General features: G+C 60.9%; 41 protein-coding genes (2 of these 41 cut by a window edge). 21 read left to right on the top strand and 20 right to left on the bottom strand.

All coding sequences use genetic code 11. The annotated features are described in order from the left end of the window. The 3 genes in view from aauS to AC1Q9F_RS11535 are tightly spaced (at most 20 nt apart) and all read left to right on the top strand, a layout consistent with a single transcriptional unit that may run on beyond the window. Positions 1 to 1,235, top strand: the 3' portion of a protein-coding gene (aauS, locus tag AC1Q9F_RS11525) for a two-component sensor histidine kinase AauS (RefSeq protein WP_492619884.1). Its footprint begins 679 nt before the window's first position; only the last 1,235 of its 1,914 coding nucleotides appear in the window; its start codon lies off the left edge, out of view; its stop codon occupies positions 1,233 to 1,235. Then, the gene (gene aauR / locus AC1Q9F_RS11530; RefSeq protein WP_492619883.1) at positions 1,232 to 2,560 is read left to right on the top strand and encodes a two-component response regulator AauR; all 1,329 of its coding nucleotides are present in this window, start codon (positions 1,232 to 1,234) and stop codon (positions 2,558 to 2,560) included. Before aauS ends, aauR begins: the two co-directional genes overlap by 4 nt. Positions 2,561 to 2,580: 20 nt before the next feature. After that, a complete protein-coding gene (locus AC1Q9F_RS11535; protein ID WP_162831789.1) occupies positions 2,581 to 2,910 on the top strand; it encodes a GlpM family protein in 330 nt (109 codons plus the stop codon). 1 nt (position 2,911) lies between these two features. Here AC1Q9F_RS11535 and AC1Q9F_RS11540 read toward each other — a convergent pair whose 3' ends face one another. Further along, complete coding sequence (locus AC1Q9F_RS11540; protein ID WP_492619882.1) at positions 2,912 to 3,946, bottom strand: alpha/beta fold hydrolase; 1,035 nt, start codon at positions 3,944 to 3,946, stop codon at positions 2,912 to 2,914. A 255-nt stretch (positions 3,947 to 4,201) separates the two neighbouring features. On the opposite strand from AC1Q9F_RS11540, the gene AC1Q9F_RS11545 reads away from it, so the two are divergent. Then, positions 4,202 to 9,685, top strand: coding sequence for a dermonecrotic toxin domain-containing protein (locus AC1Q9F_RS11545; protein ID WP_492619881.1), 5,484 nt, complete (start codon positions 4,202 to 4,204; stop codon positions 9,683 to 9,685). Between the two features lie 39 nt (positions 9,686 to 9,724). Here AC1Q9F_RS11545 and metE read toward each other — a convergent pair whose 3' ends face one another. Then, positions 9,725 to 12,037 (bottom strand): 5-methyltetrahydropteroyltriglutamate--homocysteine S-methyltransferase, encoded by a 2,313-nt coding sequence (gene metE / locus AC1Q9F_RS11550; protein ID WP_492619880.1) that lies wholly within the window; start codon positions 12,035 to 12,037, stop codon positions 9,725 to 9,727. A gap of 111 nt (positions 12,038 to 12,148) precedes the next feature. Here metE and metR point away from each other — a divergent pair, with 111 nt between their 5' ends. After that, positions 12,149 to 13,066 carry a transcriptional regulator MetR gene (gene metR, locus AC1Q9F_RS11555; RefSeq protein WP_007953158.1) on the top strand — a complete coding sequence of 306 codons (918 nt, stop codon included), beginning with the start codon at positions 12,149 to 12,151 and terminating at the stop codon, positions 13,064 to 13,066. Here metR and AC1Q9F_RS11560 read toward each other — a convergent pair. The 5 genes from AC1Q9F_RS11560 to AC1Q9F_RS11580 form a co-directional block, all read right to left on the bottom strand. Continuing rightward, on the bottom strand, positions 13,050 to 13,580 hold the full coding sequence (locus AC1Q9F_RS11560) for a GNAT family N-acetyltransferase (RefSeq protein WP_007953157.1): 531 nt from the start codon (positions 13,578 to 13,580) through the stop codon (positions 13,050 to 13,052). The genes metR and AC1Q9F_RS11560 overlap by 17 nt on opposite strands. 2 nt (positions 13,581 to 13,582) lie before the next feature. After that, positions 13,583 to 14,221 (bottom strand): LysE family translocator, encoded by a 639-nt coding sequence (locus AC1Q9F_RS11565; protein ID WP_102687195.1) that lies wholly within the window; start codon positions 14,219 to 14,221, stop codon positions 13,583 to 13,585. Between the two features lie 23 nt (positions 14,222 to 14,244). Further along, positions 14,245 to 14,670, bottom strand: a complete 426-nt coding sequence (locus tag AC1Q9F_RS11570; protein ID WP_492619879.1) for an NUDIX hydrolase — start codon at positions 14,668 to 14,670, stop codon at positions 14,245 to 14,247. Between the two features lie 75 nt (positions 14,671 to 14,745). After that, positions 14,746 to 16,071, bottom strand: a complete 1,326-nt coding sequence (locus AC1Q9F_RS11575) for an APC family permease (RefSeq protein WP_221533542.1) — start codon at positions 16,069 to 16,071, stop codon at positions 14,746 to 14,748. 208 nt (positions 16,072 to 16,279) lie between these two features. Next, on the bottom strand, positions 16,280 to 17,101 hold the full coding sequence (locus AC1Q9F_RS11580) for a carbon-nitrogen hydrolase family protein (protein WP_492619878.1): 822 nt from the start codon (positions 17,099 to 17,101) through the stop codon (positions 16,280 to 16,282). A gap of 125 nt (positions 17,102 to 17,226) precedes the next feature. Between AC1Q9F_RS11580 and AC1Q9F_RS11585 the strand changes: the two genes are divergently transcribed. Next, positions 17,227 to 18,027, top strand: a complete 801-nt coding sequence (locus AC1Q9F_RS11585; RefSeq protein WP_011335770.1) for a helix-turn-helix transcriptional regulator — start codon at positions 17,227 to 17,229, stop codon at positions 18,025 to 18,027. A gap of 156 nt (positions 18,028 to 18,183) precedes the next feature. Then, positions 18,184 to 19,803 (top strand): FMN-binding glutamate synthase family protein, encoded by a 1,620-nt coding sequence (locus AC1Q9F_RS11590; protein WP_064383868.1) that lies wholly within the window; start codon positions 18,184 to 18,186, stop codon positions 19,801 to 19,803. Positions 19,804 to 19,814: 11 nt separating this feature from the next. Here the strand turns inward: AC1Q9F_RS11590 and AC1Q9F_RS11595 are convergent, their stop codons facing one another. Both AC1Q9F_RS11595 and AC1Q9F_RS11600 read right to left on the bottom strand, forming a co-directional pair. Then, complete coding sequence (locus tag AC1Q9F_RS11595; protein WP_492619877.1) at positions 19,815 to 21,320, bottom strand: glucosyltransferase domain-containing protein; 1,506 nt, start codon at positions 21,318 to 21,320, stop codon at positions 19,815 to 19,817. Positions 21,321 to 21,491: 171 nt separating this feature from the next. Beyond that, positions 21,492 to 22,913, bottom strand: a complete 1,422-nt coding sequence (locus AC1Q9F_RS11600) for an amino acid permease (RefSeq protein ID WP_085606790.1) — start codon at positions 22,911 to 22,913, stop codon at positions 21,492 to 21,494. A gap of 498 nt (positions 22,914 to 23,411) precedes the next feature. Between AC1Q9F_RS11600 and AC1Q9F_RS11605 the strand changes: the two genes are divergently transcribed. Together AC1Q9F_RS11605 and AC1Q9F_RS11610 are read left to right on the top strand one after the other, a co-directional pair. Next, positions 23,412 to 26,537 carry a transglycosylase domain-containing protein gene (locus tag AC1Q9F_RS11605; protein WP_492619876.1) on the top strand — a complete coding sequence of 1,042 codons (3,126 nt, stop codon included), beginning with the start codon at positions 23,412 to 23,414 and terminating at the stop codon, positions 26,535 to 26,537. Between the two features lie 151 nt (positions 26,538 to 26,688). Further along, positions 26,689 to 31,740: an NEL-type E3 ubiquitin ligase domain-containing protein gene (locus tag AC1Q9F_RS11610; RefSeq protein ID WP_492619875.1), complete on the top strand. Its 5,052-nt coding sequence runs from the start codon at positions 26,689 to 26,691 to the stop codon at positions 31,738 to 31,740. A gap of 44 nt (positions 31,741 to 31,784) precedes the next feature. Here the strand turns inward: AC1Q9F_RS11610 and AC1Q9F_RS11615 are convergent, their stop codons facing one another. From AC1Q9F_RS11615 to AC1Q9F_RS11645, 7 genes are all read right to left on the bottom strand, one after another. Further along, the gene (locus AC1Q9F_RS11615; RefSeq protein WP_492619874.1) at positions 31,785 to 33,035 is read right to left on the bottom strand and encodes a hypothetical protein; all 1,251 of its coding nucleotides are present in this window, start codon (positions 33,033 to 33,035) and stop codon (positions 31,785 to 31,787) included. A 51-nt stretch (positions 33,036 to 33,086) separates the two neighbouring features. Next, entirely contained in the window at positions 33,087 to 33,590 is a 504-nt protein-coding gene (locus AC1Q9F_RS11620) for a CS1 type fimbrial major subunit (protein WP_492619873.1), read from the bottom strand. Positions 33,591 to 33,623: 33 nt separating this feature from the next. Beyond that, positions 33,624 to 34,124, bottom strand: a complete 501-nt coding sequence (locus tag AC1Q9F_RS11625) for a CS1 type fimbrial major subunit (protein WP_492619872.1) — start codon at positions 34,122 to 34,124, stop codon at positions 33,624 to 33,626. 32 nt (positions 34,125 to 34,156) lie between these two features. Then, positions 34,157 to 34,900, bottom strand: coding sequence for a molecular chaperone (locus AC1Q9F_RS11630; protein ID WP_492619871.1), 744 nt, complete (start codon positions 34,898 to 34,900; stop codon positions 34,157 to 34,159). Between the two features lie 44 nt (positions 34,901 to 34,944). Beyond that, the gene (locus AC1Q9F_RS11635) at positions 34,945 to 36,162 is read right to left on the bottom strand and encodes a hypothetical protein (RefSeq protein WP_492619870.1); all 1,218 of its coding nucleotides are present in this window, start codon (positions 36,160 to 36,162) and stop codon (positions 34,945 to 34,947) included. Between the two features lie 2 nt (positions 36,163 to 36,164). After that, positions 36,165 to 38,687, bottom strand: coding sequence for a CS1-pili formation C-terminal domain-containing protein (locus AC1Q9F_RS11640; protein WP_492619869.1), 2,523 nt, complete (start codon positions 38,685 to 38,687; stop codon positions 36,165 to 36,167). A gap of 109 nt (positions 38,688 to 38,796) precedes the next feature. After that, the gene (locus AC1Q9F_RS11645) at positions 38,797 to 39,291 is read right to left on the bottom strand and encodes a CS1 type fimbrial major subunit (RefSeq protein ID WP_102687185.1); all 495 of its coding nucleotides are present in this window, start codon (positions 39,289 to 39,291) and stop codon (positions 38,797 to 38,799) included. A gap of 494 nt (positions 39,292 to 39,785) precedes the next feature. Here AC1Q9F_RS11645 and AC1Q9F_RS11650 point away from each other — a divergent pair, with 494 nt between their 5' ends. Further along, on the top strand, positions 39,786 to 40,361 hold the full coding sequence (locus tag AC1Q9F_RS11650; protein ID WP_011335784.1) for a PadR family transcriptional regulator: 576 nt from the start codon (positions 39,786 to 39,788) through the stop codon (positions 40,359 to 40,361). Further along, positions 40,358 to 41,143, top strand: a complete 786-nt coding sequence (locus AC1Q9F_RS11655) for a siderophore-interacting protein (RefSeq protein WP_492619868.1) — start codon at positions 40,358 to 40,360, stop codon at positions 41,141 to 41,143. The genes AC1Q9F_RS11650 and AC1Q9F_RS11655 overlap by 4 nt, the downstream gene beginning before the upstream one ends. A gap of 17 nt (positions 41,144 to 41,160) precedes the next feature. Here AC1Q9F_RS11655 and AC1Q9F_RS11660 read toward each other — a convergent pair whose 3' ends face one another. Further along, positions 41,161 to 41,799, bottom strand: a complete 639-nt coding sequence (locus AC1Q9F_RS11660; RefSeq protein WP_492619867.1) for a Pr6Pr family membrane protein — start codon at positions 41,797 to 41,799, stop codon at positions 41,161 to 41,163. Between the two features lies 1 nt (position 41,800). Next, positions 41,801 to 42,031: a VF530 family protein gene (locus AC1Q9F_RS11665; protein ID WP_007956650.1), complete on the bottom strand. Its 231-nt coding sequence runs from the start codon at positions 42,029 to 42,031 to the stop codon at positions 41,801 to 41,803. Positions 42,032 to 42,331: 300 nt separating this feature from the next. On the opposite strand from AC1Q9F_RS11665, the gene AC1Q9F_RS11670 reads away from it, so the two are divergent. The 9 genes from AC1Q9F_RS11670 to cmoB all read left to right on the top strand — a co-directional run bounded on the left by AC1Q9F_RS11670 (position 42,332) and on the right by cmoB (position 54,101). Next, positions 42,332 to 43,693 (top strand): carbohydrate porin, encoded by a 1,362-nt coding sequence (locus tag AC1Q9F_RS11670; protein ID WP_492619866.1) that lies wholly within the window; start codon positions 42,332 to 42,334, stop codon positions 43,691 to 43,693. Positions 43,694 to 43,829: 136 nt separating this feature from the next. Then, positions 43,830 to 46,241 carry a glucose/quinate/shikimate family membrane-bound PQQ-dependent dehydrogenase gene (locus AC1Q9F_RS11675; protein ID WP_492619865.1) on the top strand — a complete coding sequence of 804 codons (2,412 nt, stop codon included), beginning with the start codon at positions 43,830 to 43,832 and terminating at the stop codon, positions 46,239 to 46,241. A 411-nt stretch (positions 46,242 to 46,652) separates the two neighbouring features. Beyond that, entirely contained in the window at positions 46,653 to 47,027 is a 375-nt protein-coding gene (locus AC1Q9F_RS11680; RefSeq protein WP_492619864.1) for a DUF6124 family protein, read from the top strand. Positions 47,028 to 47,685: 658 nt separating this feature from the next. Next, positions 47,686 to 50,109, top strand: a complete 2,424-nt coding sequence (lon, locus tag AC1Q9F_RS11685) for an endopeptidase La (protein WP_492619863.1) — start codon at positions 47,686 to 47,688, stop codon at positions 50,107 to 50,109. Between the two features lie 219 nt (positions 50,110 to 50,328). After that, positions 50,329 to 50,949 carry a hypothetical protein gene (locus AC1Q9F_RS11690; protein ID WP_492619862.1) on the top strand — a complete coding sequence of 207 codons (621 nt, stop codon included), beginning with the start codon at positions 50,329 to 50,331 and terminating at the stop codon, positions 50,947 to 50,949. Between the two features lie 236 nt (positions 50,950 to 51,185). Further along, on the top strand, positions 51,186 to 51,578 hold the full coding sequence (locus AC1Q9F_RS11695) for a protease inhibitor I42 family protein (protein WP_102688178.1): 393 nt from the start codon (positions 51,186 to 51,188) through the stop codon (positions 51,576 to 51,578). A 2-nt stretch (positions 51,579 to 51,580) separates the two neighbouring features. Further along, positions 51,581 to 52,225, top strand: a complete 645-nt coding sequence (locus AC1Q9F_RS11700; RefSeq protein WP_207983857.1) for a lysoplasmalogenase — start codon at positions 51,581 to 51,583, stop codon at positions 52,223 to 52,225. Positions 52,226 to 52,440: 215 nt separating this feature from the next. Next, on the top strand, positions 52,441 to 53,148 hold the full coding sequence (gene cmoA, locus AC1Q9F_RS11705) for a carboxy-S-adenosyl-L-methionine synthase CmoA (RefSeq protein WP_243459162.1): 708 nt from the start codon (positions 52,441 to 52,443) through the stop codon (positions 53,146 to 53,148). Beyond that, the gene (gene cmoB, locus AC1Q9F_RS11710; protein WP_207983859.1) at positions 53,145 to 54,101 is read left to right on the top strand and encodes a tRNA 5-methoxyuridine(34)/uridine 5-oxyacetic acid(34) synthase CmoB; all 957 of its coding nucleotides are present in this window, start codon (positions 53,145 to 53,147) and stop codon (positions 54,099 to 54,101) included. The genes cmoA and cmoB overlap by 4 nt, the downstream gene beginning before the upstream one ends. 123 nt (positions 54,102 to 54,224) lie before the next feature. Here the strand turns inward: cmoB and tadA are convergent, their stop codons facing one another. Both tadA and AC1Q9F_RS11720 read right to left on the bottom strand, forming a co-directional pair. Continuing rightward, the gene (gene tadA / locus AC1Q9F_RS11715; RefSeq protein WP_134334217.1) at positions 54,225 to 54,722 is read right to left on the bottom strand and encodes a tRNA adenosine(34) deaminase TadA; all 498 of its coding nucleotides are present in this window, start codon (positions 54,720 to 54,722) and stop codon (positions 54,225 to 54,227) included. Beyond that, the gene (locus AC1Q9F_RS11720) at positions 54,722 to 56,098 is read right to left on the bottom strand and encodes a multicopper oxidase family protein (RefSeq protein WP_207983860.1); all 1,377 of its coding nucleotides are present in this window, start codon (positions 56,096 to 56,098) and stop codon (positions 54,722 to 54,724) included. The genes tadA and AC1Q9F_RS11720 overlap by 1 nt, the downstream gene beginning before the upstream one ends. 292 nt (positions 56,099 to 56,390) lie before the next feature. On the opposite strand from AC1Q9F_RS11720, the gene AC1Q9F_RS11725 reads away from it, so the two are divergent. Continuing rightward, on the top strand, positions 56,391 to 57,671 hold the beginning of the coding sequence (locus AC1Q9F_RS11725; protein WP_492619861.1) for a membrane-targeted effector domain-containing toxin. 3,024 nt of this gene lie beyond the right edge of the window; 1,281 of the gene's 4,305 nt are visible here — the first part of the coding sequence; the start codon lies at positions 56,391 to 56,393; its stop codon lies off the right edge, out of view.

The raw sequence follows: 57,671 nt of genomic DNA on the forward strand, positions 1-57,671 counted from the left end.
CCCGGCGCCTGAAATCGGTGATACCGCTGAGCGACGAGACCAAGGAAAAACTCGCCCGCAGCCTGCAGTACTACTGGTTCCCGCTGAACGAACTGCAACCGCTGGCCCGGGAAACCCTGTCCGAAGGCGTGGAGAAACTCACCTTCCCGGCCAACAGCGAAGTGCCGAGCCAGCAGGATGGCGATGAGGAAAACATCAGCTATCTGGCGCAAACCCGACCGCTGAGCGACACCCCGTGGAATTTCACCCTGCTCACGCCGTTGCAGGATCTGCGGCGCGAGGCGATCAATCAGGGGATTCTGGTGGCCGTGGCGTTTGCCTTGGTCGCGTTCCTGCTGATCGCCTGGAACGAACGGCGCAAGGTCATCGCCACCCGCCTCGCCGCCCGCGAAGCCCTGCAGGAAGCCAACAATCAGCTGGAGCGTCGGATTACCGAACGCACCGCCGACCTGCGCGCCAGCAACGACCGGCTCAAGAGCCAGATCCGCGAACGGCGTCAGGCCGAAGAGACGTTGCGCCGCGCCCAGGACGAACTGGTGCAGGCCGGCAAACTCGCGGCCATCGGCCAGATGTCCACCAGCATCGCCCACGAATTGAACCAGCCGCTGGCGGCGATGCGCACGCTGTCGGGCAACACCATTCGCTTCCTTGAGCGCGGCCAGCTCGATATCGCCAGCACCAACCTCAAGACCATCAACGACCTGATCGACCGCATGGGCCGGATCACCGCCAGCCTGCGTTCCTTCGCCCGGCGCGGTGACGACAAGGGCCGCGCCAGCCTCGGCAAAGCGGTGGATGCCGCGCTGCAAGTGCTCGGCGCCCGTGTCGAAAGTGCTTCCCTGCAACTGCATCGCCAGTTCGACGACGTGCAGGTGCAGATCGACCAGACCCGCCTGGAGCAGATTCTGGTCAACCTGATCGGCAACGCCCTCGACGCCATGCAGGCGCAACCGCTGCCGGAGCTGTGGCTGGAAGGCGAAGAATTCAACGGCAAATATCGCCTGCGGGTGCGCGACAACGGCCACGGCATTGACGCCGAAGCGCGCAAGCACCTGTTCGAACCGTTCTTCACCACCAAGCCCGGCGAACAAGGCCTGGGCCTCGGCCTGACCCTGTCGGCCAGCCTCGCCGCCGCCACCGGCGGGCATCTGGGTGTCGAACACCCGGCCAGCGGTGGTACCACCTTCGTCCTCAGTTTACCGTTGGTAAGCCCTATTCCTGCCGAGCCAATATGAACAACGACCTTAGTGTGCTGATCGTCGAAGACGATCCCCATGTGCTGCTCGGCTGCCAGCAGGCGCTGACCCTCGAAGACATCCCGTGCATCGGCGTGGGCAGTGCCGAAGAGGCGCTGGAACAGGTCGGCGACAACTTCGCCGGGATCGTCATCAGCGACATTCGCCTGCCCGGCATCGACGGTCTGGAACTGCTGACCCGGCTCAAGCAGCGCGACCGCAGCCTGCCGGTGGTGCTGATCACCGGGCATGGCGACATCTCCATGGCCGTCGGCGCGATGCAGAAAGGCGCCTACGACTTCATGGAGAAGCCGTTCTCCCCCGAACGTCTGGTCGATGTGGCCCGCCGTGCGCTGGAGCAACGCAGCCTGAATCGCGAAGTCTCGTCCTTGCGCCGGCAACTGGCTGAACGCGATTCCCTTGAAGGGCGGATCATCGGGCGCTCGCCGGCCATGCAGAACCTGCGCGAACTGATCGCCAACGTCGCCGACACCTCGGCCAACGTACTGATCGAGGGGGAAACCGGCACCGGCAAGGAACTGGTCGCCCGTTGCCTGCACGACTTCAGCCGCCGCCACACCAAGCAATTCGTCGCGCTTAACTGCGGCGGGCTGCCGGAAAACCTGTTCGAAAGCGAAATCTTCGGCCACGAAGCCAACGCCTTCACCGGCGCCGGCAAGCGACGAATCGGCAAGATCGAACACGCCGACGGCGGCACGCTGTTCCTCGACGAAGTGGAAAGCATGCCGCTGCCGTTGCAGATCAAGCTGCTGCGGGTATTGCAGGAGCGCACCCTCGAACGCCTCGGGTCGAACCAGAGCGTGGCGGTGGATTGCCGAGTGATCGCGGCCACCAAGTCCGACCTCGACGAATCGAGCAAGGCCGGGGAATTTCGCAGCGACTTGTACTACCGCCTCAACGTGGTGACGCTGGAACTGCCGCCCCTGCGCGAGCGCCGCGAAGACATCCTGCAACTGTTCGAACACTTCACCCAGCAATCGGCCCTGCGCTTCGACCGCGCGCTGCCGGAGCTGGACAACCAGACGTTATCGAACCTGATGAGCCACGACTGGCCGGGCAACGTGCGCGAACTGCGCAACGTCGCCGAGCGTTTTGCCCTCGGCTTGCCGGCGTTCAAGAAAACCGGCGCGGGCAGCGCAGGCCAGGGCCTGGCGTTTGCCGAAGCGGTGGAAGCGTTCGAACGCAATCTGCTCAGCGATGCCTTGCAACGCAGTGGCGGCAACCTGACTCAGGCCAGCCTGGAACTGGGCATGGCCAAGACCACGCTGTTCGACAAAGTAAAAAAATACGGCCTGAGCCATTAAGCGAGAACGACGTGGATCTGATTTTCAAGGCAATGCTCGGCGCGGCAGTGGTGGTGATCCTCGCCATGCTGGCCAAGACCAAAAACTACTACATCGCTGGGCTGGTGCCGCTGTTCCCGACCTTCGCCCTGATCGCCCACTACATCGTCGGCAAGGGCCGCTCGATCGACGACCTGAAGACCACCATCGTCTTCGGCATGTGGTCGATCATTCCGTACTTCGTCTATCTGGCTACGCTGTACGTGATGGTCGACCGCATGCGCCTCGAAGCTTCGCTGGCGGTCGCGGCCGTGGCGTGGCTGATGGCGGCGACGGTGCTGGTGTCGGTGTGGGTGCGGCTTCACGCCTGAATCAGAGCAGGTTGTGTTCCGCCATCGGTTCGATCTGCGCCCAGTGCGACGTGTCTTCGCGATGCTCGCGCAAATACGGCAACACTGCCGCCAGCAACGGCTCCTTGAACGCTTCCTGAAAACGGTGCGCCAGCCCCGGAATCAAACGCAGCTGACTGCCACGAATGTGCGCCGCCAGGTGCACGCCATGCATCACCGGCAACAGCGGATCGGCCGTGCCATGCACCACCAGCGTCGGGACGCGCAGCTGATTGAGCAACGCCACCCGGCTCGGCTCGGCGAGGATCGCCATGATCTGGCGCTTCACACCTTCGGGGTTGAACGCCCGGTCGTAGGACAGCGCCGCCTGATGCAGCAACGCCTCGCGATCATCGCTGACTGAAGGACTGCCCAGCGCCGCCAGCAGATCAGCCTGTTGCTCCAGCGCGATCTGGCGATTGGGCGCGCCACGCCGTGACAACAATTGCACCAGCGCCGCACTCGGCGCCGGCAGCCCTTCGGCACCGGAGCTGGTCATGATCAGCGTCAGGCTCTCGACCCGCTGCGGCGCCATCGCAGCCATGTGCTGGGCGATCATCCCGCCCATGCTCGCGCCGAGCACATGGAATTGCTCGACGTGCAACGCATCCATCAGGCCCAGCGCATCGTCGGCCATGTCGGTCAGGCTGTAAGGAGCCGCCACCGGCAGGCCGAGCTTGTAGCGCAGCACTTCAAAGGTCAGGTTGGCTTCCACCGGCGTCTGGCGCCAGGTCGACAGACCGACATCGCGGTTGTCATAACGGATCACCCGAAAACCCTGCTGACACAGCGCGACTACCACTTCGTCCGGCCAGTGAATCAACTGCCCGCCCAGCCCCATCACCAGCAACAGCGCCGGGTCCGACGCACGGCCGATGCTCTGGTACGCCAGGCTCACCTGCTCCAGATCGACCCGTTCGGTCGGTACATTGACGTCGCAACGCGACGCCGCATAGGACGCCGGAACGAAAAAAACCGCGGCCAACAACGCCGCGATTGAAAAAAATCCCTTGAACATGAAAAACACCGAAACGCAGAACCCCAGTAGAGCGCGAGTCTGATGAAGTTTGTTCAAGCGCGCTGCCACAGTTCGATGACAGTTTGATGAAGAGTGCCGAGCGGTCGAACCGGCGATAACTATGTAGCACCCTCCCCCGTGGCAACTTTCCTTGAATGGCTGGCGAATCGAGCGGAGCCGCCGCTCTCACCATCGAGCTTTGCTGCCATGACTGAACCTTTGCTTTTCGATCTACCGCCGCCTGTGGCGAATCCCTTGTCCGATCTGCTCGAGCTTTCCACACTACCGAAATCCGCCGATGAAAGTTTGCTGCACGTTGCGACGATCAGCCGACGCAAAAGCAGCGAGGGCCTGCGTCACCTGTGTGCGGACGTACCGTCGGTCCGTGACACCCTCAGCCGATTGCTTCATCGACAGCTCGATCTGGACGGCCAACAGGCGGGTTTGCTGTTTCATCCCGTCAGCGGGCATGCACAGCGATTCGTCAGCCTGACCGAGGCCTGCGCCTTCGTGTTTCAACAGCCGTGGATCGAGGAATGGCTGAACCGCCACTGCCGGGTGACGGGAGTAAGTCCGTCTCATGCCCTCCACTCCCTCACCCCGTCGCAACTGCTCGAACGCCTCAAAGACCTCAATCCCGTCAAGGCGCTTGAGGAACGCTGGAACGCCTACTGGGATGCCCGGGCGCCCGGCCAGCCTGTGTCCAGAGTCGAACGCGCCAGGCAGTTATATGGCGAGCATATCGAGGCGGTCGCGCAGATGGCGTTCGCCCGGCGCCAGCTCACGGCGCAGCAATTACAACCGTTATGGTCGATGCTGGGCCCGTCGGACAGTGCGTCAGGAACTGGCGAAACGCTGAAGGTCGAACTGCCGAACCTGCTGCTCGACAACGGCGTACGAGCGAGACTTCCGGCGGCGTGGGTCATCAGCCACGCAGACGACGGCGCTCAGTTGTTGTACCTGCCGAACCGGCCAGATGCGATGCACGCCTTCGCCCGGCGCGATGATCTGCGCGCCTGGCTGGCCAGTCAGCCGCTGATGCCGACAGGGCTGGCCAGCGAAAGCGTAAAAGTGGAGTTCGGTGGGGCTGGCCATTCGCTGACGAGCGCATTCGATGAGTGGCTGTGGCAGCAGCAGATGGCCCAAACAGCATCGCTGCGCAGTGGTTCAAACGTCCGGAGGACGCTGGCAGAACACAGTGCACTTGCCCTCGGCGTCGCCGATCAGGTTGACCGGCAGTTGGGGATGGCCGTGTTCTCCACGGCCCCCGGTCTCGATACCGATCACGGCTCAGCACTCCTGGAGGACGAATTGCCCCCTCGGCTGTTCGACAGCCTGAACGCCGAGCTTCCATGGTCATGGCGTCAGGCGGCGGTCAACCGCCAGCGTGAAGCACTTGAAGCCTGGCTCGCCGAAACGGGCCACACGGCAGGTTCGATCAGAGACCTGCACAATGCGCTGGAGGGAGCGGAGCAAGCGGCGAATACCGCCGCGCAAAATCTGATGGATCAGGGCTCAACGGCTTTCGATCAACACTTCAAGGCGCTGCATCTGGCACACAAGACCGGCCTGTATGCCGAAGCCGGACTGCAACGGGCGCTCGGACAACTCGACGATGAAGACATAGCCCTGCTGCAGTCTCTGCTCGATACACCCGATACACCGGGCGCAGATCGGGTGGCCGCCAGCCTGACGCTGCAAATGAGCGAGACAACCGGGGATATCACTCAAACGCTCAACGGCCCGTTCGTGATGACCCATCCTCAAACGCTGATGGATCCCGACTCAGCGCACAGCGTGCTGATTTACTGGCCCGGTTGCAGCGCAGGCCTGCAACGCTTCGCCAACCGCCGGGCGCTGACGCGTGAGGTTTTCAGGATCGCCGACAGCGACAGCGCTGTCGGTCTTCAACTCGAACCGATCACCGGCGACCCTTTGCGTTATTCACTCGCCAGACTGACCGACGCCTTCAAACAACGGGCCGCCAGCATTCACCGTAGCCACAGCGGTGCGTCTCTGGCCGAACAACTGGAGATCCTGCGCCAGCGCTCGCTCGCCGACTGGCAAGTACCGGTGAACCCCGTCCGGGCGCTGGTGATTGCTCGATTGCAGGAGCAGGAACACAGCGCCGCGCTCGTCACCCGACTGCCGGACTGGCTGAACCGTCTGAACCCTGCTGAACGCAGCAACCTCAAGGCATTGATCGAAGCCTTCATAGTCGCCATGCGCCGCAGTCATGAGCTGATGACGGTCAATCTGATCCCCCGCAATGACTTTACCCGCCAACACCTGCACGCGCGGCTGTGCAAGGACTTCACGCTCAAGGGCGACTTCACGGTCGCCCTGACCCTGCCCGACTCGGTCACACAGCAGACCCGATATTCCGCAGGCCCCGGCACAACCCAGAGAACCACGGTGATGGTGCCGAGCACTGCCCGCAGCAGGATGTCACTGGAGGAACTGGCGCAACTCAACATCGACCATCAGCACAGGGTTCAGGACGACACCTTGTCGCAACGACTGATCTTCATGCGCCTGGAAGTCAGCGCCACGGATCCGCAGGAACGCATCACTTTGCTCAACGGCATCAATCTGACCTATCTGCGCAAGACCTTGCCGGATCTGGATCTGCCCAAAGCCTACGAAAAACTGATCGTCGACACGTTCAGGGGTGCGCCCGACGAACGCGCTTTCATCAGGGATCATCGGCGCGAATGCCTGCTCGAACCCTGGCGGCTGATGCTTCGGCTACAAGGTCGGCGCGCCCGTCTGCAGGACGAACTGAGCGATGACGACTTGTCGGTTTTCGACATCGCCATCGACGCCGATTCGGCCCGAGCCTGGCATGCCCAAGGCAAGCGCATTGTCCTGTTGCCGGCTTACTTGAGTGCGGGCGGCAAAGATACCCACGGCGAAGGCCCGACCACCCTGTCCGGCGTGACGTTCATCGAGGAGCAGATCAGCGGCGCAACGTTGTTGTACTTGCCTGACAGCCCGGACGAACGTTTCCTGCGCCGATACGCCAGCCTCGAACAGGCACGCCGGGCACTGTTCAACCTGTGCCGGCAAGACACGATGATTCAGTACCTGGCCCGTCGGGCGCTGCAGGGTGATGTGCGTGCCCACGAGCATCGCCTGCACCGCGCCGTCGAACATGACTTCACCGGCATGATCGGAATCGGCGAGCGCTGGCCGGTCACCACATCGCTGGCCGCGCACCTGCTCGATGCGCACATGGGGCGCCTGATCGAGGCGCATCGTGGCAGCTCGCGCTCCAACGCTGCGCTGTATGGGGAGCGCTACGCTTTGCAGGGTCCGCGCGCATTCAATTACATCAAGATGGCCACCGGCTTCTTGCCGTTCGTGGGCACAGCCATTGCGCTCTACGATGCCTGGACGGCTGCGAATCAGGCAGTGACGGCCTTTTTGCGTGGGCAGATCGGAGATGGCGTGGCGCAGCTGGGCTCGGTGCTGCTGTCGTTGATCGATGCCGCCATGGATCTGGTTCCCGGATCTTCGACGAGTACCTCGCTGGCTCCCGCCGCCCGCGCCCTGACCCGTACCCGCCAGCTGACTGCGCTCGCCAACAGTGTGGCCGCGCTCCACGTTGCCTCACGACGCCAGGCTACGCATGTCATCGCCCGTTTCAGTGGTTACGAGTACCAGCGGCCGCTCTCGCTGTCGGGGCTGCAACCGGCCACCCACGGGATTTACCGCAACGTCTATCGCCATACCGACGGTGACTTCATCGTCCGTCAGGGCCGTGTCTTCCAGGTGGAGTGGAGCAAGGATTCGCGCAACTGGCGTCTCGCCGGAACCGCGAGCAAAACCTACAAGCAACCCATCGCGCTGGATGAAGCAGGCCATTGGGACACCTGGTTCGGCGTCTACGGCACTGCGTTCGAAGGCGGCGGACTGGGCGGTGGCAGTGTGCTCGGTCATCTGGCCAATACGCTGGAACCCATCTGGCCCGAGGCAATTCGTGCCCGCCTGCCGCACTGGTGGACGGATCGCGCGTTGCGCCGACACGTGCAACTGACTGACACCGCTGATGAACTGATCGCACAACTGCGGGTGCAGATCACCCGCCACGATGCCGCGATTGCCAGCTTCATCAACGACACCAGCAATACACGACTCAGGGAACTGGCCGATCTCTGTTGTATCAGTGACATCGCGCTGGCTCGCCGACGCTTTCAGACACTGTCCGAACTCCAGCCGTTGACCCACGGTAACAAGCGACGCGAAACGATCAGATTTCTCAGCGACAGTTCGCGGATCATCGCGGACCGTTTCAGGCACCGCGTTTACTATTCCAGTGACCGCGCCACCCGCTTGCAGAACCGGATTGACGAGTTGACCCGAGCACTCGACGAGTTGCCGCCCGACGCTGTCAGCCAGCGGCTGGACAATCTGGAATCGACCCGCAAACTGCGGATCGAATTTGTCCGGGAACTGGAACACACCGAAACGCTCATGGGCGAACTCAATCAATGGTACGGGCGCATCACCACGCTCTCGCAAAGAGCCGAAATTCGACTGAAAACCGATGTCGACAACTTCAACCAGCGCCTGACCGACAGCAACCTGCAATTTCTCAAGACCAGCCACCGGATGGAAATCGTCAAGCATTACGCCCGCGCCGAAGAACTGTCATGGATCTATCTGCAACAGCAGGCCTACGCTCCACGCGCGGCCGTGCACCGGGCGCTGTACGTTCAGTACAGCCTGCCGCAAACCGAGGTCACGCGCCTGCAACGCAATCAGATACTCGGCGAGTGCCTTGAAACCTACACGACCTTCCGGCAAAAAATGAAGGCCTGGACCACCCGCCATCCCGAGTACTTTCACCAGGAGATCGTCGAACCCTTGCTGGCCGGCATCGAAGCCTTCGCCGAAAAAGCACGTAATGCCATCGATTTGCCGACTGTCGCCAGCCCCACTGGAAAGTCGACAAAAAAAGTTTTCGTGACCGAAGACAACCGGATGCTGGTTGGCGTCGAACAGTGGGAGCCCAGAACCCGCAAGCGACAATTCGTGCTCAGTGAAGAGGGCAAGAACGGTGAAGTCTGGGAACAGGCTGTCAGCGGAAAATTCCGTCTGCGCAATGCTGCGCCACCACAACCGGCGCCAAAGGATCTGACCCGTCTGGTGGCCGATGCGCGCAAGCGACTGGACGCTCAAGGCGCCTACCTGGCAAAAGTGCGCGCCTACGCCGAACAGAACACGCGGCCCGTCGATCTGGAACACATGATTGTCATCGAGGCTGATGACCTGCTGCGCCGCGCGCGGGACATCGAAGCCCTGGCGAGCCGGGATCCGGTCATCCGGTTATTGCAGGACCGGGCCGCCGAGCTGAAAACCATCGGCCGACAGTTACGTACCCGACAGGCTTTGAGAAGCCGCCACCTCACCGATGGCCTGCTGCTCGACCTGCTCGATCAGCAGGCGGTGGACACTCGCAAACACGCTGCATTGAAGTTGCTGGGCAAACGCCCGGACGGCCGAAACGACTACCTGCAGGAATACGAAGTCTGGAACCTGACACAAAATCCGCCGTCACTGCTCTGGTATGCGCACTTTCACTATTCGAAAGCCGCTCCGCACTTCGGCGACTTCGAGAAAGCCCATTTGAAATTGCCGGAACATCGCTTCTTGACCCACGCCGACAACCCCGATCTGCCCTACGCCGACATCGGCAAACGCTCGGCGGTGTTGCCGTATTTCGAAGCTCTGTGAAACGTCGAAGGGGCGGGAATTACCCGCCCCTTTTCAGACTTACGCCAACTGACTGCGCAACTGTCGCGCCGCTGCCACCATGTTGACCAGCGCAGCTTCGGTCTCGGGCCATGCGCGGGTCTTCAGGCCGCAGTCGGGGTTGACCCACAGGCGCTGCGCCGGAATGCGCTTCACGGCTTTGCTCATCAGTTTCACCATCTCGGCGGTGTCCGGCACGCGCGGCGAGTGGATGTCGTAGACGCCCGGGCCGATGTCGTTCGGGTAGTCGAACGCTTCGAAGGCTTCGAGCAATTCCATGTCCGAGCGCGAGGTTTCGATGGTGATGACGTCGGCGTCCATGTCGGCGATCGCCTTGATCACGTCATTGAATTCGCTGTAGCACATGTGGGTGTGGATCTGGGTTTCATCCTTCACGCCCGACGCCGTCAGACGGAACGCTTGCACCGCCCAGTCGAGGTATTCCTGCCATTGTTCACGGCGCAGCGGCAGGCCTTCGCGGAACGCCGCCTCGTCGATCTGCACGATCTTGACTCCGGCGTTTTCCAGATCCACCACTTCGTCACGCAGGGCCAGCGCCAGTTGTTGCGCCTGGATTTTGCGCGACACGTCTTCACGGGGGAACGACCACATCAGCATGGTCACCGGACCGGTCAGCATGCCTTTCATGACCTTGTCGGTCAGGCTCTGGGCGTAGGTGATCCAGTCCACGGTCATGGCGTTCGGACGGGACAGATCGCCATAAATCACTGCCGGTTTCACGCAGCGGGAACCGTAACTCTGAACCCAGCCAAAGCGGGTAAACAGGTAGCCGTCGAGCTGTTCGGCGAAGTACTCGACCATGTCATTGCGTTCGGCTTCACCGTGCACCAGCACATCGAGGCCAAGACGTTCCTGTACTTGCACCGCGTGGCGGATTTCGCTGCGCATGGCGTCGTGGTAATCGTTGGCCGACAGTTTGCCCTGCTTGAACGCCTGACGGGCCAGACGGATCGAGCCGGTCTGTGGGAACGAACCAATGGTGGTGGTCGGGAACGTCGGCAATTTCAGACGCGCCTGCTGTGCGGCGATGCGCTTGGCGAACGGCGAATGACGCTGGCTGTCGCTGGCATTGATCGCATCGATCCGCGCTTGCACCTCGGCTTTGTGAATACGCGGCGAGCGGGCGCGGCTTTCTTGAATGGCGCGGCTTTCAGCCAGCGCGTTTTGCACTTTCGGTGCTTGCGGGTCGTTCAGCGCATCACGCAGCACGGAGATTTCGGCACACTTCTGCACGGCGAATGCGAGCCAGCTTTTCAGTTCCGGATCGAGCTTGTCTTCACGCTCGACATCCACCGGACTGTGCAGCAACGAGCAGGAACTGCTGACCCACAGGTTGTCGCCAAAACGCTCCTGGGCCGGTTGCAGTTGTGCCAGCGCCTGCTCCAGTTCGCAGCGCCAGACGTTGCGTCCGTTGACCAGACCTACCGAAAGAATCTTGTAGGTCGGCAGGCGATCAAGTACCTGACCGAGCTGATCCGGCGCACGCACCGCGTCAATGTGCAGGCCTTGTACCGGCAGGCCGACGGCCAGGCCGAGGTTGTCTTGCAGGCCGCTGAAATAGGTCGCCACCAGTTTCTTCAACGGCGAATACTGAAGGATGTGATAAGCACGTTCGAATGCGCTTTTCCAGGCTTGCGGCAGGTCCAGCGTGAGGATCGGCTCGTCGATCTGCACCCATTCCACGCCCTGTGCGGCGAGGCGACCAAGGATTTCGTTGTACACCGGCAGCAGGCGCTCAAGCAGATCGAGCTTGTCGAAATCGTTGCCTTTCGCCTTGCCCAGCCACAGGTAAGTCAGCGGGCCGATGATCACCGGTTTGACGTTGTGACCGAGGGCTTTGGCTTCTTCGACTTCATCGAACAGTTGCTCCCAGCTCAGCTTGAATTGCTGGTCTGCGCTGAATTCCGGGACCAGGTAGTGGTAGTTGGTGTCGAACCACTTGGTCAGTTCCTGGGCGTATTGAGTCTTGCCGTGCTCACCGCCGCAGCAGGACGACGTGGCGCCACGGGCCATGGCAAACAGCGTGTCGAGGGTCGGCAGGCCGCGCTCGTCACGCACACCGTCGAAGCGCTCGGGGATCACACCGAAGGTCAGCGAGTGGGTCAGTACCTGGTCGTACCAGGCGAAGTCGCCGACCGGCAGCAGGTCGATGCCGGCGTCCTTCTGCAGTTGCCAGTGTCTGGCGCGCAGTTCGCGGCCGACCTGATTCAGAGCGGCCTGATCGAGATCGCCTTTCCAACAGGCTTCGAGGGCTTTTTTCAGTTCACGGTCGGCGCCGATGCGCGGGAAACCCAGGGTGTGTGCCACGGCCATGTCGAGTGTTCTCCATTGCGTAAAAGATGGCGCCATTGTCGACAGCCAGAGCAACATGAGACAAACTCAACCTTTTCGTGTTGATCACAAATTTTCCTCATGGAGCCTGTGGTGCTTGAGATCCGTCACCTGAAAACCCTGCATGCCCTGCGCGAAGCCGACAGCCTGGTCGATGCGGCCGACCGCCTGCACCTGACCCAGTCGGCGCTGTCCCACCAGTTCAAGGAGCTGGAAGAGCGCATGGGCATGCCTTTGTTCGTGCGCAAGACCAAACCGGTGCGCTTCACCAGCGCCGGCCTGCGCCTGCTGCAACTGGCCGACGCGACCCTGCCGTTGCTGCGCGCCGCCGAGCGTGATATCGGGCGTCTGGCCGGTGGCACCGCCGGGCGTCTGCACATGGCCATCGAATGCCACAGCTGCTTCCAGTGGCTGATGCCGACCATCGACCAGTTCCGCGATGCGTGGCCGGAAGTCGAACTCGACCTGGCTTCGGGTTTCTCGTTTGCCCCGCTGCCGGCCCTGGCCCGGGGCGATCTGGATCTGGTGGTGACGTCCGACCCGCTGGAAATCGCCGGCATCACCTACGTGCCGCTGTTCACCTACGAAGCCATGCTCGCGGTCGCCAACCAGCACGCGCTGGCAAGCAAACCGTACATCGTTCCCGAAGACCTGCTGACCGAAACCCTGATCACTTATCCGGTGGAACGGGATCGCCTCGATATCTTCACCCGCTTCCTCGAACCGGCGGACATCGAACCGGCGCAGGTACGCACCTCAGAGCTGACAGTGATGATGATGCAACTGGTGGCCAGCGGTCGTGGCGTGTGCGGCATGCCGCACTGGGCGCTGCATGAATACAGCTCGCGCGGTTACGTGAAGGGCAAACGGCTGGGCGAGAAAGGTCTGTTCGCGACGCTGTACGCCGCGATCCGCGCCGACATGCTGGACGCGCCGTACATGCGCGATTTCCTGCTGACGGCCAAGGACACCTCGTTCTCGACGCTGGATGGGGTCAGCGCGGTTCGTTGAGGCTGGCGGTTGGCACAGAAGGCGGGCACCACATGTGGATCTTGTCGAAGTAGTCCTCGCCGACCCGCACCGCCATCGGTTCAAGGCCGAACTGGATGAAGCCGCAGCGCTGGTACAACTTGAACGCGGCATCGTTGCCGGCGGTGACGGTCAGTTGAATGACTTTCAGCGCCGGATGCTGCTGCGCTTCACCGAGCACCGCCTCCATCAATTTCAGGCCCAGCCCGCGCTGACGAAATTCAGCCGACACATACATGCCGAAGACCGTTGCCTTGTGTCGGGCCTTTTCCCGAGGCTCGAACGCCAGGCCGACGATGCCCGCCAACCGGCCGTCTTCGAACGCGCCGAACACCGCGTCGAGCTTGCTGGTCAGGCGTGATTCCCACCAGCTCAGCGGCATCACTGCGCGCTCGCGCACACTGGAAGTGAACGCCTGCGGATGCCGGTCATAGGCTTCCAGCATCAGTTCGCGATAGGCCAGCGCATGACTGGCGTCCAGCCGTTCGATCCACATGTTCAGGCGGCCTTGCGCTGCTCAAGCATCAGCCGCACGGCCAGGCCGCCCAGCACGAAGCCCATGAAATAACGCTGCGCTGCCAGCCAGGTCGGGTTGTTGACGAACCACGAGGCGATGCCCGCCGCGAACAGCGCGATCAACAGGTTGACGCAGAAGCTGACGCTGATCTGGGTCAGGCCGAGGATGATGCTTTGAGTGAACACCGAGCCGTGCTCTGGCGAAATGAATTGCGGGAACACCGAGAGGTAGAACACCGCGATTTTCGGGTTCAGCGCGCTGGTCAGAAAGCCCATGGTGATCAGTTTGCGCGAGGAATCGGCCGGCAATTGCTGCGCCTCGAACGGTGAGCGCGCACCGGGTTTCACCGCTTGCCAGGCCAGCCACAGCAGGTACAGCGCGCCGGCCCACTTCAACACTTCATAGGCCATCGGCACCGCGAGAAACACCGCGGTCAAACCGGCGGCCGCCGCGAACAGGTGCACGAAGAACCCCGCCACCACGCCGAGCAGCGAGGTCACCCCGGCGCGGCGTCCCTGACAGATCGACCGCGAGATCAGGTAGATCATGTTCGGCCCCGGCGTCAGTACCATCAGCAGTGCGGCGGCGGCAAAAATCAGCAGGTCTTGAAGCGGGATCATGACGAAGTCCTTTGCACGAATGATCAGGCGATCGCGGTCAGCGAGGCTCGATAAAACGGCAGGATCAGGTCACGTGTCAATGGGGCGAGAACCACATCGCCGTCGGTGGCCGGGTCGATCCAGATCACCTCTTCGATCTCGGCAGCCGGCAAGACTTGAGCATCGATGGTCAGCTGAAAGATCTCGGCCTGCACGACGAATCCCGGCTCGTTGGCGGCGGGTGCCGAGAACTGGCCGAGAAAGCTCGCCTGCTCAGGATCGATCACCAGCCCCAGCTCTTCTTCCAGCTCACGGGCCAGCGCCTGCACCGGCAGTTCATGCGGTTCGATCTTACCGCCCGGTTGCATGAACGCCGTGGTGCCGCGCTTGCGCACCAGCAGGGTCTGGCCGTCGGAGTTAAGCAACAGCGCCGCGGCGATGCGGATCGTGGAGTTATTTGCGGTCGACATGAACGGAAAGCCTGTGATTCAAAAACGGCAAGGATCACACGCTTGCCGTTTGTGAGGCAAAGGCTCCAGCGCAAGTCAGGTCGCTTCCTGGAAATCCATCTCCGGCGGCTGCCGACGGAAACCACCCGTGAGCACCGCCAGGTACACCACGCCAATTGCCAGCCAGCTCAGGCCCAGGTACACCGCCAGGTGATCGAGGCTGACCATCAGCCACAAGTCCGCCGCCAGCCCGATGAACGGGAAGATCAGGAAAAGGATCAACTCGCGCAGACCTTTTTTCTCACCGCCGATCCAGTAGTGAAAAATCACCGACAGATTGACCAGGCTGAACGCCAGAAACGCACCGAAGTTGATGAACGAGGTCGAGGTGGTCACGTCGAGTTTCAGCGCCAGCAAAGCCACCACCGCACACAGCAGGATGCTGTTGACCGGCGTACCGAAGCGCTCATGCAAAGTGCCGAAAAACGACTTGGGCAGCACACCGTCACGGCCCATCGCGAACAACAACCGCGAACCGCTGGCCTGCGCCGACAGGCCCGAGGCGAACTGACCGACGATCAGGCCGATCAGGAAGATCGACACGAACAGATCACCGCCGATGTTGCGTGCAATTTCGTAGGCCGCCGAGTCGACGCTGTCGAACTGGAACGACGGATGGGCGATCTGCACGAAGTACGACACGCCGACAAAAATCAGCCCGCCGATCAGGGTGATCAGCATGATTGCCCGAGGGATGGTGCGACGTGGATCGCGGGTTTCTTCGGTGAGCGTGCTGACCGCATCGAAACCGAGGAACGAATAGCAGGCAATGGCGGCGCCGCTCATGATCAGCGGCATCTGCATGTCGCCATTGAAGAACGGTTTGATCGACCACAACGGCGTGCTGGCATCACCACCGACGTAGTGCACGCACAGCGCGACGAAGGCGATCAGCACCAGGAACTGCACCAGCATCAGCAAGGCGTTGATGCCGTTGGCCAGTTTCAGACCGATGATGTTGATCGCGCTGGTGATGCCGATGAACGCCAGCACCCAGATCCACTGCGGGATCGAGGGGAACGCCGACGCGAGGTACGCGGCGCCGATCAGCCAGATCGCCATCGGCAGAAACAGATAATCGAGCAGCACCGCCCAACCGGCGATGAAGCCAAGTTTCGGGCTGATGGCCTTGCGCACGTAGCTGTAGGCAGAGCCGGCCACCGGGAACGCGGCGGCCATGCGCCCGTAGCTCATAGCGGTGAAAAACATCGCCACCAGCGCCGCCAGATACGCGGCGGGCACCATGCCGGCGGTGGACTGGGCGAGGATGCCGAACGTGCCGAGGACAATGATCGGCGTCATGTAGGCGATGCCGAACAGCACCACCGACCCTAGCGAAAGGGTGCGTTGCAAACGAGCCATGGGCGACTTACTCCGGATTTTATTGGATTTATGGCAGAGGCCGAGTTCGGCGAATGTTTCGGGTGTTGCTGATCGTTCCCACGTCGAGGCGTCGAACCGTCTGCGTGGGAATACCTCCATGGACGCTCCGCGTCCGCTCTTGGGACGCAGAGCGTCCCGGGCTGCATGCCCACGCAGAGCGTGGGCACGATCGGATATCTTTTGTTCTTTATCGCGAAGGGATCAGTAACTCCCGCAGACCAGAAGCGTGTTCAACCACCTCCCCCGGCAACCTCAACCGCTGATCATCCAGATACCGATAATCCTTGCGCGCCAGCTCCAGCTGGCCGAAATCCAGCTCCACACTGAACCGCCCTTCCTCACGCCCGGCCTCGAACAGCACCGTGCCCAGCGGATCCACCAGCGCACTGCCGCCGGCAAACATCAACCCGTCATCCCCTGCTTCCACCCGATTGACCATCAGCGCAAACGCCTGGTTTTCCTGGGCCCGGGCCATGATCGCGGTGCGGTGGGTCGGGCCGTACGGGTCCATGTTGCCGTTGGTCACGATCAGCAATTCCGCGCCCAGTTGCGCCAGGGCACGGGCCGATTCCGGAAACTCGATGTCGTAGCAGATCAGCAGACCGACGCGCACGCCGTTCCACAGGCAGGTGGCGTAACGGTCGCCGGCCTCGAACACACCGCGATCCGAGGCCCAGAGATGGGTCTTGCGGTATTTCAGGGCGATGCCTTCGGGGGTAATCAGCAGGGTGGTGTTGTAGAAGCGGCCGTTGTCGTTCTCGGCCATGCCGATCACCACGGCGAGGTTGCGTTCGCGGGCGGCGGCCTGCACGGCGCTGACGGTCGGGCCGCCCAGCGGTTCGGCGATCTGCGCCACGGTGTCGGCGGTCGGGAAGCCCATCAGGTGGGTCTCGGGGAACACGATCAGTTGCGTGTCGGCGGCGCAGGCCGCAATCGCCGCAAGGGCGCGTTCGAGGTTGTACGCCGTGTCTTTGTCACGGCCCGCCAGCTGGGCGAGTTCGACTTTCATGGGTAGTCCTTGTTATGAGCGCCGGGCGCCGAAAGATTGCCCGGCGGCTGTCTGTGGGCCAGTATGCTTCGCATTCGACCGGCCAGGGAATTACGCGGCCGGGGTAACCCGATAGGGGTAGAGGCATGACTCTTTCGTTTGACGACATCACCTGGCACCGCGCCGTCGGGCAGTTGATCGACGCCCTCGACAAGCCGAATTTCTGGGCGCAACTGGTGCGCCTGCTTGACCAGTACGTGCCGTTCGATAGCTGGGTGGCGCTGCTGTTCAGCGCCGACCGCCACCCGCAGGTGTTCGCCGAATGCCCCGGCGCCGACGGCAGTCCCGATCAGTTGTTTCAGGATTATCTGCGCGGTCTGTACCTGCTCGACCCGTTCTACATCGCCTGCCGCGAGCAGTCGCGCACCGGCTTGTATCGTCTGTCGGAGGTCGCGCCGGAGCATTTCGAACTGACCGAGTATTACCAGCGATACTTTCGTCTGAATGTGGTGGCCGACGAAATCCAGTTCAATTGCCAACTCGAAGGCGACCGCACGCTGTGTCTGTCGCTGGGCAGCCAGCAGCGCTTCACCGGCGAGCAGATTGCCCTGCTGTCGCTGATCCAGCCGTGGGTGCTCGGCCTGTTGCGCCAGCGCCTGCCCTACGAGATCAACGAAACCGTGGCCCTGGCCCCGGCGCCTGCGCAACCGGACTGGCGGGTGCAGCTCGAAGCGTCGGTGCAGCAACTCAAGGGCGCGCAACTGACCGCCCGGGAACTGGACGTCGGGCGCCTGATGCTCAGCGGTTGCTCCAGTAAAGAAATCGCCCGTAAGCTGGAAATCTCTGTTGAAACCGTGAAAGTCCATAAGAAACACATGTACAGCAAGCTGGGGATCAAATCCCAGTCGGAGCTGTTTTCGATCTTTCTGCAGGCGCAGAACGCCTGATACAGCGCTGTGAGCTTTTCTGTGGGAGCGAGCTTGCTCGCGAAAGGGCCGTCACTACCGACATATGCGTTGAATGGCCCACCGCTATCGCGAGCAAGCTCGCTCCCACAGGGATCTGCGGCGCTGAACAATCCAAGTCCGAACCAAGGAAACCGTATGAGCCTGTCACTCCTGAGCCGCTACGCCTTCTTTGCCGTCTGCGTGATTTTCACCCTCGCCAGCCTGCCCTTTCTCGAACACGACTGGCTGTGGCCGATCACCGCCGTTACCGGCGTATTGAGCCTGATCGGTCTGTTCGACCTGATGCAGAGCCCGCACGCGGTGCGCCGCAATTATCCGATCCTCGGCAACATCCGCTATCTGGTCGAGGGCATCCGCCCGGAAATCCGCCAATACCTGCTGGAATCCGACAGCGACGCCCTGCCCTTCTCCCGCGCCCAGCGTTCGCTGGTGTACTCGCGGGCCAAGAATGAAACCGCCGACAAACCGTTCGGCACCCTGATCGACGTCTACCAATCCGGCTTCGAATTCATCGGCCATTCGATGCGCCCGGCGCCGTTGAGCGACCCGAGCAGTTTCCGCGTCACCGTCGGTGGCCCGCAGTGCACCCAGCCGTATTCGGCATCGGTGTTCAACATCTCGGCCATGAGTTTTGGCTCGCTCAGCGCCAACGCGATCCGCGCGCTGAACCAGGGCGCCAAACTCGGCAATTTCGCCCACGACACCGGCGAAGGCAGCATCAGCCCCTATCACCGCGAACACGGCGGCGACCTGACCTGGGAACTGGGCAGCGGCTATTTCGGCTGCCGCACCAGCGACGGCCGCTTCGACCCGGAACGCTTCGCCGCCCAGGCGCAGACCCCGCAAGTGCGGATGATCGAAATCAAGATGAGCCAGGGCGCCAAACCCGGCCACGGCGGGATTTTGCCCAAGCACAAGGTGACCCAGGAAATCGCCGACACCCGCGGTATCCTGATGGGCGAGGACTGCATCTCGCCGTCGCGCCACAGCGCGTTCTCCACGCCGATCGAGATGATGCATTTCATCCAGCAACTGCGTGAACTGTCCGGCGGCAAACCGGTGGGTTTCAAGTTCTGCCTCGGTCATCCGTGGGAATTCATGGGCATCGCCAAGGCCATGCTGGAAACCGGCATCCTGCCGGACTTCATCGTGGTCGACGGCAAGGAAGGCGGCACCGGCGCCGCGCCGGTGGAGTTCACCGACCACATCGGCGTGCCGATGCGCGAAGGCCTGCTGTTCGTGCACAACACGCTGGTCGGCCTGAATCTGCGGGACAAGATCAAGCTCGGCGCCAGCGGCAAGATCGTCAGCGCCTTCGACATCGCCAGCGTGCTGGCCATCGGCGCCGACTGGGCCAACTCGGCGCGCGGCTTCATGTTCGCCATCGGCTGCATCCAGTCGCAAAGCTGCCACACCAACAAATGCCCGACCGGCGTCGCCACCCAGGACACCCTGCGCCAGCGCGCGCTGGTGGTACCGGACAAGGCCCAGCGGGTCTACAACTTCCACCGCAATACGCTCAAGGCCCTGGCGGAAATGCTCGCCGCCGCCGGCCTCGATCATCCGTCGCAACTGTCGGCCAAGCATCTGGTGCGGCGCATGTCGGCGACTGAAATCAAACTGTTCTCGCAGCTGCACGTGTTCCTGAAGCCAGGGGAATTGCTCACCGGGGAAGTGAACGGCGAGTTCTATTCGCGGATGTGGCAGATGGCGCGAGCGGACAGTTTCGAGCCGCAGGAAATCGCGGCGGCCTAGACTCTGAACGGTCACCATTGCAGCAAGCGACCGTGGGGCGGCTCCTTCATCACGATGAAGCCGTAGTCGCCAATCAGGTAGAGGCGGTAATAGAGGCTGTCCACCAAGGGTGGATAGCCCATCAGACCGACATGGGTCGCGTTGCGCCGCTCGCGTTCTGCGACCACGTTGGTAATACCGGCCGAGGGCAGATTTTCGGCGAGCATGAAGTAATCGATGTTCAGCAGATATTGCAGCACCGGCAACTGTTTGAACGTACCCACCGCTCCCGCCAGCCAGCGGTCGGAGTACGTCACCGAGATATAAATCCGTTTGGCGTCGCGCAGTTCGCGATGGGATGAGATGTCGTGGCTCAGGCTGTAGAGCGCATTGCTGGCGAAGGCTTTCTCCATCGTCAGCACCCGGCCATAAGCGAAGGACAACGACAGCGTGGCCAGAAGCGGAATCGCCAACACCAGAGGCAACCGTTGATGCAGCGGCATCAACCCCAACCAGGCCAGATAGAACAGCAACATCAGCAGTACGCCGAACCCCATCAGGGTGCGTGCGCCTTCGTTGAAATCGCGAAACAACAGCGTCATGCCCGGCACCAGCAGCACAACAAACGGTAACGCCAGCAGACAGCTGAAGCTCAGGAGCAAACCCTTGGAGCGGGACATTTTGCGCTCGCGAATCTGCCGCCCCAACTGCACGGCGCCGAACACGGCGCACAGCACCAGCACAATAAAAATCGCCGTGTAGCCGCCGTGAAACAGCAGCGCAACCTTCTCCATCACCCGACCAATATTGATGCCGATCTGCAGCAACGGATCAGCGCTCGCGTTCAGCAGTTGCGTGCGCCCGGTCTCCGTGAAGGGATAGGCCGTGACGCTGTAGATCAACACCGCCAGCAACAGTTGCGCCAGCCGCCAGCCCGACTGGTGCCAGAGTTCATCCCACGGTACTCGCCGATGAACATTGCGCAGCATTTCCAGACAGCACAACCCGAGAAACACATTGAGGCTGATCTGATACAGCCCGATCGCCAGCGCCAGCAACACCGACGGCAACAGCCATCGCTGAATGCGTGAAGCGCCGCAAAAAGTGATCGCGTAAATCACCGCGACCAGACTCAACGCCATGCCGGCCCCGTCGTATTGATAGGACAGGTTCTGCAACAGGAACGGGTTGTACCAGAGCGGCAACGGCACCAGACAACAGGCCAGGGTCGATTCGGGGAAATAGTGGAAGGTCAGCCGGGTCAGAGCGAACGACATCGCTACGGTGGCGAGCAACAGCGGCAATGGGAAAATATTCGGCGCGGCGCCAGTGAAGGTCAGCGCCTGATACAGCCAGTCCATGAACAACCGCCCCTGCCCGGCCCACGCATTGCCGGCGGCCAGCGTGCGCCAGTTGTCGTCGATGTAGGGGAAGTCGGCGAGGATCAGCGGCAGGATGTACAGCAGCGTGGCGAGCAGGAAGAACAGCACGACCTGACGGCGGCCGAGTTCTCGTACGAGAAAATCGCTGAGCCTCATACCTGCGCCTCTGTTCACGGCTGCGCTGGAAACAACGTAGATAAACCTTCGAACATGACTCTGGATCAGAAGTCGTTTTTTGCGGTGCTTTCAGACCAGCGGCATCAACCTCGCACCCACGAAAAAGCCCCGGACTTTCGACCGGGGCTTACGAGTTTCAGCGCTGACGAATTAAGACGCCGAACGCACCGCGCCCTGGGACGCATCGCTCGGTTGCAGCTTGAACACGTAGAACAACACGGTCAGCAGCACCAGGAACGCCGGCCCCACATACAGCGCCACGCGAGTGTCCGGGAAGTACGCCATCAGGCCGACCACCAGCACCAGGAACGCCAGCGCCAGATACGAGCTGATCGGGAACAGCCACATCTTGTATTTCAGGCCGGCCCGTTCGCTGGCGCTCAGGCCTTTGCGGAATTTCAGCTGGGCCAGCAGGATCATCACCCAGGTCCAGATCGCGCCGAAGGTGGCAATCGAGGTCACCCAGACGAAGACTTTTTCCGGAACCAGATAGTTGAGCAGCACGCCCAGCAGCAGCGCGAAGATCGACAGCAGCAATGCGCGACGCGGTACACCGTTGCTCGAGGTGCGAGCGAAACCGGCCGGCGCCTGGCCGTTCTGCGCCAGGCTGTAGAGCATGCGCCCGGTGCTGAAGATGCCGCCGTTGCACGACGACAGTGCCGCAGTGATCACCACGAAGTTGATGATGCCGGCGGCGGTCTTGATGCCCAGACGTTCAAAGGTCATCACGAACGGGCTGCCCTGGGTGCCGATTTCATTCCACGGGTAGATCGACAGGATCACGAACAGCGCGCCGACGTAGAACAGCAGGATCCGCCAGAACACCGAGCCGATCGCATTCGGGATGGTCTTCTGCGGGTTCTTCGCTTCACCGGCGGTCAGGCCGATCATTTCCACGCCGAGGTAGGCGAACATCACCATCTGCAGCGACATCAACACACCCGTCACACCGTTGGGCATGAAACCGCCATGGGCCCACAGGTTGGAAATCCCCAGCGCCACACCGTCGTTACCGAAACCGAAGGCGATGATGCCGATGCCGCCAAGCACCATGGCGATGATGGTGACGATCTTGATCAGGGCGAACCAGAACTCGAACTCACCGAAGGCCTTGACCGCGATCAGGTTGATCGAGCCCATGCTGACCAGCGCCGCCAGCGCCCAGATCCAGCGCGGGACGTCGGGGAACCAGATGCCCATGTACACCGCCACCGCCGTGATTTCGGCGACGCAGGTCACCAGCCACAGGAACCAGTAGTTCCAGCCGGTCAGAAAGCCCGCCAGCGGGCCGAGGTAATCCTGTGCGTAACGGCTGAAGGAGCCGGCGACCGGGTTGTGTACGGCCATTTCGCCGAGGGCGCGCATGATCACCAGGATCGCCAGACCGCCGATAATGTAAGACAGCATGATCGCCGGGCCGGCCATTTCGATGGCCTTGGCCGAACCGAGAAACAGACCGACACCGATGCAGGCGCCGAGCGCCATCAGGCGAATATGCCGTTCACCGAGTTCGCGTTTGAGCGGACCGCCTTGAGCGGTTTCGCCATGGGGCGGGTGATTGCCGACTGGCATGGGGGACTTCCTCGTCTTGTTATTGGATGTGACCACCGAGTGTTCAAGCGTCGGCCGATAAGCCTGCGCCTGGGTAAAACCGGCCCTGCTTCGTGGGCAGGACCGTCGCGCAGAAGCAACCTGCGGGATCAGCGGGGCGTGCAGTATAAAAAGCTTGCGACAGGTTTTTTCACTCTATAAGGCATCTGATTCAGACGTAAACCTCGTCTATTGCGATGTTTACGAGACAAACCATCCTGCATTTCGAGGATTATTCACCGCGCAAATGGGCGCCGAGTATTGCACAGCAATGGTGCAACGTCATGCCGCGACCAAAGTCGCAGCTGCCTCAGGACCTCTCTGTTCCGGCCCTTTCAGACTTTCAATCACGTGCCGGAGAGCTGCAGCCGGATTTGCAGATTTGTTCAGGGTCCCACCTTCACAATTTTTTCACCCGCGCCAACCACCGACTAAGCTTCAGTCAAGTCCGATCAATCTGCGTGAATGGATCAATCGACTATGGGCGCTTTGTGGCAAACCGATTCGAGTGAAAAAGTGGTTCCGACTGAACGTGTGGATGAAGCGCCTGTACCTGAGAAACCCCGTCGTAACCGGCATGGGTGGAAGGCTTTCTGGCTCCTGTTGGTGATCATCGCGATTGTCGTGGGCCTGGCTGCGATGAAGGAAATGCGCACCTCGCGTTTTCAGTCCCGCGAGGTCAGCCAGTACGCCGCCAAACTCAAATACGAGTTGCAACCGGGCCCCAGCGAAGCGATCCGCTATCCGGGCAACGGGCCATTCGACCTGCGTCTGGGCTACAGCTCGCTGGACGAATTCCTGCCGCGGCTGATCAAGCGCAACTACGTGATCACCGAGCAGACGCGCTTCTCCCCGGCCCTGCTCAACTACACCGACAAGGGCCTGTTCGTGCCCTACTCCGAAAAGATCCAGGCCGGGCTGTCGATCACCGATTGCCGCGCCGCGCCGCTGTATCAGTACAACTATCCGCAGCAGCTGTACGCGAGTTTCGATTCGATTCCGCCGGTGGTGGTCAACAGCCTGCTGTTCATCGAAAACCGTTTTCTGCTCGACCCCAAGCAACCGATGGCCAACCCGGCGGTGGACTGGCCGCGCTTCGGCATGGCCGCGTGGTCGCAGGTCGCCAAGTTGCTGCACTTGCCGGGGCAGTCAGCCGGCGGCAGTACCCTCGCCACGCAGCTTGAGAAATACCGTCACTCGCCCGATGGCCTGACGGTGTCCGGCGCGGAGAAAATCCGCCAGATGATTTCCGCCAGCGTGCGCGCCTATCAGGGCGGCCCGGACACCTTGCCGGCGCGGCAGAACATCATTCGTGACTACCTCAACAGCGTGCCGCTGTCGGCGGTGCCGGGGCATGGCGAGGTGCACGGCATGGCCGAAGGCCTGCGGGTCTGGTATGGCGCCGATTTCAATGAGGCCAACCGCAAGCTCGCGAGTACCGAAACCGATCCGAAGACCATGGCGGACAAGGGCCTGGCCCTGCGCGAAATGCTCTCGCTGATGATTGCCCAGCGCCGTCCTTCGCATTACCTGACCAAGGGCCGCGAAGAACTGGTCGAACTGACCAACAGCCACTTGCGCCTGCTCAAACAGAACGGCGTGATCGACGCTGCCCTGGCCGATGCCGCACTGGCCAGCACCATCAGTTACCGCGACTGGCAGACCCAGCCGACGATTCAACCGATCGAAACCAACAAGGGCATCAGTGTCGCCCGCAGCCGGTTGGCGTCGATGCTCAACCGTCCGCTGTACGACCTCGACCGCCTCGACCTGTCCGCCACCAGCACCCTACAGGGCGAGCTGCAAACCCAGGCCACCGCCTACCTGAAAAAACTGGCCGACCCGGCCTACGCGACCGAAGTCGGCCTGATGGGCGAACGCCTGCTGACGCCCACCAGCACCACTCAGGTGCGCTACAGCTTCACCCTGTTCGAACTAACCCCCGACGGTTCGCGCGTGCGGGTGCAGACCGACAGCACCGACCAGCCGTTCGACATCAACGAAGGCAGCAAACTGGAACTGGGCTCCACCGCCAAGATGCGGGTGCTGACCACCTACCTGCAAATCATCGCGGAGCTGCATGACAAGTACGGCGCCATGACCGTGCCGGAACTGAAGAAAGTCGAGGTGCCGGATCAGGATCGTCTGAGCCAGTGGGTGATCGATTACCTGATCCAGAACAAGGATCACGACCTGTCGAAAATGCTCTCCGCCGCCCTCGACCGCAAATACTCGGCCAGCCCCGGTGAAGCGTTTTTCACCGGTGGCGGTCTGCATGTGTTCCACAACTTTCGCAAGGAAGACAACGGCCGCCTGCCGACCCTGCGCGATGCCCTGCGCGAGTCGATCAACCTGCCGTTCATTCGCCTGATGCGCGATCTGGTGCGCTACACCACCTACTCCGGCCCGAACAGCAGTGCGGAACTGCTCAAGGACGACCGCGACCCGAGACGTCAGGAATACCTCGCCTCGTTCGCCGACCGCGAAGGCACCTCGTTCCTGCTCAAGTTCTGGAAGAAGTACCGGAACAAGGACACTCAGGCCCGGCTCGATACCTTCCTCGACAGCATGCGCCCGACCCCGATCCGCATGGCCGCCGTGCACCGTTACCTGCTGCCCAACGCCAGCCAGGAAGACTTCAACACCTTTGTGCGCTCGCACCTCAAGGGCGTAAAAATTACCGAGAAACTCACCGACGAACGCCTGGAACGGCTCTATCTGGCCTACGGTCCCGGCACCTACGACCTGCCGGATCAGGGTTTCATCGCCAAGGTTCACCCGCTGGACCTGTGGATGATCGGCTACCTGCTCAACCATCCCGACGCTACCTTCAAGGACATCGTCAAGGCCAGCCAGTTCGAGCGTCAGGAAGTCTACAGCTGGCTGTTCAAGAGCAAGCACAAGGGCGCCCGTGACAGCCGGATCCGCACGATGCTGGAGATCGAGGCGTTCCTCGAGATCCATCAGCGCTGGCAGAAAGTTGGCTATCCGTTCGATCACCTGGTGCCGTCGCTGGCCACCGCCATCGGCAGCTCCGGCGACCGCCCCGCTGCGCTGGCCGAGTTGATCGGCACCATCCTCAACGACGGCGTGCGTATGCCGACCCTGCGCATCGACAGCCTGCACTTCGCCGCCGGCACGCCTTACGAAACCAAACTGGTCAATGACCCTCACGTCGGCAAACGGGTGATGCCGTCCGAAGTCGCCACGGCAATGCGCGAAGCGCTGTCGCAAGTGGTGGACTCGGGGACTGCCAAACGTGTTTCCGGCAGTTTCAAACTGACCGACGGAACACCGCTGACCATGGGCGGCAAGACCGGCACCGGTGACAACCGGATCGAGGCGATCGGCTCCGGCGGGCGGATTCTCAGCTCGAAGTCGATCAACCGCACGGCGACCTTCGTGTTCTACATCGGCGACCACCATTTCGGCACGCTCACCGCGTTCGTGCCGGGGCGCTCGGCGGAGAACTTCAAGTTCACTTCCGCCCTGCCAGTGCAGGTGCTCAAGGGCATGGCGCCGATTCTGATGCCGTACCTGCAACCGGGCAGTGATTCGCAGTGTCTGGCGCCGCAAGTGGCGACGGTGGCATCCACAGCGGACTGAATTATTTCGAGGTAGTAGTTATGTGTTTTATGCATTTCAATATTCAATCAATCAGGTATTAACCCGACACTTCGGCAGCAGGCTTTTAAACTAATTAATCCACCCATTGAACGTTAGGCTGAGAATTCTTCACTTATTCAAGGCCTGCACAATGACTGCAACATCCTTATATAAAGGGCAACATTACGACTTAATTAAATCGCGTATCGATCCGGTCTTCAGCGATATGCAGTTACACCGTGCCCATGCGCTAGGCAATACGCCCCTCCAGCTTGAATCCTGGATGACCGATGCGTCGGCCGGCGAGCTGGAACGAATGTCGGCCGATAACCGCCGGGCGTGGGGTGCGCAGAACCGAATCGACCGCCTTCTCGGGCGTCTTCAGGATGTCTACGCTTTCGCCGAGCCCTTGCTCAAGGCCAGGCTGCTCGAACAGTTCCAGATCGATGTCGACGTCAAGAATACTTATCTGAGGCTATACGCTTCGGCTCAAACGCCCTGGTACGTCCATAACTTCAACAAAGCCTCCAAAGCCAGAACGGTTTCGATGCTTGATGCGGCATTGCATAACTTTGCACGCGACGAGCACTATCAAAACTATTCGACTTTTATTACCAAAACCGACGTCGCACGCGACTTGTTCGACTCCTCGCCGATCAACCTGACAATCAGCGTGAGTCAGTTTCAGGCCTTATGCCGGGAACTGGACATTGGCGCGCGCTACAAGCGCCATCTCGAGACAGTGCTGCTGGACAAGGAACCGGTAGCAGAAACGTACCTGCGCACGCGGGTCGAGCAGAGCCAACAAGCGACGCTCAAGGCCGCCGCGCAGATGGCGCGGCTCAAAAAAGACATCGGTCACAGTGCCCATGCGCTGATCCGCGAAGTGCTGCTTGGCCGTCAGAATCTGCTACTGGATGGCCAGGCGATGCAGGTTTGCGACCTGGGCATGATGGATCTGAGATTCACCGGCATCCTGATCATCCGGCCGGATCCGGAACAGACGCAACGCTCACAGAAAATGATCGCCTATGTTCCCCACGACCCGGAGCACCCGCTCAAGGAATACGCCTCGACCCTGGACTTCATGCAAGAGCTGACCCGGCAACTTCGGGCCAATGCGACATCACCGTCCTCCGGGCTCAGCTACCGGCAGTTTTTCAGCCAGTTTGTCGATCATGAACAGCGCGGGCATTTTTTTGCCGGGCTCGAACAACGTCTGACCTACGTTAAATGGTATTCGCAAGAAGCGGGCGATTCGCGTCCATCATGGCGGGAAACACCGGTGGAGAAACCGCAACTGCAATTCAGCGCACCGCCGATCCTTTCGCCGCTGTGGAAGTACCTCTTCGAGCAGCGACTCAACAAGATTCTCAACGACGCACGCGCGATTGCGGTGGCGACCGCGGTCGCTGACAGCAAGGCTCGCTGGGCCTGGTGGGAGAATGTCCTGAAGATTGCCGGCGATATTCTAAACGCGTCGTTGTTCGTCTTGATGCCGTTGGTGCCGTATCTGGGCGTTGGGATGCTGGTCTACACGGCTTTCCAGCTGACCAGTGAAGTCATCGAAAGCGCAGTGGATTTTGGCTATAAACACTGGATCGAGGCGGCGCAGCATGTCGTCGGTATCGTCATTGATGTGGTGCAACTGGCGGCATTTGTCGTCGGGGGACTGGCCGCCAAGAAAATCTTGAAACTGTCGCCACTGATCGAAGGCATGAAACCGGTGACGGGAGACGACGGAAAAATCCGCTTGTGGCACAACGACCTTAGGCCTTACGCGCAAACAGACAGTGCTCCACCACCCGCATCAAAACCCTCCACATCCGGGTTATATCGTCATTCGGACAAAGTCCTGCTGCCCCTCGACGGTCGGTATTACGAGGTGAAATATGACCGCAAAAACGGTCGCCACCGCGTTCAGCATCCGACTCGCCCAAAAGCCTACTCGCCTCAGCTGCGCCACAACGAACAGGGCGCATGGGTGCACGAGGGAGAAACACCACAGGACTGGGAAGACTCGATTTTGATGCGTCGGTTGGGTCACCGCGTGGACGGATACAGCGATACCGAACTGGGATACCTGCGCAGCATCAGCGGCACCTCACCAGAATCACTGCGCCGGATGTACATGGACAACGCGCCGCCACCGGCACTGCTGGCCGATACCCTGACTCGTTTTCGGACCTGGGACGAAACCCGCAACGTCGGCCAGCTGATTCGCTCGGGACAACCACTGGCCCCGACCGCCTATTGGTTCAGCCGAATGGTGCCGGACATGCCGGGCTGGCCTGCCGACAAGGCGCTGAAGGTATTTGAAAGCGCTGACTCGAGCGGAAATTTTCACCTGTACGGCAACCCGCAAGCGACAACCGGACAGACGCTGAGCATTGGCATGCCCGACCTGTTGGCTGGCAAGCTGCCCGAGCGGCTGACGGACTTTCTCGACGACGCCGAGATGCAGTCGTTGCTCGGCCGCAGCTACCCCAGAGCGCAACGGGCTCAGATGCTGCGCAACCAACTGGCGGATGCGGTGGAGACGCGCACCCCGGAAATTTTCAACTATCAATATCAAGCCAATGATCACCTTGGCGACGCCCAGGTCCACTTGCTGCAACAACAGTTTCCACAGCTGCCCTCCCGGGTCGCCGAGGCGCTGCTGAAGAACGCGACGCCGGCCGAGCAGGCCATCATCCGCGAAGAACGGCGGATTCCGCTGCGCCTCAAAGACCAGGCCCGGGAAAGTACTTTTGAAGTCAGTGCGGCGCGTGCCACTGAAGGATTGTATGAGCCGGCATTACGGGTGCCCGATACCGAGCGATTGATTCTCGGCGCTCTGAGGCAACGCACCGATGCCTTCGCTGATCTGCGCATTGAAGTACGTGAGCTTTTTCATGACGGCGCGCTTCGCTGCAGTGTCGGCAACGAAAAGACCGGCACCGTGCGCGTGCTGGTCAGGGATCAGCGGGGCCGCTATGAAGTGCGCGATGACCAGGACAACAGTCTGCATCCGCCTGCAGACCTGTATGAAGCCATTCTGCTGGCCCTGCCCGCCGACAAGCGGGCCGCGTTGGGCTACCGCGTCGGCCAGGGACAATCGCTCAAACAGTGGGTGCAAGTCATGAGCGAGCGGCCTGCCGAACGCAGGACGTTGCTCGCACGGCCGCCCATCCGCCCTAAGGTTCCTCTGCAAACCGAGCTGCTGCTGCGCGGGCCGGGGCACTCGAAAACGGCGCTGAGCGTAGAAGAGAAAGTCGCAAACCTTTATCCGCATTTCGATCAGGCCGAAGCACTCGCCTTCACCCGTTCCCTGCAGGCGAACGGTGATCCTCACTCGCAGATCAAATTGTTCGATCAGCAGATTCGACAGCTCAAGCAGACGCTGGAAAGCTGGCGTCAGCGCTATCTGACCGAATGGGATCCCGAAAGCCCTGACAGCAATATCCCGCGCGCCTACTGGGACTATCAGCACAACGGCGGCCAATTTCTCGCCGATCGCCTGCTGGAGTGTTTCGAACGCAAGTCCGAAGTATTCGGCGAGCGCAGTCTCAGCGTGCAGGAAGGTTATCGGCTGGACCTGTCCAGCGAATGGCTGCCCAAGGATATCGAGCGTTGGTGGCGGCAGCTGCCAGAGGAGCTCAAACCCTGGCTCGAACAGGTCACGACCGTGAATCTGGACGGCTCGACCTTCTCCACCAGACCCAATGGTCTGTTGAAGGATTTGCGGCATGTCCGCCAATTGAGTGCCAGAAACTGTGGACTGAGTTCACTGCCGGAAACCATCGGCCAGATGCAGCAGCTGGAAACCCTGCGCCTGAACGACAACCAGATTCAACTGACCCCTACCACCGCCGAACAACTGCGCAACATGACGCGCATGGAAACCCTCAGGCTCGATCACAATCCGCTGGGGCTTGCGCCGAATGTCGAGCGCATGCCCAGACTCAAGGTACTGAGCCTGATCGACACCGGCCTCGAAGGCTGGCCACCGGGGTTGTTCGACAAGCCCCGGCCACGCGGTTTTTTCCTTGATCTGGGCGCCAATTCGCTCAAGCGCATCCCGAATGTGCCGCAGGGTTCCGACAGCGCACGGTTGATTGCCCGCAGCAGGGTTTATGCCGACAGACTCTCTGACGCGGTGCGAGTCCGGTATGAACAATACAGGACCTCTGTCGGCATCCCGCCGCGCATGACCTACTCCTTGGAAGCGGAAGATCTGCTGGAGCTCTGGCCCGTTTTCGTCGATACCTCGTTGCGCAATGAAACGGCCGGCGTTGGCGCCTATCGGCCTGAAGCCTGGCACGAGCTCGCCGAGGAGCCGAATTCCGACGGTTTCTTCACGATCATCGAAGATCTTACCCACTCGGCAGACTACACGGCAGGTGGCAAAGCCAATGATCAACTGACCGATCGCGTGTGGCGGATGATCGGCGCCATGGAGATCGACACGCCATTGCGCGAAGAGCTGTTCCTGATGTCGACCGATCCCGAAGGTTGCGCGGACGCCGGCGCACAACTGTTCAACAACATGGGGGTCAAGACACTGGCCTCTGAAGCCTACTCATACTCGACCAACCGGGCCGAGCTCGAGCGCAAACTGGTGACGCTGGCCAAAAGCGCATCGCGACTTGATCAGGTAGGCGAAATCGCCCGCGCCGACATTCGCACTCGCGGTGGCGATCCCGATGAGGTCGAAGTGCACCTGGCCTATGAAACCGGGCTGGCGAAAAGTCTCGACTTGCCCTGGCAGTCTGAAGACATGATGTTTCGCCCCACCGCCGGCGTCGATAACCAGACGATCGCCACCGCTCGCGATACCGTGCTCGAACGCGAGGCAGGCGACGGACTGGTCAACCAGATGATTGAACAGCCGTTCTGGGAACGCTATCTGCGCGACAACTGGCGCGGCGAAATCGAATCCAACAAGCGCGTGCACCTGGAAAAATTCGACTGGCTGGATGACTTGCGAACAGCCCAGAAGCAATGGGTGCAAGCGGCTGACCTGCCGCCGGCACAGCGTGCAGTTCTCAAAAAGAACCTTACGGAGCTGGCCGACAGACTGTCGGTGCCACACAAGGAAGTGCTCACCGGGCAAGCCATGAGCGATGCCACCTATGAGCGATTGCTGCGTGACATCGGCTACCAGGAAAAACAGTTGAGCCGACAGCTCACCCGCGAAGCCATGAGCCGGGCCGGGATCTGAATACGCTGCCCTGAAGGTAAAAACCTTCAGGGCATCGCAGCGTTCTAGACCTCCGAATCCCAGATCACCGTGACGTTGCCGACGTAGCGTTTACCTTTCCCGGGCTGGAGCATCTGTTCGACATGGGCACCCGGAATCTCGAAGTGCAACGTGGCCGGCGCGCGTTGCATGAAACGGGTCGGCTGGAACGCCATGGCATCGGGACTGTTGCTCAATGGACGGCGTTTGACCGGTTGGCCCGCCGTGTCGGCAATGCTGTCGGGCAGGCTGACGCTCAGGAAAACCTGCGCGTCGGTCGCTCCGCTGACCGTGTCGCGCAATGCGCAGGAGCCGACGGCGGCGTACTCGCATTCGAAGTACATCTTGAAGCGTGAGGACGCCGAAATATTGAAGGTCTGGTCGCGAAACAAGCGGGTCGGTTTGCTGCCCTGCTGCAGCCAGGCTTGCCAGCCGCCCTGGGGTACCAACGCAATTCTGTTGCCGCCGGGCGGGATGTCGACCTTCAGCACATGTTGCACGTCGAGAAGAATCCGGAAAGTCAGGCTGGAGGTGTCAGGCAACAGGTTGTTACCGGCATCGATGTCCTGACCTGGACCCACACCATAGGTGAGCTCACCGGCGTAAATCCCCGCCGACATGCCCAGCGGATTCGGTGTGCGAAGTTCATAGGCCACGTCGAGATAATCGTAAGTCATCCACGGGACTTCGAACGCGGACTGTTTGCTGCACACGCCGTCGGACGGCGTAAACCAGAAAAACCGGTAAAACTCCGGTCCGTATGAGGCCATCGCCCCGTCTTCACAAGGTCTGGGCGCCCAACCCCAGCCCCTGCGAACCCAGAGCGCATTATGTGATTCATAATCGCCCGAGACACCGGTCAGGTTGCTTGCCGTATCACTAAGGACATAACGCGAACCAAATCCGCCGATCCGTACCTCTACCGTCTCGGCTTCACCGGTGACGATATTGCGCACCGTCAGGCCACGCCATTGCGCCGGCATCCTGAACATCGCGCCATCGCGCTCGGCGCTTTCCGGCCGAATTGCCTGCACCGAGGTGAAGCGCAACGGCAGCGAGATCCCCATCAGGTTGTAGCGTCGGCAGTCATTGGGGTATTGGCCGCAGTAGCCGCTCTGCGGCGTCTGGTTGATGAAAGTGTTGCTCTGCGGGTTGGCGGGGTCGGGAACGTAGGTGGCGCGAATCTCCTGAGTGATTGCCAACACTGGCGCGGAAAAAATACTCCCGCAAAAGCAAATCGCACTGATCCTTGAGCACTTGCGTACAGCTGAAGCCATTGGCTGTTTCCTTGCCTGTCAGGTCGGTTGTCCTTGTCCGGCGAGCGCTGTTCATCCTGTCGGCGCCGCCACGTTGAACACGATATTGACGGTGCCGTTGTATTCGCCCGGCTTGTAGCCGCCCGGTTGCTCGCGGGGCACGATCTCCAGTTGCACGCGACTGCCCGCCATCGCTTCCTCGGCCGAAACCACTTGCCGGGGCGTCGGGTCCTGGGTGAGTTCCTTGCCGTTGAAACTGACATGCAACACGATGTTGTCGCGTGAATCGCCACCGGCGGTCAGGTAAGGGAAGCTTTCGAGCCGCGCTTCAATGGCACTGCCGTCGGTTTTCACATCGAAGCTCTTGCGCAACCCGAGCAACGTCGAGCTGTGGATATCCCATGGCAGGGTCTGCTCGCGATGAATCCAGTCGGCTTCGCTGGGGATCACGTAGAAACCCAGGGTCGGGATATCCACCGATACTTCGAAAGTATGTTTTTCCCGGGCGGCGAACGCTGCCGGATGAACCGACGCCGGCAGGCTCAGGCACAGCACGATGGCGACTTGCTTGATCATCTGAGGAACCTCTGCGTGGATGACGGTGCGCGATCAACTTCCCGGTGCCCGAGCGTTGAACAACAGCATCACCGTGCCGTCGTACTCCCCCGGTTTGAATCCGCCGAGCGGCTTGATCGGGTCGATTTCCAGCAAAACCCGCTTGCCCGCTGCCGCCTCGGCCTGTGACAGCACTTCACGCGGGCGGATGTCTGACCCCAGCACCACACCGTTGAATTTCACATGCAACAGAATCTCCTCGCCCGTCCGGCCGTTGGACATCGAACCCGTGCGTTCCAGACGCGCTTCGATGGCACTGCTGTCGTGGCGCACGTCGAACGACTTGCGCAAACCACGCAAAGTCGAGGTGTTGTAATCCCAGAGCAACCGCTGCGGGCGGTGTATCCAGTCGGGCTCCGCCGGAATGACGTAGAACGCCCGGTCGGGAATGGTCAGAAACACCTCGAAGTTCAGTTCTTCCCGGGCGGCAAAGCCCGGGATACTCGTCAGTGCGGTGAAAGCCATCAGTGCGGCAACGGCGCATTGCTTGTTCATGATCGATACCTGGCGCGTCTTCGTTGCAGGCCTTAGCGGCGTGCAACCCTGAGGTCTTTCTTGTTATCGCCTTCAACCAGTCTGAAGCGGTATTCGCGACCGGCTTCCTTGTCGAAGGCAAAGCTCTTGCCGGCCATCACGTGGTGCTTGGTGGTCGCGCCGCAATCGGTTTCATCGCTCAGCGAACAGTTCTTGAACTCGTCGACCACCATCACCGTGTTGCCGTTGTTGCGGATCTCGTAGCGCTCGGGGCTCTCGTTGATCACCGTGTCGAAGCGCGCGTTTTTTGGCCGTACAAAGAACACGATGCCGAACCCCGTCATGACGTTGACCCCGGCCGACAGCGACTTTTTGTAGTCTTCGCGTTCATCGTGGGACACCACGAATTCATCTTCCTTTTCCGGCACCACCGGCACGAAGCGCACCCGGAAATAGCGCTCGCGATCCCGTTCGCCCATGTAAAGCAAGCGCGTGCCCTGCACGCCCTGAGCCGGTACGATCAGCCGCGCCGGGCTGGCCATGACGCCGTTGCGCGAAGCGCCGTCAGCCGCGTTGACGACGGGAATTTCCTGCGGCTTGCCGTCGGCGTCATAAACGATTTCCAGCACATTGATCTTGACGAACGCCGTGCTGTCGCCGCTGTTGAAGACCCGTTTGAGATAGGTACTTTTGTCACCGTCCAGATAGTCGTAAACCGTGCCGACATTGATCTGCGGCCCGCCATGGGCCGTCAGGCAAAACATCCCGGACAGCAACAGCAAAAACATTCGAGTCATGGAACCCAACCTCGTGAAAATGAAAAATGGCCTGCCCCGGAGGTTCATACTTCCGAGTCGAAAATGACGGTGACGTTGCCCCACAGCGTGCCGTTCATGCCGGGCTTGAGCAGGGATTCGATCCATCGCCGAGGGATCTGGAAACGCAGGGTGCCGGGTTTTCTGTCAACGTAACGAGTGGGCTCGAACGGCCCAAGCCAGGTGTTGTGCGACAGCGTTCCGGACCAGCCGCCACTGCTGCCGGGCCCGGCGATGCCATCGGGCAGGGTCAGCCTGACCTCGAACTTGGAAAAACCCACTTCGTTGTTGCCGATGCCGCACTCTGTGCCGCCCAGCGAGTTGCAGATCATCATCACCTTGAAGCGCGACGAGGCCGATATGTGAAACAGTTGATCGCGATAGATGTCGGTGGGCATACGCCCCGTTTCGATCCAGCTCCGCCAGCCGCCGGGCGGTTCCATGGTGACCTTGTCGCCGCCCGGTGGCAGGCTGACTTTCAGCTCGTGCTGCACATCAAGCACAAAGTCCAGAGTCAGGCTGGCGTCATCCGCCCGAAAGAAAGGCCCCATGTTGAAATCCGCGCTGCCGGGGCCGACGCTGTAGGGCAGCGAACCGGTGTACACACCGGTCGCCATGCCCAGCGGGTTGGGTGTGCGCAATTCGTAGGCGACATCGAGATACTCGAGTTCCATATGCCCGACGTCGAAGGCTGCCACCTTGTTACAACTGCCCAGCACGGGGGTTTTCCAGAAAAACTTGTAATTGGTGAGTGATGAAACGCCGACACCGCTGTACTGGCAGGGTGGCGCGGCATAAACCCAGGAACTGCCCACCCACAATTTGCGATGCCCTTCCATGTAGTCGGTTTCGCCTGTGAGTTCGGTGACAGGCTTGCTCAAGTGATATCGCGAGCCAATCCCGCTGATTCGAACCTCCACCGGATGGGTCTGCTGAGTCTGCTGGTTGGTGACGTTCACGACGCGCCAATCCGCGGGCACCTTCACCCACACGCCATTGGTGGAAAACATCGGCGTGAAGGTCGAGAAGCGGATCGGTACCCGGATACTGAACATACCCTGTTGGGCGCATTCGCCCGGGTATTCTGCGCAATAACCGCTGTTCGGCGTCTTGTTGATGAAGACGTTCTTGTTTGGCTGTGTCGGATCCGGCTGGAACAACGCGCGGATTTCCTGATTCGCCGCTTCGGCCGACGGCAGGCTCAGCGCCGCGAGCAAGCTCAAATATCTGGTCAGCTTTTTCACGCTCAACCCGCCTTCTGATCGGTAAAGGTCGCGTCGGCCAGGGTGTCCGGCGTGCAGCGCAGATCCCCGATCATCAACACGTTGTTTTCGCTGCGATGCTGATTGGCGTCGAGGCGGAACTGGCACAGCAGGCGGTTATCCTGGCGCACCTCTAGAGTTGGCGATCCGGCGTTCATTTCCATCGAGAAGAACCCATCGACCTCGGTCACCCCGCGACTCGCGTGGTTGATCACGTGATGTCCCTTGAGTGGCTGGCCCTGTTCGTTGACCAGCCGTCCAAGCACGGTCAGGGTTTTCATCACGCGGATCTTGCGGTAATCCACGCCGCCCTTGTTCAGGTGATAACGGGTGCGCCCTGGTTCGATGGTGGCGGCGGGCACGTTGTTGCCCTCGAAGTCGAAGCTCACCGAGCTGTTCTGATAGGCCGTGATCGGGATGAAGTTGCGCCCCGGTTTCAGCGCGGCGCTGCCGCCGCTGAAGTCGTCGGCGCGCAAGGAAATACCTTCGATGTCCGACTCGACATCAACGATCATCCCCGCCCCGCGCATTTCGTACTCGCTGGTCATGAGCATCTGCTGGCCGCCGACGACCAGTGTGCTGTCGAGGTTGAGACCGCCGGTGAAATTGCCGTTGTAGGACGAGCGCTGGATGAAGCCGTCGCCATTGACCGTATCGGTGCGAAAGTTGGCCAGGCCGGAAGCGCCGATGCCGTAGGTGTCGGTCAGCGCCGTCACCGAGACGTTCTGCAGGAGGTGCCCCTTGAGGTCCTTGCGCCAGCCGATGGAGGCGTTGTTGTCGCGGCCGCCATCGCGGTCGGTGCGCGAACCGATGCTGCCGGTGATCTGCTCGCCGGGGGCGCCCAGCGCCATGTTGAGGCTCAAGTCGACCCCGCGATTGCGCGCATCGCCACTACTGAAACTGCCCGGCCGGTCGAACAGCGACAGACGCCAGTTGGCGTCATTGCCGAACAGCTCGCTGCGCCGGGTCCAGCCCAGATCGACGCCGACGCCTTCGACATTGCCTTCGCTGTGGGAGACCCGTGCGTTGAGCGAATTGCGGCTGTTGAGCCGGTGGTTGAGCGCCAGCGACGAGTTGCTGGTTTCGCCGATAAACACATTGCGCTGACGCACCCGGGTGCCGTCCGGCAGGGTTTCGTACTGGTCGGTGGTGTCGAGCCAGCTGCGGTTGTGGCTGATCACCAGACTGCCGGAGCCGTAGTTGTAAAGGCTCTGCAAATCGAGGCCGGTGCCGTGATCCTCGGTCTTGTAGACGTTGGCATACAGGCTGATGTGATTGGCCAGGGTCCAGTCGATGGACGTGCCGTATTGCAGCTTTTCGCGAATCTGCCGCGCCGACAGGCCGAGGATCACTCGCGGGTGCAGCAGGTAATTGAGCGAAGCACCCGCCGTAGGGCTGCCACTGGATTGTTGATCCCAGTTGCTCAGCAGTTTCTGTTCTTCGCCGGCAAACAGGTTGTAGCGCCAGCGCTCGTCGAGGTTGCGCCAGTTGCTGGGCTTGTACACCAGCTCCTGGGTGCTGGACGTGATCTGGCCGTCTTCGATCAACCGCACTTCCACCTCGTAAATGCCACCGGGCAGCGGCCGGGTGTCGAGGGTCTGCAAACCGGCGGGTATCGATTGGGTGTTGACCAGCAGACCGTCGCGCCAGATCTCCACCGAGCCTTGGCGATTGGCGGTGACGTAGATCGGGTACACGCTGGGCGCCGCGTTGTTGATTGCCAGGCTGTCGGAGCTGCCGTACATCACGCCGACGGCGGTATCAGGGCTGGTGCCGAACGTGCGGGGCTGGCGGGTCAGCCCTTCGGAATTGGGGGTGAAATAGCCCAGGCGAAAGAAATTGCCTTGCAGTTCGCGCTGGGTGTAGAGCTCGTGGACGGCGTGATAGAGCTTGTCGTCCGGGCCGCCGAGGCGAGCCATCTGCATGTTGAAGGTCTGGCTCCAGTTGCCCAGGCTGCCGCTGGCTTCGAGGCCGAAACGCCCGCCCAGATCCTGGTCCTGACCGCCATTGAAGTTGAGCTGGTTGCGCACCATCAGGCCGCTGCTGCCGCCTTCGGGTTGATCATGAAAACGCTTGGTTTCCAGGTCACGCTCGGCGTTCTCGGTGAGAATCGAGAGCAGCGAGTTTTCCAGGTTGTAATGCACTGCCAGCACCTGATCGGGGCAGGAGCCGGTGCACGCGCCCAGCGGTACGCCGGGTTTGAGATAGGCCGCCCACTTCTCGCGTTCGGCGGGGGTGTAGCGGTTTTCGCTGGTGTTGGTGAATTCCAGCAACGTGACGCGATCATCACGGGACAACACCACCATGGCCTCCCCCAGCGGTTGCTGATCGAGCTCGACCCGCACTGCCAGCGGCACATCGAAAAAGTGCTCTTCGAAATCCGCCGGCAAACCTTTGGCCTGCGCCAACAGACTGCGCGGAGTCGTGCCGGCGGGTTCGGAAGCGGCCGCTGCGCTGGCACAAAACAACAGCGCAAGCGCAGCCGCGATGGGTGTCATCGGGAACATGAACTCGTACTCTGATTTACAAAAGTTGAAGTCCGGCGGGACAGACAAGGCTGTTCATCCCGCCGGGGAACGCGACTCTGGCAAGCTGCGTTGAGTGCGGATCAACCGATTACTTGCCACCACCGATCGGCGGCACGGCGTCGAAGGTCATGGCGACGACACCGGTGTAATCACCCGGCTGGAAGTTGCTGCCCTTGGCACTGATCTTCAGGGGTGCGCGGAAGTTGACGTCGGATTCCGACTCGCCCACAACCATTTGCGGGGTCAGGGTCAGTTCCTTGTTGTTGAACAGGACTTGCAGATCAATGGCGGTGTTGCCGGCGATCAGTTTTGGCTGGCTTTCCAGGCTGGCATGAACCGAGCCGTTGTTATTGCGCACGTCGAAGAAACCATTGACTTCACGCATCTTGCCGGTGCTTGGCTGGAAGCTCATGTCCTGATCCTTGTTGACCAGATCGGAGTCGGTCGGCACCACGTAGAAACCGTTGGTCGGTACGTGGGCGATCAGGCTGATGGAGTGACGGGCTTCACCGGCGGCAAAGACCGCGGACGAGCTCAGGGCCAGGGCAGCGAGAGAAGCGGTGATTGCGATTTTCTTGAACATCGGTCAGTACCTGTTTTCTTTTTAAGGGAATCGAAACATTGAAGTTCATGTCATACCGGTCGATAAGTACCGAAAACATGGAAGTTCAATGCCGGGGCATGATCGACCCTTGTCTCAAGAATGTAAGCAGGCAACTTCCCACGCACTTGTAGTTCAACAACCTCGCGACATGAAAGAAAAAACATCAAAAAATCAAAATATATAAAAGTAGCTGTAAGGCATTCCCTACCTACAGTTATTTATAAAAATCTTTACAGCAGTTTCGACAATACCAGCCAGCACTTTCTAATCTTTTTAGAATATAAGCTCAAGTATTAATAGAGTGATAGCTTTAACTTTCCGGTTATTCCTGTCTCGATCAACAAGGTATGCGGTTCCTCCGTCAGCGCGCCTTTCTCACCGTTGACCACTCGTCAGCTCTGCGGCACAAAGCCCTTGCTCGGCCACAAAGATATATCTTAAGTTGTATCTAAACACGACGAGAGAAGACTGAAATGAGAGACCATCATTCCCCCCACCGCGACCACGGCGACAGCCGTGACGGCTTCGAAAAACGCCACGGCCGCGAACGCGGCGGTCGCGGCCCGCGGGTATTCGCCCCGGGCGATCTGAAATTGCTGCTGCTGGCGCTGATCGCCGAGCAGCCGTGCCACGGCTACGACCTGATCCGCCAGATCGAAACCATGTTCGACGGCGCCTACAGCCCCAGCCCCGGCGTGATCTATCCGACCCTGACATTCCTCGAAGAGAGCGAAATGATCACCGGCGACGCCGAGGGCGGCAAAAAGCGCTACGCGGTGACCGATGCCGGCCGCCAATCCCTCAGCGAACAAGCGGTGGCGCTGGACGGCGTGCGCATGCGCATCGACGTCAGCAAGCGCTCGTTGCGCGGCCACGACCGGCCGCCGGAAATTCATGAAGCGGTGCACAACCTGCGCCACGCATTGCAGATGCACCACGGGCGCTGGAGCCCGGAAGAAATCCTGCGCGTGCGCGACCTGCTCAACGACACCGCCAAAGCCATCGTCGACGGCCCCGCCGTTCAATCTGCCCCGGAGAAAGCCGAATGACTGAAGTACAGACCCAAGGCATCCACCGCGTCATGCATGAAATCAAACGTCGCCGCCTGGAAGTGTTGCGCGTCGTCGACCTGACTCCGCGCATGCGCCGCATCACCCTCGGCGGACCGGAACTGGCGGGCTTCATCAGCCTCGGTACCGACGATCACGTCAAGCTGCTGTTCCCGCAGAACGCCGAACAATCCGCCGCACTGGAAACCCTGGTGCTCGGCGCCGGCAAGAGCGATGTACCAATGCCCGAAATGCGCGACTACACCCCGCGCCGCTACGACCTCGACAAGCTTGAGCTGGACATCGATTTCGTCCTGCACGGCGACGGCCCTGCCTCGACCTGGGCGGAACAGGCCAAGCCTGGACAGTTCCTGCACATCGGCGGCCCGCGCGGTTCGATGATCGTGCCGGATATCTTCGACAGCTACCTGCTGATCGGCGATGAAACCGCCCTGCCCGCCATCGCCCGCCGCCTCGAAGGCCTGCCGGCCAATCGCAAGGCGCTGGTAGTGATCGAAGTGGAAAACGGCAAGGAACAGCAAACCCTGGAAAGTGCGGCGCAGGTCAATGTGATCTGGGTTTTGCGTGAGGGTGGCAAGGACAATCTGCTGACCACCGTCAAACAGTTGCAGGTGCCCAAGGGCAATCTGTATGCGTGGGTGGCGACGGAAACCAAAGTCTCGCGGCAGATCCGCCGGGTGCTGCTCGATGAGCACGGGCTGGATGAGCAGTTCGTCAAAGCCGTCGGCTACTGGCGTGCCGAGGGCTCCGAAGAAGAGTGAAGCGAGCGGCGGCGCTGTTAAAGGCGCCGCCCCTGCCAGCGATCAATTCCGATCACCAGCAACGCAATCAGCACAAACCCCAGCAGAATCCCCCCGGCATTGACGAACACCTGTGGATAACCCAGCAGTGCCACGTCAATGAACGGATAGGCGTAAGCCCCCAGAAGATGCCCTCGTAACAGCGCATAAGCGAAGTACACCAGCGGATAGATCAGCCAAAGCGGCAGATGCTTCAGACGCAAAGTGCCCTTCGGCACACACAGCCACCAATAAGCCAGAAACAGCAGCGGCATCACGTCGTGGAGCAATTCGTCAGCGATAAACTGCCAGCCCTGCGGATGCCACAGGTGACGCAGCAAAATGCTGTAGGCCAGGCCCACCACCGCAATGCTCACAGCAATCCCGCTGCTGACCCAGGGTTGCAGAAACCAGCGGCGCGCGGCGGACTCGCGATCGGCTACCGCACAGGTCAGCACCACCGCCACCAGGGTGTTGGTGATCACGGTGAAGTAACTGAAGAAACTCACCAGCCCGCCCAGCAGGCTGGCACCGACGCTCAAGCGCGCGAAGAAAATCAGGTACAGCTGAATCCCCAGCCCGGCCCAGCCCAGCACCGCAGCCGAAGTGATCAAGCGTCGCCGCAGCACGGCGTTCATCTCAGAGCGGTCGCTTGGTGCGCATCAGTTTCACGTACAGACGCTCGACCTTTTCCCGCGCCCATGGCGTCTTGCGCAAAAAGGTCAGGCTCGACTTGATGGTCGGATCGCTCTTGAAGCAACGGATGTCGATGCGCTCGGCCAGGCCCGACCATTCGTAGTGGGTCACCAGTGCGTTGAGGATCTGTTCGAGGGTCACGCCGTGCAGCGGATCGGGATTGTGGTCGTTCATGCCGGGCCTTTGGGCGAAGTGAAAATGCAGAAGCCGCGCACCTTAGCCGAGGGCATGGGCGGGTGGAAGGCCTTGGGTTAAATGTAGGCCAACCGGAGAAGATCGCAGCCTGCGCCAACGCCCGCAATGCGCTGTATTGCCGCACTGTTACCGAATCCGAAAGGGTTCATGTCTGCAAAAGCACTTTGTGTTTTTGTAACAGGACATTATCCTGCCGCCCTTCTGCTGAATCGCTTCACTGCCTGCGTCAAATCGTAGCGGCCAGCTTATCCCCCAAAAAGATCAAGAAAGACCCTATTCATGCCCGATTTTCCGTTCTCCCGAGACAGCGCTATCTCAACCCTGCGCCTGATCGGCGGCTGCACCGCCCTTGGCCTCGCCACCTGCACCCAGGCCGCTCCGGCCTTCGACAGTGAATCACCGTGGATGCTCGGTGACTGGAACGGCACCCGCAGCGAACTCGCGGCAAAAGGTATCGACTTCAAGCTCGACTACACCGGCGAAATGGGCAGCAACCTGCACGGCGGCTACGACCATGACCGCACCGCGCGCTACAGCGACCAATGGGGCCTCGGCACTCATCTGGATCTGCAAAAACTGCTCGGCTGGAACGACGCTGAATTCCAGCTGACCGTGACCAAGCGCAGCGGCAACAACATCAGCAACGACCGCATCAACGACCCGCGCGTCGGTGGTTTCACTTCCGCCCAGGAAGTCTGGGGCCGTGGCCAGACCACCCGCCTGACGCAGATGTGGTACCAGCAGAAATTCTTCGACCAGAAGCTCGACATCAAGGTCGGCCGCTTCGGCGAAGGCGAAGACTTCAACACCTTCCCGTGCGACTTCCAGAACCTGGCGTTCTGCGGCTCGCAGGTCGGCAACTGGGTCGGCGGCATCTGGTACAACTGGCCGGTCAGCCAATGGGCAATGCGCGTCAAATATCACCTGACGCCAGAGCTGTACGCGCAAGTCGGCGCCTATGAGCAGAACCCGTCGAACCTCGATCGCGGCAACGGCTTCAAACTCAGCGGCAGCGGCACCCAGGGCGCGATCCTGCCGATCGAACTGGTGTGGAAGCCGAAGCTCAACGGCCTGCCGGGCGAATACCGCGCCGGTTACTACTACAGCAACGCCAAGGCCACCGACGCCTATAAAGACAGCAACGGCCAGCCGGCCGCACTGAGCGGCGAAGCCTATCGCAGCGCTTCGAGCAAACACGGCGTGTGGCTCGGCGTGCAGCAGCAGATCACCAGCGTCGCCAGCGACAACTCCCGCGGCTTGAGCGTGTTCGCCAACGGCACGATGCACGACAAGAAGACCAACGCCATCGACAACTACGTCCAGGCCGGCTTGGTCTACAAAGGCCTGTTCGACGCCCGCGCCAAGGACGACATCGGTTTCGCCCTGGCCCGCGTCCACGTCAACCCGGCTTACCGCAAGAACGCCGAGGCGATCAACCAGGCCCGCGCCGTTTACAACTATGACGATTCGTCGTTCCTGCCCCCACAAGACACCGAATACAGCGCCGAACTCTATTACGGCGTGCACGTCACCAACTGGCTGACCGTGCGCCCGAACCTGCAATACATCCGCCATCCGGGCGGTGTGGACAAGGTCGATGACGCGCTGATTGGCGGGATCAAGATCCAGTCGTCGTTCTAACCCAATGCAGGCCGCTCAGGCCTGCAGATGAAATTCGATAGCAAGACAAGTTTTTATCTGAACCATGCCCGCGCCCGATCGTCATCTACAGTGACTACAGCGCGGGACTACTTGAAACGTCACGGAGAACCACACTATGAGCACTGAAGGTGCTTCGAGTCGAAGCCGTCTTCTGCCGAACCTGCTCGGCATTCTGCTTCTGCTGATGGGCCTGGCCATGCTGGCCGGGGGAATCAAGCTGAGTACGCTCGGCGGCTCGCTGTATTACCTGCTGGCCGGTATCGGCATCACGCTGACCGGCATTCTGATGCTGATGCGCCGTCGCGCAGCATTGGGCCTGTACGCCATCGTGCTGTTCGCCAGCACCGTCTGGGCGCTGTGGGAAGTCGGCCTGGACTGGTGGCAACTGGTGCCGCGTCTGGCGCTGTGGTTTGTCCTCGGCTTCGTGATGCTGCTGCCGTGGTTCCGTCGTCCGCTGCTGCTCGCAGGCCCGGCGCCGATGGGCACCGGCGGTCTGACCGTGGCCGTGATTCTGGCCGGCGTCACCGCTTTGGCCAGCCTGTTCACCCACCCGGGCGAAACCTTCGGCGAACTGGGTCGCGACACCGCCGACACCACCAGCACCGCCCCGCAAATGCCGGACGGCGACTGGCAGGCCTACGGCCGCACCGAATTCGGTGATCGCTACTCGCCACTGAAGCAGATCACTCCGGCCAACGTCGGCAAGCTGCAAGAAGCCTGGCGCATCCAGACCGGCGACCTGCCGACTGCCGATGACCCGGTGGAACTGACCAACGAAAACACCCCGTTGAAAGCCAACGGCATGCTCTATGCCTGCACCGCGCACAGCAAAGTGCTGGCGCTGGACCCGGACACCGGCAAGGAACTGTGGCGCTTCGACCCGCAGATCAAGAGCCCGGTCGGCTTCAAGGGCTTCGCCCACATGACCTGCCGTGGCGTGTCGTACTACGACGAAGCCGCTTACGCCAAGTCTGAAAACGCTGCCTCCGCCGTCATCTCCGATGCCGGCAAAGCTGTCGCTCAAGCCTGCCCGCGTCGCCTGTACCTGCCGACCGCCGATGCACGCCTGATCGCACTGAACGCCGACACCGGCAAGATCTGCGAAGGCTTCGGCACCAACGGTGTGGTTGACCTGACTCAAGGTATCGGCCCGTTCACTGCTGGTGGTTACTACTCGACTTCGCCTGCCGCTATCACCCGTGATCTGGTGATCATGGGCGGTCACGTCACCGACAACGAATCGACCAACGAGCCGTCCGGCGTGATCCGCGCCTACGACGTGCGCGACGGTCATCTGGTATGGAACTGGGACAGCAACAACCCGGACGCCACCGAACCCTTGGCCCCGGGCCAGACCTACAGCCGCAACTCGGCCAACATGTGGTCGCTGGCCAGCGTCGATGAAAAACTCGGCATGGTTTACCTGCCACTTGGCAACCAGACTCCAGACCAATGGGGCGCCGACCGCACCCCGGGCGCCGAGAAATTCAGCGCCGGCGTAGTCGCCCTGGACCTGGGCACCGGTAAAGTGCGCTGGAACTACCAGTTCACCCACCACGACCTGTGGGACATGGACGTCGGCAGCCAGCCAACCCTGCTGGACATGAAAACCGCCGATGGCGTGAAACCTGCGCTGATCGCCCCGACCAAACAGGGCAGCCTGTACGTCCTCGACCGTCGCGATGGCACGCCGATCATCCCGATCCAGGAAATCCCGGTTCCGCAAGGCGCCGTGAAAGGCGACCACACCGCCCCGACCCAGGCCCGCTCGGACCTGAACCTGCTGGCCCCGGAACTGACCGAAAAAGCCATGTGGGGCGCCAGCCCGTTCGACCAGATGCTGTGCCGCATCCAGTTCAAGGAACTGCGCTACGAAGGCCAATACACGCCTCCGTCGGAACAGGGCAGCCTGATCTACCCGGGTAACGTCGGCGTGTTCAACTGGGGCGGCGTCTCGGTCGATCCGGTTCGCCAGATGCTGTTCACCAGCCCGAACTACATGGCCTTCGTCTCGAAAATGGTGCCACGCGAGAAAGTCGCGGCCGGCAGCAAACGCGAAAGCGAAACCGCTGGCGTGCAACCCAACACCGGCGCGCCATACGCGGTGATCATGCACCCGTTCATGTCGCCACTGGGCGTACCGTGCCAGGCCCCGGCCTGGGGCTACGTCGCCGGTATCGACCTGACCACCGGCAAAGTCGTCTGGAAACGCAAAAACGGCACCAGCCGCGACAGCTCGCCAATCCCGATCGGCTTCACCCTGGGCGTGCCAAGCATGGGCGGCTCGATCATCACTGCCGGCGGCGTCGGCTTCCTCAGCGGCACCCTCGACCAGTACCTGCGCGCGTACGACGTGAACACCGGTAAAGAACTGTGGAAATCGCGTCTGCCTGCCGGCGGCCAAGCGACCCCGATGACCTACACCGGCAAGGACGGCAAGCAATACGTCCTGCTCGTGGTGGGTGGTCACGGTTCGCTGGGCACCAAGATGGGTGACTATGTGATTGCTTACAAACTGCCGGAATAAGCTTTAACGGCGGTAAGGAAAAAGGCGATGCCCTGAGAGGGGTGTCGCCTTTTTTTGTGGGCTGCGTTTTTTTAAACGGGGTGTTTATGTCCTACAGACAGGGTGTTTGCAGGGGATGTTTCTGACATGTCGCGTCGGTTGTGGGTCGGAAATGGGGTGGATAGGCTTTGGGGGTCGCTGAAACATTCAGCGAACGGGCTTCGCAGTCCGCTCAACTCACTTGGTGCATAATCGCCACCCCGAACCGAAGTGCCTTGGTACTTTTCGTTTTTTATGGTGGCTGTGTGCGGGATACCTTCGGGTATGCCGGAGTTTGCCAAGTGATCCGGTCTGCGAACCCGCGCACAGCTGCCACCCTCCATCGTTTCGCAGCGATTCGTGGTAGCTCAATTTGTCACTTGGAGTTCCACCATGAAAAAACCAACACCCAATCCCCCCGAATCAAACGACACCTCGCCCTACGAATCCCCTGATTCAAAGAAACTCCACGACGCCGCCGAACGCGCGCTCGACCACCATTTCAATCCCATTCCAAAAAAATGCCCCGGTCGCCGACCGAGTCAGATGTTTCAGATCTCCCCGGACATGGACGATGAAACTCTGCTGGCTCATGCCTGTGAGTCCTTGGCCACAGCCAGTGTCATGGCCAGTGATGTAGCAGCGTTTGTCGATACGCCGCAGCGGCACCGGATCCTGGGGATTCAGCAGGTGATCATGCTGGCGGAACTGGCGGTGAATCGGGTGCTGGATAACGTCGAAGTACAACGTTACCCGACACCCGGCTAAGCCACCCTGACGAAATCGACTGCCAGCCACAAACCGCATTCGCTGGCAGATCGATTGGGACGCAGAGCGTCCCGGGCTGCATTCCCACGCAAAGCGTGGGAACGATCAAGTTACAGCCATGCGCGGGAGGGCCTACGCCCTGCCAGGTTCCATTCCCCGGTCGACCAACCCGCGCATGGCTCCCCAAAAAACAGGATGAGCGTTAGCTCGACAACGCTCTTGATCTTGATCCACAGGTCCCGTCGGCAGGCTGAGTGGAGGGGTTCATCCGGGGGTAGGCGCGCAGCGCCGTTCGACGCAGTCGAACACATCGAGAGGAGGTGCAGCGAAGCAAACCGGAGGCGATGCCCCCGGATGAATCCCGGAGCGAAGGAACCCCGAGCCTCAGCGAGCGGGCCGAACGTTGGGACAAGCATTTTTTTGCTTACTTTTTTGAGGCGTTTGTCAAAAAAGTGAGTCGCCGTAAGGGCGAAACCGCCAGCCGCAGCACCGAAAAAACGGATATTCACCCCAAACACCCAGAGCATGGTCGGCCCAGAGGCCGCCAAGCCCAAAACCCTGTCAAAACCCTGAACACACAAGCAGAAACACCCCACCCCATTGAAACCACCAAAAGCCTGCCCCATCTAAGACCCATACCCCATTGCGCAGGTGCCCCATGAGCGACCAGCAAGAATTCCCCGAGAACCCCGACGACATCACCGAAACCGACGCCGAACACATCGAACACCACGTCCCAGGCAAAGGCCTCGCCCTGCCCGGCCAGAACCTGCCGGACAAGGTCTACATCATCCCGATCCACAACCGCCCGTTCTTCCCGGCCCAGGTCCTGCCGGTCATCGTCAACGAAGAACCCTGGGCCGAAACCCTCGAACTGGTCAGCAAATCCGAACACCACTCCCTGGCCCTGTTCTTCATGGACACCCCCCAGGAAGACCCGCGCCACTTCGACACCAAGGCGTTGCCGCAATACGGCACCCTGGTCAAGGTGCACCACGCCAGCCGCGAAAACGGCAAACTGCAATTCGTCGCCCAGGGCCTGAGCCGCGTCCGCATCAAGATCTGGCTCAAACACCATCGCCCTCCCTATCTCGTTGAAGTCGAATACCCGCACCAGCCCACCGAGCCGACCGACGAGGTCAAGGCCTACGGCATGGCGCTGATCAACGCGATCAAGGAGCTGCTGCCGCTCAACCCGCTGTACAGCGAAGAACTGAAGAACTACCTCAACCGCTTCAGCCCCAACGATCCGTCGCCGCTGACCGACTTCGCCGCTGCCCTTACATCCGCCACCGGCCCTGAGCTGCAGGAAGTGCTCGACTGCGTGCCGATGCTCAAGCGCATGGAAAAAGTCCTGCCGATGCTGCGCAAGGAAGTCGAAGTCGCGCGCCTGCAAAAAGAAATCTCCGCCGAAGTGAATCGCAAGATCGGCGAGCATCAGCGCGAGTTCTTCCTTAAAGAACAGCTCAAGGTCATCCAGCAGGAACTCGGCCTGACCAAGGACGACCGCAGCGCCGACCTCGAACAGTTCGAGCAGCGCCTGGAAGGCAAAGTCCTGCCGACGCAGGTGCAGAAGCGCCTCGAAGAAGAGATGAACAAACTGTCGATCCTCGAAACCGGATCGCCGGAGTACGCGGTCACCCGCAACTACCTCGACTGGGCGACCTCGGTGCCGTGGGGCGTGTACGGCGAGGACAAACTCGACCTCAAGCACGCGCGCAAGGTGCTCGACAAACATCACGCCGGCCTCGACGACATCAAGGACCGGATCCTCGAATTCCTCGCGGTCGGTGCCTATAAAGGCGAGATCAGCGGCTCCATCGTGCTGCTGGTCGGCCCACCGGGCGTGGGTAAAACCAGCGTCGGCAAATCGATCGCCGAATCCCTCGGCCGGCCGTTCTACCGCTTCAGCCTCGGCGGCATGCGCGACGAAGCCGAGATCAAGGGCCACCGCCGCACTTACATCGGCGCGCAGCCGGGCAAACTCGTGCAGGCGTTGAAAGACGTCGAAGTGATGAACCCGGTAATCATGCTCGACGAAATCGACAAGATGGGCCAGAGCTACCAGGGCGACCCGGCCTCGGCGCTGCTGGAAACCCTCGACCCGGAACAGAACGTCGAATTCCTCGACCACTATCTGGACCTGCGGATGGACCTTTCGAAAGTCCTGTTCGTCTGCACCGCCAACACCCTGGACTCGATCCCCGGCCCGTTGCTGGACCGGATGGAAGTGATTCGCCTGTCGGGCTACATCACCGAAGAAAAAGTCGCCATCGCCAAGCGTCACCTGTGGCCGAAACTGCTGGAAAAGGCCGGCGTGTCCAAGGGCAGCCTGAGCATCAGCGACACAGCACTCAAAGCCTTGATCGACGGCTACGCCCGTGAAGCCGGCGTGCGCCAGCTGGAAAAACAGATGGGCAAACTGGTGCGCAAAGCGGTGATGAAGCTGATCGACGATCCGAAAGCGGTGATCAAGATCGGGCCGAAAGACCTCGAAGCGTCCCTCGGCCATCCGGTGTTCCGCAACGAGCAAGTGCTGTCCGGCACCGGTGTGATTACCGGCTTGGCGTGGACCAGCATGGGTGGCGCGACTCTGCCGATCGAAGCCACGCGGATTCACACGTTCAATCGTGGTTTCAAACTCACCGGGCAACTGGGCGATGTGATGAAGGAGTCGGCGGAGATCGCCTATAGCTATGTCAGTTCGCACCTGAAATCCTTCGGCGGCGATCCAAAATTCTTCGACGAGGCTTTCGTCCACCTGCACGTGCCGGAAGGCGCAACACCGAAAGACGGCCCGAGCGCCGGTGTGACCATGGCCAGCGCCCTGCTCTCGCTCGCCCGTAATCAGGCGCCGAAAAAAGGCGTGGCGATGACCGGTGAATTGACGCTGACAGGGCATGTACTGCCGATTGGCGGGGTGCGCGAGAAGGTGATTGCGGCGCGGCGACAGAAGATTTTCGAGTTGATTCTGCCGGAGGCGAATCGGGGGAATTTCGAAGAGCTGCCGGATTACTTGAAGGAAGGCATTACGGTGCATTTCGCCAAGAAGTTTGCGGATGTGGCGAAGGTGCTTTTCTGATCACTCTGTGACGACCGTTCCCACGTCGAGGCGTCGAACCGTCTGCGTGGGAATGCATCCTGTGACACTCCGCGTCACGCTTGCGAAGGGACGCAGAGCGTGGGAACGATCATCGAAAACCTTCAATCCCCACCCGTCGGAACTGTAATTTCTAACAGGTGGCAGCTAATCCGGGAGTTGATAAAACGCTTGCTCATCCACCTCCACGAGTAAGCAATCATGGAAGACAAAATCACTGAATTAGCGCCTCCCGTTATCCTTGCACCCATAGATCAAGAGAAGTTGGACGCAGACAAACTGCTTTTGACAGGGAGCGGCGTACCCGGGGCTGCTATTTTCGCAAAGTCGAACTTTCTCAGACCAAACCCGGATCTTGACCCTTGGGTATCAATCACTGAGGTCAGGCAGGACGGTAGCTGGAGATACCTCGCCACTGATTACAATTCCGAGCACCCTCGAAGCCTCTTTTTTAGCGTCAGACAGACACAGCACTGGCCTCCTGAAACATCACTGCCCAGCGTTACCGTGAACTTTACGAAACGGCTCGGACCACCGTTGATGACGTCACCCATACAGGGCGGGGAGTTAAATCCTTCCAGCCAAAACTTCGAGGGAACGGGATATAGCCTGACCGACTTTATCGACATTGAGTTCAAAACAGTTCCTCCTCTACCGCCTGAAACATACAACACCAGCACGACTGTCGACAGGAGCAGTCGATCGTGGAAGGCAACCCCAGCCTGGCCGCTGGCAGCCGGCGAGTATCTGCTGAAGTGCAGGCAAGGTAATAAAGATCACCTATCACGATGGAGCGATGAGATAAGTGTGAGGGTTGTGTGACGTAGACTTTTACCTGCTAAACATTAGGCTCTCGAAAAAACCGCGATGGTCAGCGCTACGTCAAAATGAACTCGCGTTACAGAATCCAGCATCGAGTAAATGTGTGGACTGGACACAACTCGAGAGCCACTTCGGCCAATTCCCCTTCCTTGCGGGAAGGGGATTGGTGTTGTCACACTTTGTCTCATCTTCAGTTATGCTCGCCGTTCGTCGCCAACGCCGGAGCCACTGAATCCATGTCCCCCCTTCGCCTGTTTGTCCCCCTGTCCCTCGCCCTGCTGGCCGCCTGCGCCACGCAACCGAAAACCAACGTGACCGTGGAAAAACAGAGCGAATGCCCGGTGCGGCTGACCAACGGGCAAAACCTGATCGTCATGCTCCCAAGCAACCCCACTACCGGTTACCGCTGGGCCATCCAGGATTCCGCCGGCGGCGTACTGCGCGCCCTCAGCCCCGAGGTCTACAGCAATCCGGAAGATGCCGGCGTGGTCGGCGCCGCCGGTCTCTCGACCTGGCGCTTCCAGGCTTTTGCCACCGGCACCGGTCGCCTGCGCCTGACTTCGCAGCAACCTTGGGCGCCGGAAGTATTGCCGGTGGAAACCTTTGACTGCGCCATTTCGGTGAACTGATCGTGGGCTGGCTGATCCTCGCGCTGATGGGCGCCGTGACCTTTCTCTATGGCGTCAGCACCCACGCGGCGCTGCTTTGCCTGCTGGTCAAACCGTTGCCGGTATTGGCGTTGCTCGGCTGGCTGCACGATGCACCACCGAGCGACTATCGCCGCTGGATCAGCCTCGGTCTGATTTTCTCGTTGATCGGCGATGTGTTGCTGGCGTGGCCGGGGGATTTGTTCGTGTTTGGCTTGGGTGCGTTTCTGGTAGCGCATCTGGCTTATCTCAAGGCTTACCTCAGCGATTGCCGACGCCTGGCCCTGCTGCCGCTGATCCTGGCGCTCAGTGTCGGCGCTGTGCTGTTGGGTATCCTGATCTCCAGCGGACTCGGCCCGTTGACCGTGCCGGTGATCGTCTACGGCACCGCCATCAGCACCATGCTCTGGCGCGCACTGGCCCGACTCGGCAGCGGCGTACCACAACGTTCGGCACTGCTGGCGGCGGGCGGCGCAGTGGCGTTCGTGTTCTCCGACAGCGTGATCGGCATCAACCGGTTTGTCTCACCGTTCAATGCGGCGCCCTACATCATCATCCTCAGTTACTGGCTGGGGCAGTGGGGGATCGCCGCCTCGGCCTTCTCCCAAACCAAACGCCCCGACCTCTGAAACCGATCGCTCCCACGCTCTGAGTCCTTGCGCAAGTGACGCAGAGCGTCACCGGATGCATTCCCACGCGGAGCGTAGGAACGATCACCCGCTGCAAAGCGGTTTATCAGACAACCCGCGCATCTGCGCGCCAGTTTGGCTAAAATGCCGGCCTTTTCATCGACACCGCCGGAACCGCCGTGAGCAAAGAACCCGATCGCATTTTCGCCCAGCCGATGGCCCAAGTGCCTGACTTCGCCTTCAACGAAGACGTGGTGCGGGTGTTCCCGGACATGATCAAGCGTTCGGTGCCGGGTTACCCGACCATCGTCGAGAACCTCGGCGTACTCGCGGCGCAGTTCGCTCAGCCGAACAGCGTGCTCTACGACCTCGGAGCTTCGCTCGGCGCCGTGACCCAGGCCCTGCGTCGCCACGTGCGCACCGACGGTTGCCGGGTGATCGCAGTGGATAACTCGGCGGCGATGGTCGAGCGCTGCCGCGAGTACCTCAACGGTCAGGACTCGATGTTCCAGGAGTTGCTGCCGGTCGAAGTGATTGAAGGCGATATCCTCGCCCTCGACTTCAAACCGGCTTCGGTGGTGGCGCTGAACTTCACTCTGCAATTCATCGCCCCGGAACAGCGCACGGCGTTGCTGTCACGCATCCGCCAATCATTGCTGCCGGGCGGCGCGCTGATTCTGTCGGAGAAGCTGCGCTTCAACGATGTCGAAGAACACGCGCTGCTGACTGACCTGCACGTCGCGTTCAAGCGCGCCAACGGCTACAGCGAACTGGAAATCGCCCAGAAGCGCAGCGCCATCGAAAACGTCATGAAGCCCGACAGCCTCGAAGAACACCGCGAGCGCCTGCTGGCCGCCGGGTTCTCGAAAGTCGTGCCGTGGTTCCAGTGTCTTAACTTTGCCTCGTTGATTGCCTTGCCATGATTGATCTGTCCCCCCTCGCCCGCCGTCTGGCCGGCACGCCGCTGGCCGAATGGGCCAACACCCTGCAAGTGCAGCTCGACAAGAAAATGGAGAAAGGTCACGGCGATCTGGAGCGCTGGCAAAGTGCGCTGGACGCCTTGCCGAAGATCCAGCCGACTGAAGTCGACCTGCTCGACGGTCTGAAACTCGACACCGATTGCGACGCCGAAACCCGTGCCCAGATGCGTACAGCCCTGATGGGCCTGTCGCCGTGGCGCAAGGGGCCGTTCGATCTGTTCGGCGTGCACGTCGACACCGAATGGCGCTCGGACTGGAAGTGGTCGCGGGTCGCTCCGCATCTGGATCTGAAGGGCAAACGCATCCTCGATGTCGGTTGCGGTAACGGCTACTACATGTGGCGCATGCTCGGGGCCGGTGCCGACAGCGTGATCGGCGTCGATCCGAACTGGCTGTTCTTCTGCCAGTTCCAGGCGGTGCAACGTTATCTGTCAGAGCCGAATGCCTGGCACCTGCCGTTCCCGTTCGAAGACCTGCCGCCGAATCTGGAAGGCTTCGACACGGTGTTTTCCATGGGGGTGTTCTATCACCGTCGTTCGCCGATCGAGCATTTGCTGGCGCTGAAAGATTGCCTGGTGAAAGGTGGCGAGCTGGTACTGGAGACGCTGGTGGTCGAAGGCGACAAGCATCAGGTGTTGGTGCCGGAAGACCGTTATGCGCAGATGCGTAATGTGTGGTTCTTGCCATCGGTGCCGGCGCTGGAATTGTGGCTGCGTCGTGCGGGTTTCACCGATGTGAAATGCGTGGATGTGAGCACCACCACCGTTGAAGAACAACGCGGGACTGAGTGGATGAAGTATCAGTCGTTGAGCGACTTCCTTGATCCGGAAGATCACAGCAAGACGATTGAAGGGCTGCCGGCGCCGATGCGGGCGGTGATTGTCGCTAAGAAGTAAATCTTCCAAACACCGAATAACACTGTGGGAGCGAGCTTGCTCGCGATAGCGGTTTGACAGTCAACATTTCTGTAACTGTCCGACCGAATCGCGAGCAAGCTCGCTCCCACATTGGTTTTGTGTTCAGTCTGCCGGTTTCGCGCGCCGCGCCCTGAAGAACTCGGTCAGAACCGCCCCACACTCCTCCGCCAACACCCCGCCTTCATACAACACTCGATGGTTGAGAAAGCCCTGAGTGAAGAACTGCCCCTGACTCTGCACAATCCCGGCCTTGGGCTCCAGCGCGCCATACACCACCCGCGCGATTCGCGAGTGCACGATCAACCCGGCGCACATGCTGCACGGTTCCAGCGTCACGTAGAGCGTACTGCCCGGCAGTCGATAGTTATCCACTGCTTGCGCGGCGGCGCGGATCGCGACCATTTCCGCATGGGCACTCGGGTCGCTGGTACTGATCGGGCAATTGAAGCCACGACCGATAATTTCGCCATCCTGCACCAGCACTGCGCCCACCGGCACTTCGCCGAGGGCTGCGCCTTGGGCCGCCAATTCCAGCGCCTCGCGCATGAAGTCGCGGTCACGGCTGCGGTCGATGATCGCCGCGGGGCGAATCTGGCGCATCACTTCACCTCGATGGCGGCCATCAGGCCGGTTTCCATGTGGTCGATCACGTGGCAGTGGAACATCCACACGCCAGGGTTATCCGCCACCAGCGCCACCTGCGCGCGCTCGTTCTTGCCCAGCAGGTAAGTGTCGGTGAAGTACGGCACGATCTTGTGCCGGTTCGACGCAATCACCTTGAAGCTCATGCCGTGCAGGTGGATCGGGTGCTGGTACTGGGTCATGTTCTTCAGTTCGAAAATATAGCTCTGGCCCAGTTTCAGGCTGGCGATCGGCCGGTCGGCACAGGTCTTGTCGGTGATGTCCCAGGCCTTGCCGTTGATCTGCCACAGGCTCGGCGGCTTGCCGTTGTCGACATTCACCGACACCGAACCGACCCATTCGAAATTGAAGTTGAGTTTCTCGGCATTGGCCAGGTCCGGCTCGGCCACCGGGTTGGCCGGCAATGCCTTTGGCCAGTCGGTCGGCGCGTCATTGTTGGCCACCGACCGCAGGGTGCCAAGACGCACCGGGCCGTTGCGCAGCGACAGTTCTTCACCGGCCGGCGGTGCCTTGATCGCCAGGCAGATACGCATGCCCGGGCCGAGCCAGTACTCCTTGCCTAGCGGGCGCGGCTCGACCGGGTTGCCGTCCAGCGCATAGATCTGAGCTTCGACGCCGGGAATGTTGATGCGATAGGTCAGAGTGTTGTCGAGGTTGAGCAAGCGTACGCGGGTGATCTGCCCCGCCGGCAACTCGATCACCGGCGAAGGTACACCGTTGATGGTCGACAGCCGCCCCGCCGTACCGCCACGGGCCGCTTCACGCGGAATGCTGAATTCGACGAAGTTGCCCTCGTCGTCGATATGCCAGTTCTTGAGGCTCAGGGTCTTTTCGTACTTGAACCCGGTCGGCTCGCGCTCCTCGACAATCAACGGCCCGACCAGCCCGCGACCGAGCTCTTCGCTGCTGCTGACGTGCGGGTGATACCAGTAGCTGCCAGCATCCGGCACACGGAATTTGTAATCGAAGTATTCACCCGGCAGCACCGGCAATTGCGACACGTACGGCACACCGTCCATCTCCAGCGGCAGGCGGATGCCGTGCCAGTGAATGGTCGTCGCGACCGGCAGATGATTAATGAACCGCACCCGCAGCCACTCGCCCTGACGCACGCGCAACTCGGTGCCCGGCGCCGACGGGCCAAACGCCCAGGCCTCGGTCTTGTGCCCCGGCACCAGCTCGACGTCCAGTGGCGCAGCGATCAGCTCATAGTCATGCCCCGCATCGGCATCGGCCATCTTGCCCAGCCAGTAACGCGACGCGCCCCCCGCTCCCACGCCAACGACAACAAGACCGGCCAGGCCACCGAGGATTTGGCGACGGGTAAAGGACATGAACTCAACTACCTCACGTATCTGCGGCGGGCCCGCAGACCCGTAAAGGGCGAATACGATACACCCGCAGATGAGAAACAGTAAGGGCGGCGCGGCGACTGGCCGCAGTTCCTCAGAGCGAAAAGCGGGACTCAACTGCTCCACATTGCCGGGTTTTCAGACTGGATCCTGATCGTTTTCCCATGCGCCGTGCCTAATGTTCCGACACCCGTTACACACAACGGCTGACAGACCCTTCCTACGCCCAGCTGAAATGATCCGGTCCCATCCGTACCACCCTCAAGGAAAGACCGTGGACACATCAGCAAACATTGCATTCCCCAACGCCGCCGACAAACTGGCCCTGAAGAACCTGGTGCCCGCGCTGGTTCATGCATGCCCCGACATGTACGAAATGGCCTGTGATATCGCCAGGGACATCCTGCGCAAACATGGCGTGAATCACCTGGACCCCGGACAGGTTTACTGGCACCGCTTCAAGTTCTCCAGCAGCAGCTGGAAAGCGTTCACGGGCTGGGAACATCATGGTGCCCGGCCAACCGAGTCCATGACCTTGCCGCAACTGGTGATCCAGCGGTTCCGCGTCGGTGATCAGGACAACTCGGACATGCTCGATGTCGATGGGGGCTTTTACACGACCGGATCGGACGCCGAGGACTTCGACGAGACCAATGAAGTGCGGTTGCATGGCAACGAGGTGCTGAAGGATTTCTGGGCGATCAACTTTGCCGATCTGTTCAATCAGAAGGTCGCCTCGTTCTGGAAAAAACACACCAGGACATTCCGCAGCCTGGCCAAGTGCACCTTTATCGCCCAGGCCATGGAGGATCGCGAAGGTGGCCGGTTGTCGGACGAAAATTTCCGGACAGTGGTCAAGGCCGTCGCCGGCAATGTGAGCTGGCCCGTCACGTTGCAGATGCTGGAGGAGGATGCGGCGCCCGCCAAGGGAATGCATCTGAGCTTGCTGAAGGTGGGGGGTTATGTAGCGACCGATATTCTGTGCATCACCGACGTCAATGGTCGAAAGATCCTCTACACCCCCGGAGAAATCTGGGGTCTGCACGCCTTCGAGACAGCGAAGGATCTGCATTGGTGGGTGCTGTCGCAAACCCGTAAACCGGCTGACCGCCAACGTTTCCTCGCGCATTTTCAAGTGGCCGATCACGACATCATGGAAGACACCTCATGGCGCGACGCTGCGAAACCGGGGTGGCTCCCCCTGTTGAGTCCCGGGACATATCTGCTCACTGAGATATTCCGCCCGCCGCATGTCGAAAATGTCGGGCTCAATCATGTCCTGGATCTGCTGGTCAGCGCCTGGGACTGCGCCGATCACTCCCTGGTCGAACACACCAGCGAGACGTTCAAGAGCGATGCCTTCACTTTCCTCGCCAACGCCACTCACGCCAGGATGATCAGCGACGCCACGTTCATGATGCACACCAATGGCGATCTGCGGAAAAAACTGTGGATCGGCTATCTCAACGCTTTCGGTCGCATGTTCGGTCCGATGGCCGCTGTCGGCTGGCCTGTGGCACTGGCCGTCGTGGGCGCCGGCATCGCCAATGTCGGG

It is taken from the genome of Pseudomonas sp. GW823-FHT04A03, assembly GCF_058796615.1.

Coding starts and splice junctions, on each gene's coding strand:
- aauR (WP_492619883.1), top strand. CDS start 1,232: ATGAACAACGACCTTAGTGTGCTGATCGTCGAAGACGATCCCCATGTG.
- AC1Q9F_RS11540 (WP_492619882.1), bottom strand. CDS start 3,946: ATGTTCAAGGGATTTTTTTCAATCGCGGCGTTGTTGGCCGCGGTTTTT.
- metE (WP_492619880.1), bottom strand. CDS start 12,037: ATGGCCGTGGCACACACCCTGGGTTTCCCGCGCATCGGCGCCGACCGT.
- AC1Q9F_RS11560 (WP_007953157.1), bottom strand. CDS start 13,580: ATGTGGATCGAACGGCTGGACGCCAGTCATGCGCTGGCCTATCGCGAA.
- AC1Q9F_RS11565 (WP_102687195.1), bottom strand. CDS start 14,221: ATGATCCCGCTTCAAGACCTGCTGATTTTTGCCGCCGCCGCACTGCTG.
- AC1Q9F_RS11570 (WP_492619879.1), bottom strand. CDS start 14,670: ATGTCGACCGCAAATAACTCCACGATCCGCATCGCCGCGGCGCTGTTG.
- AC1Q9F_RS11575 (WP_221533542.1), bottom strand. CDS start 16,071: ATGGCTCGTTTGCAACGCACCCTTTCGCTAGGGTCGGTGGTGCTGTTC.
- AC1Q9F_RS11580 (WP_492619878.1), bottom strand. CDS start 17,101: ATGAAAGTCGAACTCGCCCAGCTGGCGGGCCGTGACAAAGACACGGCG.
- AC1Q9F_RS11585 (WP_011335770.1), top strand. CDS start 17,227: ATGACTCTTTCGTTTGACGACATCACCTGGCACCGCGCCGTCGGGCAG.
- AC1Q9F_RS11590 (WP_064383868.1), top strand. CDS start 18,184: ATGAGCCTGTCACTCCTGAGCCGCTACGCCTTCTTTGCCGTCTGCGTG.
- AC1Q9F_RS11595 (WP_492619877.1), bottom strand. CDS start 21,320: ATGAGGCTCAGCGATTTTCTCGTACGAGAACTCGGCCGCCGTCAGGTC.
- AC1Q9F_RS11600 (WP_085606790.1), bottom strand. CDS start 22,913: ATGCCAGTCGGCAATCACCCGCCCCATGGCGAAACCGCTCAAGGCGGT.
- AC1Q9F_RS11605 (WP_492619876.1), top strand. CDS start 23,412: ATGGGCGCTTTGTGGCAAACCGATTCGAGTGAAAAAGTGGTTCCGACT.
- AC1Q9F_RS11610 (WP_492619875.1), top strand. CDS start 26,689: ATGACTGCAACATCCTTATATAAAGGGCAACATTACGACTTAATTAAA.
- AC1Q9F_RS11615 (WP_492619874.1), bottom strand. CDS start 33,035: ATGGCTTCAGCTGTACGCAAGTGCTCAAGGATCAGTGCGATTTGCTTT.
- AC1Q9F_RS11620 (WP_492619873.1), bottom strand. CDS start 33,590: ATGATCAAGCAAGTCGCCATCGTGCTGTGCCTGAGCCTGCCGGCGTCG.
- AC1Q9F_RS11625 (WP_492619872.1), bottom strand. CDS start 34,124: ATGAACAAGCAATGCGCCGTTGCCGCACTGATGGCTTTCACCGCACTG.
- AC1Q9F_RS11630 (WP_492619871.1), bottom strand. CDS start 34,900: ATGACTCGAATGTTTTTGCTGTTGCTGTCCGGGATGTTTTGCCTGACG.
- AC1Q9F_RS11640 (WP_492619869.1), bottom strand. CDS start 38,687: ATGTTCCCGATGACACCCATCGCGGCTGCGCTTGCGCTGTTGTTTTGT.
- AC1Q9F_RS11645 (WP_102687185.1), bottom strand. CDS start 39,291: ATGTTCAAGAAAATCGCAATCACCGCTTCTCTCGCTGCCCTGGCCCTG.
- AC1Q9F_RS11650 (WP_011335784.1), top strand. CDS start 39,786: ATGAGAGACCATCATTCCCCCCACCGCGACCACGGCGACAGCCGTGAC.
- AC1Q9F_RS11655 (WP_492619868.1), top strand. CDS start 40,358: ATGACTGAAGTACAGACCCAAGGCATCCACCGCGTCATGCATGAAATC.
- AC1Q9F_RS11660 (WP_492619867.1), bottom strand. CDS start 41,799: ATGAACGCCGTGCTGCGGCGACGCTTGATCACTTCGGCTGCGGTGCTG.
- AC1Q9F_RS11665 (WP_007956650.1), bottom strand. CDS start 42,031: ATGAACGACCACAATCCCGATCCGCTGCACGGCGTGACCCTCGAACAG.
- AC1Q9F_RS11670 (WP_492619866.1), top strand. CDS start 42,332: ATGCCCGATTTTCCGTTCTCCCGAGACAGCGCTATCTCAACCCTGCGC.
- AC1Q9F_RS11675 (WP_492619865.1), top strand. CDS start 43,830: ATGAGCACTGAAGGTGCTTCGAGTCGAAGCCGTCTTCTGCCGAACCTG.
- AC1Q9F_RS11680 (WP_492619864.1), top strand. CDS start 46,653: ATGAAAAAACCAACACCCAATCCCCCCGAATCAAACGACACCTCGCCC.
- lon (WP_492619863.1), top strand. CDS start 47,686: ATGAGCGACCAGCAAGAATTCCCCGAGAACCCCGACGACATCACCGAA.
- AC1Q9F_RS11690 (WP_492619862.1), top strand. CDS start 50,329: ATGGAAGACAAAATCACTGAATTAGCGCCTCCCGTTATCCTTGCACCC.
- AC1Q9F_RS11695 (WP_102688178.1), top strand. CDS start 51,186: ATGTCCCCCCTTCGCCTGTTTGTCCCCCTGTCCCTCGCCCTGCTGGCC.
- cmoA (WP_243459162.1), top strand. CDS start 52,441: ATGGCCCAAGTGCCTGACTTCGCCTTCAACGAAGACGTGGTGCGGGTG.
- cmoB (WP_207983859.1), top strand. CDS start 53,145: ATGATTGATCTGTCCCCCCTCGCCCGCCGTCTGGCCGGCACGCCGCTG.
- tadA (WP_134334217.1), bottom strand. CDS start 54,722: ATGCGCCAGATTCGCCCCGCGGCGATCATCGACCGCAGCCGTGACCGC.
- AC1Q9F_RS11720 (WP_207983860.1), bottom strand. CDS start 56,098: ATGTCCTTTACCCGTCGCCAAATCCTCGGTGGCCTGGCCGGTCTTGTT.